Origin of the sequence: Angustibacter sp. McL0619, from assembly GCF_049994355.1 — a bacterium.
Classification (GTDB): Bacteria; Actinomycetota; Actinomycetes; order Actinomycetales; family Angustibacteraceae; genus Angustibacter.
Window position 1 is genome coordinate 2,780,166 of the sequence record NZ_CP188257.1, and the last position, 55,720, is coordinate 2,835,885.

General features: G+C 71.6%; 59 protein-coding genes (2 of these 59 only partly in view). 26 read left to right on the forward strand and 33 right to left on the reverse strand.

What is annotated here, in order from left to right:
- From ACPPVT_RS12835 to ACPPVT_RS12845, 3 genes are all read right to left on the reverse strand, one after another.
- On the reverse strand, window positions 1-926 hold the 5' portion of the coding sequence (locus ACPPVT_RS12835; protein ID WP_426560812.1) for a sugar ABC transporter ATP-binding protein. Its footprint begins 589 nt before the window's first position; 926 of the gene's 1,515 nt are visible here — the first part of the coding sequence; it begins with the start codon at window positions 924-926; its stop codon lies beyond the left edge, outside the window.
- Complete coding sequence (locus tag ACPPVT_RS12840) at window positions 926-2,119, reverse strand: ROK family protein (RefSeq protein ID WP_426560814.1); 1,194 nt, start codon at window positions 2,117-2,119, stop codon at window positions 926-928. The genes ACPPVT_RS12835 and ACPPVT_RS12840 overlap by 1 nt, the downstream gene beginning before the upstream one ends.
- Window positions 2,120-2,248: 129 nt before the next feature.
- Window positions 2,249-3,271: a 6-phosphofructokinase gene (locus ACPPVT_RS12845; RefSeq protein WP_426560816.1), complete on the reverse strand. Its 1,023-nt coding sequence runs from the start codon at window positions 3,269-3,271 to the stop codon at window positions 2,249-2,251.
- Between the two features lie 87 nt (window positions 3,272-3,358).
- On the opposite strand from ACPPVT_RS12845, the gene ACPPVT_RS12850 reads away from it, so the two are divergent.
- Window positions 3,359-4,177, forward strand: a complete 819-nt coding sequence (locus ACPPVT_RS12850; RefSeq protein ID WP_426560818.1) for a DUF1028 domain-containing protein — start codon at window positions 3,359-3,361, stop codon at window positions 4,175-4,177.
- Window positions 4,178-4,293: 116 nt separating this feature from the next.
- Here ACPPVT_RS12850 and ACPPVT_RS12855 read toward each other — a convergent pair whose 3' ends face one another.
- Window positions 4,294-5,151 carry a lysophospholipid acyltransferase family protein gene (locus ACPPVT_RS12855; protein ID WP_426560820.1) on the reverse strand — a complete coding sequence of 286 codons (858 nt, stop codon included), beginning with the start codon at window positions 5,149-5,151 and terminating at the stop codon, window positions 4,294-4,296.
- 124 nt (window positions 5,152-5,275) lie between these two features.
- Here ACPPVT_RS12855 and ACPPVT_RS12860 point away from each other — a divergent pair, with 124 nt between their 5' ends.
- The 4 genes from ACPPVT_RS12860 to ACPPVT_RS12875 all read left to right on the forward strand — a co-directional run bounded on the left by ACPPVT_RS12860 (window position 5,276) and on the right by ACPPVT_RS12875 (window position 8,646).
- Window positions 5,276-6,022: an alpha/beta hydrolase gene (locus tag ACPPVT_RS12860; protein ID WP_426560822.1), complete on the forward strand. Its 747-nt coding sequence runs from the start codon at window positions 5,276-5,278 to the stop codon at window positions 6,020-6,022.
- Window positions 6,023-6,027: 5 nt separating this feature from the next.
- Window positions 6,028-6,585 (forward strand): hypothetical protein, encoded by a 558-nt coding sequence (locus ACPPVT_RS12865; protein ID WP_426560824.1) that lies wholly within the window; start codon window positions 6,028-6,030, stop codon window positions 6,583-6,585.
- Window positions 6,586-6,669: 84 nt separating this feature from the next.
- Window positions 6,670-7,923, forward strand: a complete 1,254-nt coding sequence (locus ACPPVT_RS12870; RefSeq protein WP_426560826.1) for a TIGR00300 family protein — start codon at window positions 6,670-6,672, stop codon at window positions 7,921-7,923.
- A gap of 78 nt (window positions 7,924-8,001) precedes the next feature.
- Entirely contained in the window at window positions 8,002-8,646 is a 645-nt protein-coding gene (locus ACPPVT_RS12875; protein ID WP_426560828.1) for a hypothetical protein, read from the forward strand.
- 69 nt (window positions 8,647-8,715) lie between these two features.
- On the opposite strand, the gene ACPPVT_RS12880 is transcribed toward ACPPVT_RS12875, so the two are convergent.
- The 8 genes from ACPPVT_RS12880 to ACPPVT_RS12915 all read right to left on the reverse strand — a co-directional run bounded on the left by ACPPVT_RS12880 (window position 8,716) and on the right by ACPPVT_RS12915 (window position 14,455).
- Window positions 8,716-9,441, reverse strand: a complete 726-nt coding sequence (locus ACPPVT_RS12880; protein WP_426560830.1) for an endonuclease/exonuclease/phosphatase family protein — start codon at window positions 9,439-9,441, stop codon at window positions 8,716-8,718.
- A 17-nt stretch (window positions 9,442-9,458) separates the two neighbouring features.
- The gene (locus ACPPVT_RS12885) at window positions 9,459-10,517 is read right to left on the reverse strand and encodes an ROK family glucokinase (protein ID WP_426560832.1); all 1,059 of its coding nucleotides are present in this window, start codon (window positions 10,515-10,517) and stop codon (window positions 9,459-9,461) included.
- Window positions 10,514-11,461, reverse strand: a complete 948-nt coding sequence (locus ACPPVT_RS12890) for an ROK family glucokinase (protein ID WP_426560834.1) — start codon at window positions 11,459-11,461, stop codon at window positions 10,514-10,516. The genes ACPPVT_RS12885 and ACPPVT_RS12890 overlap by 4 nt, the downstream gene beginning before the upstream one ends.
- 1 nt (window position 11,462) lies before the next feature.
- Window positions 11,463-11,867: a hypothetical protein gene (locus ACPPVT_RS12895; protein ID WP_426560836.1), complete on the reverse strand. Its 405-nt coding sequence runs from the start codon at window positions 11,865-11,867 to the stop codon at window positions 11,463-11,465.
- Window positions 11,864-13,081, reverse strand: coding sequence for an ArsA family ATPase (locus tag ACPPVT_RS12900; protein WP_426560838.1), 1,218 nt, complete (start codon window positions 13,079-13,081; stop codon window positions 11,864-11,866). The genes ACPPVT_RS12895 and ACPPVT_RS12900 overlap by 4 nt, the downstream gene beginning before the upstream one ends.
- Window positions 13,082-13,086: 5 nt before the next feature.
- The gene (locus tag ACPPVT_RS12905) at window positions 13,087-13,536 is read right to left on the reverse strand and encodes an SRPBCC family protein (protein ID WP_426560840.1); all 450 of its coding nucleotides are present in this window, start codon (window positions 13,534-13,536) and stop codon (window positions 13,087-13,089) included.
- A 96-nt stretch (window positions 13,537-13,632) separates the two neighbouring features.
- On the reverse strand, window positions 13,633-14,037 hold the full coding sequence (locus ACPPVT_RS12910) for a hypothetical protein (RefSeq protein ID WP_426560842.1): 405 nt from the start codon (window positions 14,035-14,037) through the stop codon (window positions 13,633-13,635).
- Window positions 14,027-14,455 (reverse strand): polyketide cyclase / dehydrase and lipid transport, encoded by a 429-nt coding sequence (locus ACPPVT_RS12915; RefSeq protein WP_426560844.1) that lies wholly within the window; start codon window positions 14,453-14,455, stop codon window positions 14,027-14,029. Before ACPPVT_RS12915 ends, ACPPVT_RS12910 begins: the two co-directional genes overlap by 11 nt.
- A gap of 136 nt (window positions 14,456-14,591) precedes the next feature.
- On the opposite strand from ACPPVT_RS12915, the gene ACPPVT_RS12920 reads away from it, so the two are divergent.
- A complete protein-coding gene (locus ACPPVT_RS12920) occupies window positions 14,592-16,379 on the forward strand; it encodes an AMP-dependent synthetase/ligase (protein WP_426560846.1) in 1,788 nt (595 codons plus the stop codon).
- A 71-nt stretch (window positions 16,380-16,450) separates the two neighbouring features.
- The gene (locus ACPPVT_RS12925; protein ID WP_426560848.1) at window positions 16,451-17,707 is read left to right on the forward strand and encodes a glycosyltransferase 87 family protein; all 1,257 of its coding nucleotides are present in this window, start codon (window positions 16,451-16,453) and stop codon (window positions 17,705-17,707) included.
- On the opposite strand, the gene ACPPVT_RS12930 is transcribed toward ACPPVT_RS12925, so the two are convergent.
- The 5 genes from ACPPVT_RS12930 to ACPPVT_RS12950 form a co-directional block, all read right to left on the reverse strand.
- Window positions 17,683-18,774: a glycosyltransferase family 4 protein gene (locus ACPPVT_RS12930; RefSeq protein WP_426567151.1), complete on the reverse strand. Its 1,092-nt coding sequence runs from the start codon at window positions 18,772-18,774 to the stop codon at window positions 17,683-17,685. The genes ACPPVT_RS12925 and ACPPVT_RS12930 overlap by 25 nt on opposite strands.
- Window positions 18,775-18,849: 75 nt before the next feature.
- On the reverse strand, window positions 18,850-20,166 hold the full coding sequence (locus ACPPVT_RS12935) for a M48 family metallopeptidase (RefSeq protein ID WP_426560850.1): 1,317 nt from the start codon (window positions 20,164-20,166) through the stop codon (window positions 18,850-18,852).
- The gene (locus ACPPVT_RS12940; RefSeq protein WP_426560852.1) at window positions 20,163-21,536 is read right to left on the reverse strand and encodes a hypothetical protein; all 1,374 of its coding nucleotides are present in this window, start codon (window positions 21,534-21,536) and stop codon (window positions 20,163-20,165) included. Before ACPPVT_RS12940 ends, ACPPVT_RS12935 begins: the two co-directional genes overlap by 4 nt.
- Before the next feature lie 63 nt (window positions 21,537-21,599).
- A complete protein-coding gene (locus ACPPVT_RS12945; protein ID WP_426560854.1) occupies window positions 21,600-21,782 on the reverse strand; it encodes a hypothetical protein in 183 nt (60 codons plus the stop codon).
- Window positions 21,783-21,876: 94 nt separating this feature from the next.
- Window positions 21,877-23,217 (reverse strand): NYN domain-containing protein, encoded by a 1,341-nt coding sequence (locus ACPPVT_RS12950; RefSeq protein ID WP_426560856.1) that lies wholly within the window; start codon window positions 23,215-23,217, stop codon window positions 21,877-21,879.
- Between the two features lie 63 nt (window positions 23,218-23,280).
- Here ACPPVT_RS12950 and ACPPVT_RS12955 point away from each other — a divergent pair, with 63 nt between their 5' ends.
- The gene (locus ACPPVT_RS12955) at window positions 23,281-25,038 is read left to right on the forward strand and encodes a DEDD exonuclease domain-containing protein (protein ID WP_426560858.1); all 1,758 of its coding nucleotides are present in this window, start codon (window positions 23,281-23,283) and stop codon (window positions 25,036-25,038) included.
- Between the two features lie 50 nt (window positions 25,039-25,088).
- Window positions 25,089-25,373 (forward strand): Lrp/AsnC family transcriptional regulator, encoded by a 285-nt coding sequence (locus tag ACPPVT_RS12960; RefSeq protein ID WP_426560860.1) that lies wholly within the window; start codon window positions 25,089-25,091, stop codon window positions 25,371-25,373.
- A gap of 5 nt (window positions 25,374-25,378) precedes the next feature.
- On the opposite strand, the gene trpD is transcribed toward ACPPVT_RS12960, so the two are convergent.
- Together trpD and ACPPVT_RS12970 are read right to left on the reverse strand one after the other, a co-directional pair.
- Complete coding sequence (trpD, locus tag ACPPVT_RS12965) at window positions 25,379-26,473, reverse strand: anthranilate phosphoribosyltransferase (protein WP_426560862.1); 1,095 nt, start codon at window positions 26,471-26,473, stop codon at window positions 25,379-25,381.
- 3 nt (window positions 26,474-26,476) lie between these two features.
- A complete protein-coding gene (locus ACPPVT_RS12970; RefSeq protein WP_426560864.1) occupies window positions 26,477-26,902 on the reverse strand; it encodes a hypothetical protein in 426 nt (141 codons plus the stop codon).
- 173 nt (window positions 26,903-27,075) lie between these two features.
- Between ACPPVT_RS12970 and ACPPVT_RS12975 the strand changes: the two genes are divergently transcribed.
- The 6 genes from ACPPVT_RS12975 to ACPPVT_RS13000 all read left to right on the forward strand — a co-directional run bounded on the left by ACPPVT_RS12975 (window position 27,076) and on the right by ACPPVT_RS13000 (window position 33,826).
- Window positions 27,076-27,723, forward strand: a complete 648-nt coding sequence (locus ACPPVT_RS12975; protein ID WP_426560866.1) for a cytochrome c oxidase subunit 3 — start codon at window positions 27,076-27,078, stop codon at window positions 27,721-27,723.
- A 130-nt stretch (window positions 27,724-27,853) separates the two neighbouring features.
- A complete protein-coding gene (locus ACPPVT_RS12980; protein ID WP_426560868.1) occupies window positions 27,854-28,657 on the forward strand; it encodes a cytochrome c in 804 nt (267 codons plus the stop codon).
- 54 nt (window positions 28,658-28,711) lie between these two features.
- Complete coding sequence (locus tag ACPPVT_RS12985; protein ID WP_426560870.1) at window positions 28,712-29,797, forward strand: Rieske 2Fe-2S domain-containing protein; 1,086 nt, start codon at window positions 28,712-28,714, stop codon at window positions 29,795-29,797.
- Window positions 29,794-31,479, forward strand: coding sequence for a cytochrome b (locus tag ACPPVT_RS12990; RefSeq protein WP_426560872.1), 1,686 nt, complete (start codon window positions 29,794-29,796; stop codon window positions 31,477-31,479). The genes ACPPVT_RS12985 and ACPPVT_RS12990 overlap by 4 nt, the downstream gene beginning before the upstream one ends.
- A gap of 99 nt (window positions 31,480-31,578) precedes the next feature.
- Window positions 31,579-32,643, forward strand: a complete 1,065-nt coding sequence (locus tag ACPPVT_RS12995) for a type III polyketide synthase (RefSeq protein ID WP_426560874.1) — start codon at window positions 31,579-31,581, stop codon at window positions 32,641-32,643.
- Between the two features lie 82 nt (window positions 32,644-32,725).
- Window positions 32,726-33,826, forward strand: coding sequence for a sulfotransferase (locus ACPPVT_RS13000; protein WP_426567152.1), 1,101 nt, complete (start codon window positions 32,726-32,728; stop codon window positions 33,824-33,826).
- Between the two features lie 50 nt (window positions 33,827-33,876).
- On the opposite strand, the gene ACPPVT_RS13005 is transcribed toward ACPPVT_RS13000, so the two are convergent.
- From ACPPVT_RS13005 to coxB, 4 genes are all read right to left on the reverse strand, one after another.
- Window positions 33,877-35,109, reverse strand: a complete 1,233-nt coding sequence (locus ACPPVT_RS13005; RefSeq protein ID WP_426560876.1) for an Ig-like domain-containing protein — start codon at window positions 35,107-35,109, stop codon at window positions 33,877-33,879.
- 198 nt (window positions 35,110-35,307) lie between these two features.
- Window positions 35,308-35,709 (reverse strand): cytochrome c oxidase subunit 4, encoded by a 402-nt coding sequence (locus tag ACPPVT_RS13010; protein WP_426560878.1) that lies wholly within the window; start codon window positions 35,707-35,709, stop codon window positions 35,308-35,310.
- Between the two features lies 1 nt (window position 35,710).
- Window positions 35,711-37,501 (reverse strand): cytochrome c oxidase subunit I, encoded by a 1,791-nt coding sequence (gene ctaD, locus ACPPVT_RS13015; RefSeq protein ID WP_426560880.1) that lies wholly within the window; start codon window positions 37,499-37,501, stop codon window positions 35,711-35,713.
- Window positions 37,501-38,340: a cytochrome c oxidase subunit II gene (coxB, locus tag ACPPVT_RS13020; protein WP_426560882.1), complete on the reverse strand. Its 840-nt coding sequence runs from the start codon at window positions 38,338-38,340 to the stop codon at window positions 37,501-37,503. Before coxB ends, ctaD begins: the two co-directional genes overlap by 1 nt.
- 150 nt (window positions 38,341-38,490) lie before the next feature.
- Between coxB and ACPPVT_RS13025 the strand changes: the two genes are divergently transcribed.
- The 3 genes from ACPPVT_RS13025 to ACPPVT_RS13035 are packed head-to-tail and all read left to right on the forward strand — an operon-like array spanning window position 38,491 to window position 40,559.
- A complete protein-coding gene (locus ACPPVT_RS13025; protein WP_426560884.1) occupies window positions 38,491-39,651 on the forward strand; it encodes a cysteine desulfurase family protein in 1,161 nt (386 codons plus the stop codon).
- Entirely contained in the window at window positions 39,648-39,902 is a 255-nt protein-coding gene (locus ACPPVT_RS13030) for a sulfurtransferase TusA family protein (protein ID WP_426560886.1), read from the forward strand. Before ACPPVT_RS13025 ends, ACPPVT_RS13030 begins: the two co-directional genes overlap by 4 nt.
- A 9-nt stretch (window positions 39,903-39,911) precedes the next feature.
- A complete protein-coding gene (locus ACPPVT_RS13035; protein WP_426560888.1) occupies window positions 39,912-40,559 on the forward strand; it encodes a pyridoxamine 5'-phosphate oxidase family protein in 648 nt (215 codons plus the stop codon).
- Window positions 40,560-40,579: 20 nt separating this feature from the next.
- On the opposite strand, the gene aat is transcribed toward ACPPVT_RS13035, so the two are convergent.
- Together aat and ACPPVT_RS13045 are read right to left on the reverse strand one after the other, a co-directional pair.
- Window positions 40,580-41,257: a leucyl/phenylalanyl-tRNA--protein transferase gene (gene aat / locus ACPPVT_RS13040; protein WP_426560890.1), complete on the reverse strand. Its 678-nt coding sequence runs from the start codon at window positions 41,255-41,257 to the stop codon at window positions 40,580-40,582.
- Window positions 41,258-41,286: 29 nt separating this feature from the next.
- Window positions 41,287-42,273, reverse strand: a complete 987-nt coding sequence (locus ACPPVT_RS13045; RefSeq protein WP_426560892.1) for a carbohydrate kinase family protein — start codon at window positions 42,271-42,273, stop codon at window positions 41,287-41,289.
- 62 nt (window positions 42,274-42,335) lie between these two features.
- Here ACPPVT_RS13045 and ACPPVT_RS13050 point away from each other — a divergent pair, with 62 nt between their 5' ends.
- A complete protein-coding gene (locus ACPPVT_RS13050; RefSeq protein ID WP_426560894.1) occupies window positions 42,336-42,536 on the forward strand; it encodes a hypothetical protein in 201 nt (66 codons plus the stop codon).
- Between the two features lie 68 nt (window positions 42,537-42,604).
- Here ACPPVT_RS13050 and ACPPVT_RS13055 read toward each other — a convergent pair whose 3' ends face one another.
- Both ACPPVT_RS13055 and ACPPVT_RS13060 read right to left on the reverse strand, forming a co-directional pair.
- Entirely contained in the window at window positions 42,605-42,979 is a 375-nt protein-coding gene (locus ACPPVT_RS13055) for a HesB/IscA family protein (protein WP_426560896.1), read from the reverse strand.
- Between the two features lie 115 nt (window positions 42,980-43,094).
- Window positions 43,095-44,246 carry a glycerate kinase gene (locus tag ACPPVT_RS13060; protein ID WP_426560898.1) on the reverse strand — a complete coding sequence of 384 codons (1,152 nt, stop codon included), beginning with the start codon at window positions 44,244-44,246 and terminating at the stop codon, window positions 43,095-43,097.
- 50 nt (window positions 44,247-44,296) lie between these two features.
- Between ACPPVT_RS13060 and nadA the strand changes: the two genes are divergently transcribed.
- Complete coding sequence (gene nadA / locus ACPPVT_RS13065) at window positions 44,297-45,502, forward strand: quinolinate synthase NadA (protein ID WP_426567153.1); 1,206 nt, start codon at window positions 44,297-44,299, stop codon at window positions 45,500-45,502.
- An 83-nt stretch (window positions 45,503-45,585) separates the two neighbouring features.
- On the opposite strand, the gene ACPPVT_RS13070 is transcribed toward nadA, so the two are convergent.
- The 3 genes from ACPPVT_RS13070 to ACPPVT_RS13080 form a co-directional block, all read right to left on the reverse strand.
- On the reverse strand, window positions 45,586-46,560 hold the full coding sequence (locus ACPPVT_RS13070; protein WP_426560900.1) for a hypothetical protein: 975 nt from the start codon (window positions 46,558-46,560) through the stop codon (window positions 45,586-45,588).
- A 199-nt stretch (window positions 46,561-46,759) separates the two neighbouring features.
- Window positions 46,760-47,098: a cupin domain-containing protein gene (locus tag ACPPVT_RS13075; RefSeq protein WP_426560902.1), complete on the reverse strand. Its 339-nt coding sequence runs from the start codon at window positions 47,096-47,098 to the stop codon at window positions 46,760-46,762.
- Window positions 47,095-48,477: a dipeptidase gene (locus tag ACPPVT_RS13080; RefSeq protein ID WP_426560904.1), complete on the reverse strand. Its 1,383-nt coding sequence runs from the start codon at window positions 48,475-48,477 to the stop codon at window positions 47,095-47,097. Before ACPPVT_RS13080 ends, ACPPVT_RS13075 begins: the two co-directional genes overlap by 4 nt.
- 33 nt (window positions 48,478-48,510) lie before the next feature.
- On the opposite strand from ACPPVT_RS13080, the gene ACPPVT_RS13085 reads away from it, so the two are divergent.
- From ACPPVT_RS13085 to ACPPVT_RS13095, 3 genes are read left to right on the forward strand one after another with little or no spacing between them, the layout of a single operon-like run.
- A complete protein-coding gene (locus ACPPVT_RS13085; protein ID WP_426560906.1) occupies window positions 48,511-49,539 on the forward strand; it encodes a cation diffusion facilitator family transporter in 1,029 nt (342 codons plus the stop codon).
- A gap of 9 nt (window positions 49,540-49,548) precedes the next feature.
- A complete protein-coding gene (locus tag ACPPVT_RS13090) occupies window positions 49,549-50,154 on the forward strand; it encodes a DUF3043 domain-containing protein (protein WP_426560908.1) in 606 nt (201 codons plus the stop codon).
- A 3-nt stretch (window positions 50,155-50,157) separates the two neighbouring features.
- Window positions 50,158-50,970, forward strand: coding sequence for a methyltransferase (locus tag ACPPVT_RS13095; RefSeq protein ID WP_426560910.1), 813 nt, complete (start codon window positions 50,158-50,160; stop codon window positions 50,968-50,970).
- 19 nt (window positions 50,971-50,989) lie between these two features.
- Here the strand turns inward: ACPPVT_RS13095 and ACPPVT_RS13100 are convergent, their stop codons facing one another.
- Together ACPPVT_RS13100 and ACPPVT_RS13105 are read right to left on the reverse strand one after the other, a co-directional pair.
- Window positions 50,990-51,682, reverse strand: coding sequence for a DUF4386 domain-containing protein (locus tag ACPPVT_RS13100; protein WP_426560912.1), 693 nt, complete (start codon window positions 51,680-51,682; stop codon window positions 50,990-50,992).
- The gene (locus ACPPVT_RS13105; protein WP_426560914.1) at window positions 51,679-52,236 is read right to left on the reverse strand and encodes a hypothetical protein; all 558 of its coding nucleotides are present in this window, start codon (window positions 52,234-52,236) and stop codon (window positions 51,679-51,681) included. Before ACPPVT_RS13105 ends, ACPPVT_RS13100 begins: the two co-directional genes overlap by 4 nt.
- Window positions 52,237-52,310: 74 nt before the next feature.
- Between ACPPVT_RS13105 and ACPPVT_RS13110 the strand changes: the two genes are divergently transcribed.
- From ACPPVT_RS13110 to ACPPVT_RS13120, 3 genes are read left to right on the forward strand one after another with little or no spacing between them, the layout of a single operon-like run.
- The gene (locus tag ACPPVT_RS13110) at window positions 52,311-52,988 is read left to right on the forward strand and encodes a TetR/AcrR family transcriptional regulator (RefSeq protein ID WP_426560916.1); all 678 of its coding nucleotides are present in this window, start codon (window positions 52,311-52,313) and stop codon (window positions 52,986-52,988) included.
- A 13-nt stretch (window positions 52,989-53,001) separates the two neighbouring features.
- Entirely contained in the window at window positions 53,002-53,172 is a 171-nt protein-coding gene (locus tag ACPPVT_RS13115; protein ID WP_426560918.1) for a hypothetical protein, read from the forward strand.
- Window positions 53,169-53,735: an MBL fold metallo-hydrolase gene (locus tag ACPPVT_RS13120; RefSeq protein WP_426560919.1), complete on the forward strand. Its 567-nt coding sequence runs from the start codon at window positions 53,169-53,171 to the stop codon at window positions 53,733-53,735. The genes ACPPVT_RS13115 and ACPPVT_RS13120 overlap by 4 nt, the downstream gene beginning before the upstream one ends.
- A 2-nt stretch (window positions 53,736-53,737) precedes the next feature.
- On the opposite strand, the gene ACPPVT_RS13125 is transcribed toward ACPPVT_RS13120, so the two are convergent.
- Window positions 53,738-55,720, reverse strand: the 3' portion of a protein-coding gene (locus tag ACPPVT_RS13125) for an ATP-binding protein (RefSeq protein ID WP_426560921.1). It continues 747 nt past the right edge of the window; the window shows 1,983 of its 2,730 coding nt (coding positions 748-2,730); its start codon lies beyond the right edge, outside the window; its stop codon occupies window positions 53,738-53,740.

The window sequence follows — 55,720 nt, forward strand, 5'->3', positions numbered from 1 at the left end:
GCACCGAACACGGTCTCCAGCACCTCCGAGCGCCCGGAGCCGACCAGCCCGGCGATGCCGACCACCTCGCCGGCGCGCACCGAGAAGGTGACGTCGTCGAACTCGCGCGGGCGGGACAACCCCTCCACCTGCAGTACCACCTCGCCGACCTCGCCGTCGCGCGGCGGGAACACGTACTCGATGCTGCGGCCGGTCATCAGCCGGATCACCTCGGACGTCGGCGTGGTCCGGGCGGCCAGGTTCTGGGCCACGGTCCGGCCGTCCTTGAGCACCGTCACCCGGTCACCGATCTCGCGGATCTCCTCCAGCCGGTGCGAGATGTAGACCACCGCGACCCCGTCGGCCTTGAGCCCGCGGATGACGTCGAACAGCCCGCGTACCTCTTCCGGGTCCAGCACGGCGGATGGCTCGTCCATCACGATCAGCCGGGCGTCGCGGGACAGCGCGCGCGCCATGCTGACGATCTGCTGGCCGGCGGCGGACAGCCGGCCCAGCTCGCGGCGGGGCGAGATCTCCGGGTGGCCAAGGCGGTCCAGCAGCCCCCGGGCCAGCCGCTCGGCGTCCGCGGGGCGACTGAAACCGAAGCGCGAGCGCTCGTGGCCGAGCACGATGTTCTCCGCGACGGTCAGGCCGGGCACCAGGTCGAGCTCCTGGTAGATGGTGGCGATGCCGACCGCGTCCGCGGCGTGCGGCGAGGCCAGCGTGGTGGGCGCGCCGCGCCAGACGATCTCGCCGGCATCCGGGCGGTGCGCACCGGCGAGGACCTTGATCAGGGTCGACTTGCCGGCACCGTTCTGGCCGAGCAGGCAGTGCACCTCCCCCGCCTCGACGTCCAGGTCGACGCCGTCCAGAGCGCGCACGCCGGGGAACTCCTTGATGATGTCGCGCATCCGCAGCAGCGGCTCCGCCTGGGCGACGTCGTCCATCAGCGGCCGCCGGGCGTCGAGTAGATCTGGTCGCTGATCATCCGGGCCGCCCCGATCACGCCGGCCTCGTCACCCAGCTCGGACATCACGATCGGCAGGTTGCCAGTGGCCAGCGGGAGCGAGCGCTGGTAGACCACGCTGCGCACCTGGGCCAGCAGCTCGTGCCCGATCTGGCTGACTCCACCGCCGAGCACGACGAGCCCGGGGTTGAGGAAGCTCACCAGCCCGGCCAGAACCTCGCCGAGCACTCGCCCGCCGTCACGCACCATGGTCACGGCGTACGGGTCTCCGGCCTCCGCCGCCGCGCCGACGTCCGCGGCGATGAGCGTGCCGACCTGCGCTAGCCGTTCGGAGAGGAACGCCGAACGGCCCGAGCGCGCGGCGGCCAGCGCGTCTCGGCGCAGTGCCGCCCCACCGAAGTACGCCTCCAAGCAGCCGACGTTTCCACAGGTGCAGACCGGGCCGTCGTCGTCCACCTGGATGTGGCCGATGTCGCCGGCCGAGCCGTTCACGCCGCGGTAGACCTGGTCGCGGATCACCACCCCGCAGCCGATGCCGGTGCCGATCTTGACGAAGAGGAAGTCGTTGGCGCGCCTGGCGATCCCGGCGTGCTTCTCGCCCAGAGCCATGATGTTGACGTCGTTGTCGACGATCGCCGGGCAACCGAGCGCGGTGGCGAAGCGCTCGCGGACCGGGTACCCGTTCCAGCCCGGCATGATCGGCGGGGAGACGGGCTCGCCGCGGTCGAAGTTGACCGGGCCCGGGACGCCGACGCCGACTCCCGCCAAGACCGTGCCGGGCTCGTCGGCGAGCAGCTTGCGGGCCAGGTCCAGAGCGCGGTCGATGACCACCTCCGGCCCGAGGCGCACCTCGACGTCCTCGCTGACGTGGGCCAGGACGTTCAGCTCGGCGTCGGCCAGCGCGACGTCCACCGACGTGGCCCCGATGTCGACGCCGAGCAGCCGGGTTCGCGAGCTCAGCGCCAGTGCGGTGGAACGCCGTCCGCCGCGGGACGCGGCCAGGCCGGTCGCCTCGACCAGGCCGAGCTCGATGAGCCGGTCGACCTCTGCTGCCAGCTTCGAGCGCGACAGCTCGATGCCGTCGCCGAGCTCGGCCCGCGAGCGCGGCCCGTCGTCACGCAGCCGGCGCAGCAGCGCCACCTGGTGGCGGTTCTCCGGGCGCTGCAGGGTCATCGTCGTCCCTTCGGGCCATGACGGCCGATCGGGAGGACCATAGAGCGCTTTGACCGCGCGGGGCAATACCTTTCGCCGAAATCAGCAGAAGTACTGGCCCGGGTGGGTCAAAGACGCTGGAGCCGGGGCTCAGCCGAAGAAGACCTCGGCCTCGCGGTAGCGCTCCGGGGGGACCGTCTTCAGCTCTGCCGTCGCCTCGGACAACGGCACCCGCACGATGTCGGTGCCGCGAAGCGCCACCATCACCCCGAAGTCGCCGTCGTGGGCCGCCGCGATCGCCTCGAGCCCGAACCGGGTCGACAGCACCCGGTCGTACGACGTCGGCGTGCCACCGCGCTGGACGTGCCCCAGGACGACGGCCCGCGTCTCGCGTTCGGTCACCCGCTCGATCTCACCGGCCAGCCAGGTGCCGACGCCGCCCAGCCGGACGTGCCCGAACGCATCGACCTCACCGGTCGAAAGCACCTCCGCGCCGTCCTCGGGCATGGCTCCCTCGGCGACCACGATCAGCGCCGAGCGCCCTTCCGCGAACCTCGACTGAACCCACCCGCACACCGTGCCCGGGTCGAACGGCACCTCAGGGATCAGGATGCCGTCCGCTCCACCGGCCAGGCCGGAGTGCAGCGCGATCCACCCTGCGTGGCGGCCCATCACCTCGACGACCAGCGCGCGGTGGTGCGACTCGGCGGTGGTCCGCAGCCGGTCGATGGCCTCGGTCGCGATGGCGACCGCGGTGTCGAAGCCGAACGTGTAGTCCGTCGCGCCCAGGTCGTTGTCGATCGTCTTCGGCACGCCGACGACACCGATCCCGTCGTCGGTCAGCCGCTTCGCCACACCGAGGGTGTCCTCGCCGCCGATCGCGATCAGGGCGTCGATCGCGGCCGCGGCGAGGTTCTCGCGGATCCGGTCCACCGCGCCGTCGACCTTGTACGGGTTGGTCCGCGAGGATCCGAGGATCGTCCCGCCCCGGGCGAGCACGTCCTCGACGTCGTCGGTGGTCAGCGAGCGCGTGCTCCCCTCGATAGGACCGCGCCAGCCGTCCTTGAAGCCGACGAACTCGTGGCCGAGACCGGTGCCCTTGCGGACGACGGCGCGGATGACAGCGTTGAGACCGGGGCAGTCGCCGCCGCCGGTGAGGACTCCGATTCGCATGCGGCGACCCTAGCGGCGCGGCCCGTCGCACGGCGACGGCCGGCTCACCCATCGGACGGGCCGCCCTCGCGGAGCTAGGGTCTGCCCATGACGTTCTCGATCGTGGGCCGGGACGGCGACGCGTACGGCGTGGCCGTGGCCAGCAAGTTCTTGGCCGTCGGTTCGGCCGTGCCCGCCGTCCGCGCAGCGCTGGGCGCCATCGCCACGCAGGCCTACGCCAACCTCTCGTACCGGCCGGATGGCTTGGGGCATCTGGCAGAAGGGTCGTCCAGCGCGGCCGCGGCCATGCTGCTGACCACCGCCGACGAGGGCCAGATGCACCGCCAGCTCGGCATCGTCTCCGCCTCCGGCGGCTGCACGTTCACCGGCAGTGAGTGCCACGCCTGGGCCGGCGGGGTCGCCGGGGACGACTACGCGATCCAGGGCAACATCCTGGTCGGCGAGCAGGTGGTCACCGCGATGGAGCAGGCCTGGACGTCGTCCACCGGACAGCCGCTCGCGTATCGGCTGCTTGCGGCGCTGGGCGCTGGGGACCAGGCCGGCGGCGACCGGCGCGGCCGGCAGAGCGCGGCCCTCCTGGTGGCCCGGCCGGGGGCGGGGTACGGCGGGGACGACGTGGAGTACGACCTGCGAGTGGACGACCACGACCAGCCGGTGCCCGAGCTGCGCCGGCTGACCGAGCTGCACGACCTCTACTTCGGTGAGCCGTCCGCCGAAGGGCTGCTGCCCTTGCAGGGCGCCGTCGCCGACGAGGTGCGCGAGCTGCTCGCCCGGCTCGGCCACGAGGGTCCGGACCTGGACGCGCTGCTCGACACCTGGGCCAGCTCGGCCAACTTCGAGATGCGGCTGCGGCCCGGGTCGATCGACCCCGTCGTGCTCGAGCAGCTACGCCTCGGCCGGACCTGAGCTCGCTACGCCCTTGCCTGCTCACGAACAACGTGGCAACCGCGTTCACCAGGGCGCACGCAGTTGCCACGGTGAGCAGTCGACGCCGTTGCCACGTTGAGCATGGCCAGGCTGGGTCAGCCGGCGGCGCGTGCGGGCGGCTCGGGGTCGTCGCGCGCATCCGCCGGGCCGATGTCCGCCGTCGGGTCCTCGACAGCACTCAGGTCGACGTCCGCAGGGAGCTCGGGCTCGGCGCCGGGGCCCTCGCCCTCGTCCTCGGGGTCACCCGGCAGCGAGACGGTCCGGCCGCGCTTGGCCGCGGCGAGCCGCTCCTTCATGGACGCCGCATAGACGTCCACGTACTCCTGCCCGGACAGCTGCATCAGCTCGTACATGATCTCGTCGGTGATGGAGCGCAGGACGAACCGGTCGCCCTCCATCCCCTCGTACCGGGAGAAGTCGAGCGGTGCGCCGATGCGCACGCCGATGCGGGTGATCTTGGGCAGCTTGTGGCCGATCGGCTGGGCCTTGTCCGTGCCGACCATGACGACCGGCAGCACTGGGACCCCGCCCTCCAGGGCCATCCGTGCGACGCCGGTCTTGCCGCGGTAGAGCCGGCCGTCCGGCGAGCGGGTGCCTTCGGGGTAGATGCCGAGCAGGTCACCCTTCGTCAGCACGCGCATGCCGGTGTTGAGCGCGGCCTCGCTGGCCCGCCCGCCGCCCCGGTCGATCGGCAGCTGGTCGGCGAGGCGGAAGAACAGGGCGGTCGCGCGACCCTTGGCCCCGCGCCCGGTGAAGTAGTCGGCCTTCGCCAGGAAGGTGACCTTCCGGTCCAGCAGCAGCGGCAGGAAGATCGAGTCCGAGAAGGACAGGTGGTTGCTGGCCAGGATCGCCGGACCCTCGGTGGGGACGTTGTCCACCCCCGTTACCCACGGCCGGAAGATCAGGCGCAGGATAGGACCGAGGACGACGGTCTTCATCAGCCAGTAGAACACCGCACCTCCCTCGCTCCGACGTGTGATCCTGTCCTATGAACTCTAGTGGCACCTCTCGACCGAAACTCGGCCGCGTGGAACGATGCCCCAACCGAGACCACCCGACCAGCCGAAGGAGTCCTGGGTGCCAGTGATGCCCGGCGCCGAGCCGTTCGCCTACGACGGCGGCGACACCGGCGTGCTGCTCTGCCATGGCTTCACCGGCAGCCCGCAGAGCCTGCGCCCGTGGGCGGAGCGGCTGGCCGCCGAGGACCTGACCGTGCGGCTGCCTCGGCTGCCCGGTCACGGCACCACATGGCAGGAGTTGAACCGCACCCAGTGGGACGACTGGCTGGCCGAGGCCGAGCGGGCCTTCGGCGAGCTGGTGCAGCGCTGCGACCGGGTCTTTGTCGCCGGGCTGTCGATGGGTGGCGCGCTGGCCGCGCGGATCGCCGAGCGGCACTCCGCGAACGTCGCCGGGCTCGTGCTGGTGAACCCGTGCGTGACGCTCGGTGACCCGCGACTGGCGGCGCTGCCGGTGGTCAAGCACCTGGTGCCCTCGCTGGCCGGGATCTCCAGCGACATCGCGGCGCCGGACCGCACCGAGGTGGCCTACGACCGCACGCCGCTCAAGGCCCTGCACTCCTTCGTCAAGGCGTGGCCGGACATCGTCCGGGACCTCCCGCAGGTCACCCAGCCGCTCCTGCTGCTGCGCTCTGCCGAGGACCACGTCGTTCCAGCGAAGAGCTCGCAGGTCATCCTGTCCCGGGTCTCCAGCAAGGACGTCACCGAGATCGTGCTGGAGCGCAGCTACCACGTGGCGACTCTCGACCACGACGCCGAGGTCATCGAGAGCGAGTCCATCGCGTTCATCCGTCGAGTGACCGGGTGAGTCCGGTGCCTGCCGATCGTGACCTCCCCAGCGGCGACGCCGGACGCGACGCTGACCTGGACGCCGCGTTCGCCCAGATCGTGGCCGGGTGGGACGACGCACCCGAGGCCGGCGTCCCGCCGTGGCCTGCGTCGGAGGACGCCACCTCGACCGAGGCCGAGGATGAGGCCACCGACACCCCCAGCCCGCCGCCGGCGTCGTCCATGGAGCAGATCCGCTACGTGCGCGACCACGGGCTGCCCACCCCGGACGACGACCCGCAGCCGGTCGAGCCGTCACCGCTGAGCGGCCCCCGTGACTGGGAGCTGGCGGCCGAGCACGAGGGACACTTCGAGCCGCCGGACCCGCCGTTCTCGGCGCGGGTCGACACGATCGGTCAGCTCGCCTGGGCCGGGGTCGTGCTCGGTCCGGCGTTCCTGCTGTTCGCGGGTCTCTTCTGGCGCGACGTGGGACGGCTGTGGCTGGCCATCGCCGCTGCTGCGTTCGTCGGCGGCTTCGTGGCCCTGGTGCTGCGGCTTCCGCAGTCACGTGACGAGGACGGGGACGACGGAGCCGTCGTCTAGCCGTGCTCACCGCGCGGCCCCCTCCTGCGGGGCTGCGAGATCAAGCCTGTCGTCGTTCGACACCAGCTGAGAGGAAGGCTTCTCGTGCCGTACTCGGAGACCGTCCAGATCCGCGGACACCTGCTCGACACCGGGGTGCTGTCCCGCTGCGTCGACGACGTCCGGTCGCTGGGCGGCGACTACGTGATCGAGCGCTTCGACGTCGGCAAGGACCACGAGGACGAGTCGTACGCGCGGATCCGGGTGCAGACCGAGGACGAGTCGCTGCTGGCCTCGATCCTGATGCGGCTGAACGCGCACGGGGTGAACCTGACCGATCCCGGCGAGACCGTGCTGCGCGAGGTCACCGCGGACGGCGTCTTCCCGGCCGACTTCTACTCCACCACGAACCTGGACACCCAGGTCCGCCTGGACGGTCGCTGGGTCGACGTCTCCGGCCCAGAGATGGACTGCGGCCTGCTGGTCACCGGTGAGCCCGGGGCGCAGCAGGTGCGCACGGTGCCGGTCAGCGACGTCGTGGTGGGCGACCAGATCGTCTGCGGCGCCTCCGGCGTGCGGGTCGTGGCGCCGGTTCCCGAGTTCAGCGAGGACGGCGAGATCTTCGAGTTCATGAACTCCGAGGTGTCCTCGGAGAAGCCCCAGGCTCTGCTGGTGCGCCAGATCGCCGAGGAGATGCGCGCAGTCAAGGCGGCGGGCAAGAAGGTGCTCTGGGTCGGCGGGCCCGCTGTCGTGCACACCGGCGCCGCACCGGCCATGGTCGCCCTGGTCGAGGCCGGGTTCGTGGACATCCTGTTCGGTGGGAACGCGATCGCGACGCACGACATCGAGTCCTCGATCTACGGCACCTCGCTGGGGGTCGACCTGTCCAAGGGCCGCGGCGTCGAGCACGGGCACGAGCACCACATCCGGGCGATCAACCAGATCCGGGGCTGCGGCTCGATCGCGGCGGCCGTCGAGCAGGGCGTGCTGACCTCCGGTGTCATGCACGCGCTCGTCGTCGGTGGCAAGCAGTTCGTGCTGGTCGGGTCGGTGCGCGACGACGGCCCGCTGCCTGACGTGCACACCGACGTGATCGTCGGCCAGCGCAAGATGCGCGGGGCGCTGGACGGTGTCGGCTTCGCGATCATGGTCGCGACGATGCTGCACTCGGTGGCCACCGGAAACCTGCTGCCGGCGTCGATCCCGTTGGTGTGCGTGGACATCAACCCGGCGACGGTGACCAAGCTCGCCGACCGGGGCTCGTCACAGGCCCGCGGCGTAGTGACCGACATCGGGTTGTTCCTGGAGCAGCTCGCCGGTGAGCTCAACCCGGGCTGGCGCGCGCGCCTGGAGAGCTGACCCCACCGCACCCACCTCCGAACCATCACGACGCCGGCTGGCCCCAGGCCGCGCCGCAGGGCCCCTAGGGTGCTGGGCATGGACGGTGATCTGCAGGCCTTCACGCCCTGGACGTCGGACGGCGCCGAGCGGCTGCGCACGGCGGCCGCAGAGCTCGTCGCGGCGCTGACCGAGCACGCCGAGGCCGTCGCGACGGCTTCCGACGCCGACATCGTGCAGGTGTTCGAGGCCAACGACCGGCTGCTCCCGCTGGCCGTGGCGTACTCGGACGCCCAGTTCGACTTCACCGGCAACTTCGGGCCGTTCGGGCTGCTGCACGAGGACGACGACGAGCTCGCCGAGCTGGACTCGGTCGATGAGGTCCCCGACGCTGGCCCGGCAGGTCCGGCCACCGGTTTCACGGTGCTCGAACGCCGGGACTACGCCGTGCTCGACGAGGATGCCGTGCTCGAGGCCGGACGGCAGGCGTACCTGAGCGCGGGGCCGGACGCCGACGAGCTGGCGGCGCAGGCCGACGTCCAGCACCTCGGCCGGGCGCTGTACCAGCTCGCGCACGCGGGCGGGTGGCACTCGCTCGGCGACGCCGACGGGCTGCGCGCCCAGGCCGGGTTCGTCGCGGTGATCGAGCACCCGGACCTGCTCGGCCCCGATCCGGACGAGTGGCCCGAGGACCTGTCGGTCGCCGACGGCGAGCTGCTCTACCTGCAGCGCGACGCCTACTGAGCACACCTGCCCGGCGTGCGGCCATCGATGCGGCCGCGAGCGTGGTGATCACCACCCGCGTGCCCGCCTTCACCGCCCGCACTGAACGACGAGGTCTGCCAGCACCGGCAGGTGGTCGCTCGCCCGAGCCAGCACCGCCTCGCTCAGTCCGTCCAGCTCTCCCGCGACCCGGGCATCCTCGACCCGGACACCGCCGGACACCAGCAGCGCGTCGATCCGGCGCCTCGCCCCGCTCGAGGGAAACGTGCCGGCACCGCCCGGTGCGACGTCGTCCAGCTGCTCGCCGAGCACGGCCCAGGACGGCCCGTCCGGCGGCTCGTTGAGATCGCCGCCGAGGATGTACGGCGATCGACCGACGTCCGCCAGCGTGTGCAGCACCAGCCGCGCGTGCACCATGCGCTCTCCGGCCAGCAAGGGCAGGTGAACGCTCGCGACGCTCACCCGGGTGCCGTCCGGCAGTCGCAGGGCGGCGATCGCCACGCCCCTGGTACGAGTCGTGGCGCCCGCCACCGGCAGCCGCTCGACGCGCGCCGAGACCACATCCAGCCTGGGGTGGGCGAGCACAGCGGTGCCGCCGCTGCCCCGTCCGGCCGCGGCGACCTGCAGCCCGACCTCACGGGCGAGGCGAGCCAGCCGGCCGGCCGCAGCCAAGCGGCGAGGCACCTCCTGCAGGCACACCACGTCCGCCCGCAGCGTGCGAAGCACGTGCGCCGTCGCATCGCGGTCGTCCCGCAGGTCGTGCACGTTGTAGGTGACGGCGCGCAGGCCGCCGGGCTCGGGTGGGCGAACGTGCATGATCACCGCACGAGGCGTCAGGCCCGGCGGCGCCGGTTGCGGCTGCGGCTGCGGCTGCGCCGACGCCCGAACAGTCGAGCCCGTTGCCGAGCCAGGTCCGCGGCCCCGATCAGCCCGGCTTCGTTGCCCATCTGGGCGCGGACCAGCGGCGCCTCCGGACGGAAGCCGCGGCCGGTCAGGTGCCGGCGGAACGCCTCGCGCGCCGGACCGAGCAGCAGCTCGCCCGCCTCGCTCACGCCGCCGCCGATCACGAACAGCCCCGGGTCGAACGCGGCTGCCAGGTTCGCCACGCCAATGCCCAGCCAGCGTCCGATGTCCTCGAACAGCTCCTGAGCGGCCGGGTCACCGTCCTTGGCCGCCTGGGTGACCAGCGGCCCGCTGATCAGCGTGGCGTCCCCGTCGACCAGGTCCAGCAGCCCGTGCGCGACCGGCGAGCGTGCAGCGGCCAGTTCGCGCGCCTCGCGGACCAGCGCGTTGCCGCTGGCGTACTGCTCCCAGCAGCCTCGGTTGCCGCACTCGCAGCGGTGCCCGCCCGGGACCACCTGCATGTGGCCGAACTCGCCCGCCACCCCGAACCGGCCGCGGTACATCTGACCGTCGACCAGTACGGCTCCGCCGATACCGGTGCCCAGGTTGATGCACACGATCGTCGACTCGCCCTGGCCGGCGCCGAACCGCGCCTCCGCCCAGAGCGCGGCGTTGGCGTCGTTCTCGACCACGACGGGCAGCCCGGTGCGTCGGCGCATGGCGCTGCGCAGCGGTTCGTGCCGCCAGGACAGGTGCGGCGCGAACAGCACCGAGGAGCCGGTGTCGTCGACGAACCCGGCTGCGCCGATCCCGATGGCCATCGCCTCGCGGTGGTCCCAGTCGTCTCGGAGCTCGGCGATCACCTCGGCGATGATGTCCTCGACCACCTGCGGGCTCTGGCTGCGGTGCGGGGTCTCGCGTCGCGCACGGCGCAGCACCTGGCCGTCGACGTCGACCAGGCCGCCGGCCACCTTGGTGCCACCGATGTCGATGCCGATCGCAGGCCGGGACCAGATCTGTCGGGTCCCCTGCGACCGGCGCTCGGTCATCCCGCCGCCCTGGCCAGGTCGGCGGCACCGATCACGCCCGCTCCGGTGCCCAGTGCGGCCGGCACGATGCCGATCTCCGGCCGGTGCGCCCGCCCAGTCAGCTGGCGGGCGAGCGCGGCCCGGGCCGGCCCGATCACCAGGTCGCCGGCCTCCACCACCCCGCCGCCGACGACGAACAGTGCCGGGTCCAGGACCGCAGCGATCTGCGCCATGCCCTCCCCCAGCCAGTGGCCGAGGTCGGCCAGCAGGTCCAGGGCCGCGGCATCACCCTCACCGGCGGCCTGGGTGATCATGCCGCCGCGCAGCTTCTCCGGGTCGCCGCCGCACAGCTCGGAAAGGCGCGCGCCGAACGGGCTGCCCGTCGCGACGAGCTCGCGTCCCTCGCGCTGCAGCGCATTGCCGCTGGCGTACTGCTCCCAGCAGCCGCGGTTGCCACAGCCGCACCGGATGCCGTCCGGCACCATCCGGACGTGGCCTAGCTCGCCGCCCACCCCGACGTGACCGCGCAGCACCCGACCATCCATCACGATGCCTCCGCCGAGCCCGGTACCGACCGTGACCAAGACTGCGTCCTCCACCTCGCGGGCCGCGCCGAACCTGAACTCCCCCCAGGCGGCCGCGTTCGCGTCGTTCTCGATCACCACCGGCAGCCCGATCCGCTTGGTGAGATCTGCCTTGAGCGGCTCGTCGCGCCAGGCCAGGTTCGGTGCGAACAGCACCACGCCCGAAGCCGCGTCGACGAAGCCGGCCGCGGCCACACCGACGGCGATCACCTCGTGCTCCGAGCGCAGCTCCGCGACCGCGTCGGCCACCTCGGCCTGGATCGCGCCGACGTCCGACGCCGACGTATTGCGCCGGGTCTTGGCGATCATCGTGCCGTCCTCGTCAACCACCCCAGCGGCGATCTTCGTGCCGCCGATGTCGACGCCGATCGTCAGACCCATCTCAGTGCCCTCCTGGCTCGTCGGCCGGTTCGTCGTCCGGCTCGACCGGGATGGAGACAGTACGCACACCCGCACCCTGCTGCGCAGCGGGGTCGGGTGTCGCCGTCTCGGCCTCATCCGGCCTGGAGAGCTCACGCAGCAGGCCCACCACCGACTCCGCCGTCACCAGCAGATGGTGCATCAGCTCGGGGCGGCGCGACTGCGCGGTGGACATCAGGCGGCACAAGGGGCAGTACCGACAGCTGGACGACGGCTCGTGGGCCGCGGTTGTGGCCTCACGGTTCGGGTCGGGGTCACGCTCGGGCTCGCGCTCGCGCCACCAGCCCTGCAGCGCGTCGACCAGCCGCGCCGCCTCGTCGGCTGCACTGCCGACCTGTTCGCGGTCCCCCGCGCCGGGGGCAGTCACGGGCTCGGCCAGAGCGCGGGGTCCGGCTCGAACCGGACGTGCAGGGCGCCGTCGCGCAGCCTGGCCCCGGCCACTGTGCAGCGGCGCAGCGCGGACGGCAGCGAGATCACCCGGCGGTTCCCGTCCACGGCGACCAGCAGGTCGTCCTCGCGACGGGCCAGGTCGACGTCGCGGGCCTGCACGTTCGGCAGGTCGAGCACCAGCTCGAAGTCGCGCCCGTGACGTTCGACCCGCACCGGGTTCGGGCGGGTGGGCCCGCTGAGCAGCTCGACGAGGCCGTCCCCCACGCCGTCCGCGCCCTGGTCAGCCAGCAGGCGCTCGCCGAGCCTGGCCAGGGCGTGCGGTCCGACCGGTTCGGCTTCCAGGTATGGCGCCCGGCGAACCGTGACCGGGGCGAAGGCCTCGTCCGCCCGCTCCAGCACGGCGCTCTGCGCCTGCACCCAGCCGAGCTGCCAGTCCGACGCGGACTGCGCCGGGATCACCCGGTTGGCGACCACGCCGTCCACGACGAAACCCTGCAGCGACAGCGCGGTCAGGGTGCGTCGGGCCTCGGCGAGGACCACGGCCTCAGGCGTGAGGACCAGACGGACGGACGCCGAGCTGGACCGCAGCATCTCCAGGGCGCCGGACAGCTGGCTGCGCAGCTGGAGCAGTGCCGGCCCGACCTCGCGGCCCGGGATGGGTAACGAGGCGGCCCGCCCGACGACTGGCACCAGTGCCCGGGCGATCGCGCGCTGCGAGGGCAGCACCCGGTCGACGAGCCGGGTCAGCGCGTCGGGCACGGCCAGCCAGCGCAGCGTCTCGGCGGTCGGTGCGCAGTCCACGACGACGAGGTCCCACGGGCCGCTCTCGACCTGCTCGCGCACCGCCAGCAGGGTGAGCACGTCGTCAGCGCCGGGCAGTACGGTCAGCTCGGCCGCGTCCATCGGCTGCACATCCAGCGCGGCCAGCACATCCAGCAGATAACCCTGAACCGCGCCCCAGGTCTGCTGCAGGCGGCGGCCGGCGTCCACCTGCTGGGCGAACAGCCCCGGCTCGATCTCCTGCAGCTCGTCGGGCTCGAGGCTGCGGCCGAGCGCGTCACCTAACGAGTGCGCGGCGTCGGTGGACAGCACCAGCGTCTTGACGCCGTGGCGCGCCGCGTGCACGGCTGTGGCGGCGGCCACGGTCGTCTTGCCGACCCCGCCCTTGCCTGTGAAGAGGACGACCCGCAACGGCGTCAGCCCTCGGCCCGCTTCTTCAGCTCTTGCAGCGCCGTGGAGATGATGCTCTTCTCCGCCTTGCGCTTGAGCATCCCGAGCATCGGGATCCGCACATCGACCAGCAGCTCGTAGGTCACCGTGGTCGGGCCCTGCTTCGGGCCCTCGAGGACATAGCTGCCGTCCAGTGCCTTGAGCACGGACTCGGCCTCGACGAGCTCCCAGCTGACCGCGCCGGTCCCGGACTTGGTCACGTCCCAGGTGTAGGCGAGCGTGTAGGTGTCCTTGATCACGCCTGCGTCCAGGACGAACCGCACCTGGTCGGGGTGTCCGCCGGCACCGGTCGCGACGACGTCCGCCTGCTTCACGGCACCGGTCCACTCGGGGTAGGCCGCGAAATCGGCGATCACGGCGAGCACCTGCGCCGGGCTGGCCTGGACGACGACGTTGGACTCCGTGCGGTCAGCCATGCAGGTGCCTTCCGTTGGCTGGACGCGGGCATCCGGCGTGCACCGAAGCTGCCCGTCGGGACGAAGCGAAGGCTACCCGCCACGGCGGCTGCTGCGTCAGACCAGCATGCCCAGGAGAGTGAGAGCGAGCAGGACGACCACGCCGGCGACCAGCACGGCGCCGATCGCGACGAGCGCCTTCCCGGACGAGGACGTGGGCAACATGCCCTGCCAGCTGGGCACCTCGCGGTCCTGACGGGCCAGCTTGGCCACCAGCTCGTCCGCGAGCCTTTCCGCCTCCGCCGGGTCCAGCGCGGCCGCACCGGTCCCGGCGCTCGCCTGCGAGGCCGCCGAGGCGGCGTCGGAGGGCACGGGCTGCGACTGCGCCAGCGGTTCGGGCTCCGGCTGGGCACGCAGGTCCGCGTAGCACTGCAGGCACCACGGCACGTCGTTGCGCACCGTGGCCCCGCACGAGGGACAGGTCTCGGGTCTGGCGGTATCGGTCATGGTCTCAGCGCTCATCTGCTCGTTCGTCGGTACGGGTGGGCGGTGCCTTGAGGTCCGCTGGGTCGCCCGGACGACGTCCGGCCTCGAGGGCGTCCTTGAGCCGATGCACGGCACGTTTCCACTGCTGGGCGCGGTGGCGCCGCTCGCGATCGGCGGCCGACGTCGCCCGACCGGCCAGCGGCGCGGGCAGGTCGGCACGCAGGTAGTAGTGCACCAGGACGCCGTCCCGCCACGGCTCGAGCCAGATCTCGCTGGTGCCGTCCAGCGCTCCGCGCACCCGCCATTGACGGCCCTTGACCCCACGGTCCCGGGTGGTGGCCAGCTGCAGATCCGGCCACCAGCGGGTCCAGCTGGCCGGGTCGGCCACCTGCGCGGCGACCGCCTGCGGCGCGGTGCAGACGAAGGTGTCGTCGACGAGATCGATCGCGGGCACGGGACAAGCATGCTGCATGGGGGGCTGGTGGTGGTGGCCGCGGACCCCTGCTGGAACAATCAGCCGAAAGCCTGCGCGCACCCCGACCCTACTGGCCGGTAGGGTTCCGACTCACTCTGATGCAAGGAGGCGTCCCGTGGTCGAGTTCTCCGTGCCCGCTCTCGTCGCCGAGGCGACGACGGGCAACGCCAGCTCGATCGTCGGTCGACATGCGGCGCAGGACCCCCAGCTCGTGCTGTTCAGCCGCCGCGTCGACGCGCGGTGGCAGGACGTCACCGCCGCCGAGTTCTCCGCACAGGTCGACGAGCTGGCCCGTGGTCTGCTGGCCGCCGGGATCGCGGCCGGTGACCGGGTGGCGCTGATGAGCCGCACCCGGTACGAGTGGACGCTGGTGGACTACGCCATCTGGTCGGTGGGTGCGGTGACCGTCCCGGTCTACGAGACGTCGTCCGCCGAGCAGGTCGCCTGGATCCTGTCCGACTCCGGCGCCGTCGCGGCCGTGGTCGAGACCGCCGGTCATGCTCGCACCGTCGGCTCCGTCCGCGGTGACCTGCCCGCGCTGGCGGACGTCTGGCAGATCGACGCCGGCGGCCTGGACGACCTCATGGTTGCCGGAGCGGACGTCGACGCGGCCGACGTGGTGAGCCGGCGGGACGCCAGCACACCGTCCGACCTCGCGACCTTGATCTACACCTCGGGGACGACAGGTCGACCCAAGGGCTGCGAGCTGACCCACCTGAACTTCATGGCGCTGTGCGACAACACGGTCGCCCGGCTGTCCGAGGTGGTCAGCTCCGAAGGCGCCTCGACGCTGCTCTTCCTGCCGCTCGCGCACGTGTTCGCGCGCTTCATCCAGGTGCTGACCATCACGGCCGGCGCCCGGTTGGGGCACAGCGCAGACATCAAGACCCTGCTGCCGGACCTCGCGGAGTTCCAACCGACGTTCGTGCTGTCGGTCCCCCGGGTGTTCGAGAAGATCTACAACTCCGCCGAGGCAGGTGCCGAGGCGGACGGCAAGGGCAAGATCTTCGCCGCGGCTGCCACGACGTCCATCGCGTGGAGCAAGGCGCAGGACACCGGCGGCGGCGGGCTGGCGCTGCGCGCCAAGCACGCGGTCTTCGACAAGCTCGTCTACACCAAGCTGCGCAGCGCCATGGGCGGCAAAGTGCAGTACGCGGTGTCCGGCGGTGCGCCGCTCGGCGAGCGCCTGGGCCACTTCTTCCACGGAGCCGGCATCACCGTCCTGGAGGGCTACGGCCTGACCGAGACCACTGCACCGAGCACGGTGAACACTCCGGACCACCTCAGGATCGGCTCGGTCGGCCAGCCGTTGCCGGGAATCTCGATCCGGATCGCCGACGACGGCGAGGTGCTGATCAAGGGGCCGCACATCATGCGCGGCTACTGGAACAACCCGCAGGCGACCGCCGAGGCGATGCAGGACGGTTGGTTCCGGACCGGTGACCTGGGCGCGCTGAGCGGGGACGGCACCCTGGCGATCACCGGCCGCAAGAAGGAGATCCTGGTCACCGCAGGCGGCAAGAACGTCGCTCCTGCAGTGCTGGAGGACCGCATCCGGGCGCACCCGCTGGTCTCGCAGTGCATCGTCGTCGGGGACCAGAAGCCGTTCATCGCCGCGCTGATCACCCTGGACCCAGAGATGCTGCCGACCTGGCTGTCCAACAACGGGTTGAGCCCGGTGGACGTCGAGGCGGCCGCTGGGTTGCAGGAGGTCCAGGACGAGATCCAACGGGCGGTCGACACCGCCAACAACGCGGTCAGCAAGGCCGAGTCGATCCGCAAGTTCCGGATCCTGCCGGTGGACTTCACCGAGGAGGCCGGCTACATCACCCCGTCGCTGAAGCTCAAGCGCAGCGTGGTGATGAAGGACTTCGCCGACCAGGTGGAGGAGCTGTACCGCTGAACGCCGTCCCCGCCGCCGCGTGCCTGGCGGTCGTCTGGCTCGGGTACTTCACGGCGCTGCAGTGGAGCGTCGTGCGCTACCGGTTCGCCATCGTGCTGGTGCTGACCAGCGCTGCGGTGCTGTTGGTCACGGCGCTGCTGCGGCGCTGGCGGCTGACCTCGATGCCGCTTCCCGTACTGGCCGGCACCGTCCTGGTGAGCGGACTCGTCGCCGAGGCCGTGCCGTTCTTCAGCCACGCCGACGCGGGCGACCGCCGGCTGCTCGCGCACGTCGTCGCGGCGACGTGCCTGCTCGCGGCGGCCATGCTGCTGGTGCCCGGACCGCGCGGCCGGACGCTCAGCGCCGGGGTGGCAACGGTCGGCGTGGTGGCCTGGACAGCCACCGCGATCGCACTCGTTCCCGCACCACGGATCGATGTGTGGGTGACGTTGCAACAGGCCGCCGACGGGCTGGCGAACGGCCGGAACATGTACACGATGACCTGGCACGGCTCCCCCGGAATCCAGGACGCCTTCACCTACCTGCCGTGGACGGCCGTCCTGCTCGCCCCGGGCCGTTGGCTGTTCGGCGACGTCAGGTGGGCGCTGCTGGCCGCGATGCTGGTCGGCTTGGGCTGCCTGGTCGCGCTCGGTCGCCGTCGCGACCGGACGGGTCGGACGTCGTCCCTGGCCTTGGCCGCGGCGACGATGCTCGCGCTGGCGCCTGGGTCGGTGACCCAGGCCGAGCAGGCGTGGACGGAGCCGCTGCTGTTCGCACTGATCGCGGCCTGGGCGCTGCTGGTGCACCGTGGCCATGCCTGGTGGGCGGTGCTGCCGCTGGCCCTGGGGTGCGCGAGCAAGCAGCATCTGGTGCTGCTGCTGCCGGTCCTGGCCTGCTGGTCGCTGTTCGGCTGGCGGCGCAGCCTGGCCACCGCGGCGGCGGCCGGCGGGCTGGTGCTGCCGTGGTTCCTCGCCTCGCCGCAGGACTTCTGGCACGACACCGTGTCGCTGCTCGTCTCGTTCCACCCGATCAAGTTCGCGAACACCTGGTTCATCGCCGCGCAGACCGAGCTCGGCCGCACTCCGCCCTTCTGGCTGACCGGCCTGGTCGTGCTGGGCGTGCTGGCGCTGGCCTGCGTCGTCGTCCGCCGCCGGCAACCGGACCTCGGCGAGCTGCTCGGCTGGGTCGCCTTGGTGCTGCTCGTCGCCAACCTGGTCAACAAGCAGGCGTTCTACAACCAGTTCTGGTTGGTGGGTTCCCTGGTCGCGCTGGCGATCGCCGCGTCGCCGGCCGCTGAGTCGCCGGCCGCTGAGTCGCCACCTGCTCAGGCCAGCTCACGCGAGACCTGATCGCCGGCCAGCAGCTGCTGCAGCCGCTGCGCCAGGTCGTCCCAACGCCATTGGGCCGCGACCCATTCGCGGCCGCGCGCGCCGAAACGCTTGGCCAGGTCGGGCTGCTCCAGCAGGATGGCGATCCGGTCGGCGACGGCCTCGACCGACCGCCCGGGCACCACGAAGCCGTTCTCGCCGTCGAGCACCGCGTCCGGAGCACCGCCGGAGTCGCCGACGACGACGGGCAGCCCGGTGGCCGCGGCCTCCAGGTAGCAGATGCCGAGCGCCTCGGGCTCCAGGCCGAACAGCCGGGTCCTGGTCGGCATCGCGAACACGTCCCCGGCGTCGTAGTAGGCCGGCGTCCGATCCCACGGCACCCGGCCGGCCAGCACGACGTCCCGCTCGAGGCCGTGCTTCTTGACCAGGCCGGTGATCCGGGACAGGTTCGGGCCTCCACCGACGAGCAGCAGCGCCGCGTCCGGCACCCGGGAGCGGATCGCCGGCAGGGCACTGACCAACACGTCCTGTCCCTTGCGCGGCACCATCCGCGAGACGCAGACCACGATCGGACGGTCTCCCAGACCGAGCTCGGCGCGAACCTCGGCGCCACCCGCGCCGGGACGGAAGACCGCGTCGTCCACGCCTGGAGTGAGCTGCCGCATCCGGTCGCGCGCCTGGCTGGTCAGCGGCCGAGCGATGCGGGAACGGCAGAACTCCCCGAGGTAGGTGAGCACGTCGTTGCGCTCACCGATCTGCCGGAGCAGCCTGCGCGCACCCGGGACCGAGGACCACCAGATCTCGTGGCCGTGGGTGGTCGCCACCGTGCGCTGCACTCCTGCGGCGCGCAGCGTCGGCGCCATCAGGCCCAGCGGCGCCGCAGCGCCGAACCAGACCCGGTCGCAGCCTCGAGATCGGGCAATCTGCGCGCTGCGCCGGGCGATCCGCGGCGTCGGCACCATCAGCCGCGACGGGTCGCGCACCACCTCGAAGGGCAGGGTCCGGTCGTGCGCCGCGTCGCCGTCCTGGCGCGCGGTGTGCACGACGACCTGGTCGGGCGGCATCCGCTGCGCCATCGCGAACACCATCGACTCGATGCCACCGGTGCGCGGCGGGAAGTCGTTGGTGACGATCAGCGTGCGTCCGGTGGCCACGCCCAGACCCTACGGTGCGTGCACCGGCGGCGGCTCCGGCAGCCCGTTCTCGTCGGCCCACGCACGGCCCAGGGCCACCCGCCAGGCCGGCGACGGGTGGGTCTCGAACAGCAGCTCGCGGTACCACCTGGGCGCGATGTCGCTGATGTTGGCCACCGCGAGGCCACGTTGCATGTTGGCGAACGTCGTCGGATCGTGGGTGAGCTCGAGCGAGTGGACGTCGGCGCGCGCCTCGATCCGCCGGGACACCAGGTTCGCGGCCGGCGCCGCGAGCCAGCCGCCCACCGCCAGGACCGCAAGCAGGAACGCCACGGACCTCGGGTCACCGACACCGTTGACTCCGGCCCGGCGCCGCCACCAGGTGCCGCGGGTGAGCAGCCCCACCCCGACCACGGCCCACGCCGCCGAGAGGGCACCGATCGCGGTGCCGAGCCAGACGTCGTGGTTGGCGACGTGGCCGAGCTCGTGCGCCACGACCGCCTCGACCTCGGCCGGGGTAGCCCGCTGCAGCAGCGTGTCGTAGACGACCAGCCGGCGGGTCGAGCCCAGCCCGGAGACGTAGGCGTTCTCGGCCGTGGTGCGACGTGAGGCGTCGGCCACCAAGACGTCCCGAACGGGTTGCCCGTCCCTGGCAGCCAGGTCAAGCAGCTCCGTGCGCAGTTGGCCCGGCGGCAGCGAGGTGAAGCTGTTCGACAGCGGCTCGATCAGCACCGGGTAGAGCAGCGACCCGGCCACCACCAGGGCGGCCGCGAGCGCGGCCGCCGGTGCCCACCAACCCTGCGGCCAGCGTCGCGCCAGGCCCACCAGCACAACCATCGCGACCGCAGTGACGAGGGCGCTGACACCGTTCTCGCGCAACGTGTCTGTGGTCCAGCCCAGCCAGTCCTGGGTGGACAGGTCGTAGCGCCGCAGCACCAGCTCGGCGGCGATCGAGAACGGCAGGGACACCAGCAGGGACACCACCGCGAGCGCGATCGTGCCGGCGGCCGCGGTCAGCGGCCACGAGCCACCGACCAGGCGTCCGGCTCGCTGCACCAGCCGTGCCCCGGCCGGGGTCAGACCGAGCGCCACGGTGACGACCAGCGACACCAAGGCCCGCGGGTAGGTCCACACCCGTAGGGCGGCGTGGAAGGTCGTGTCCCGTTGGAGCTCGGCCGGCGTGAAGTCGAGGCCGGCGCTCGGGTGCACTCCGGCCGCCGGCCACGGGTGCCACGGCACCAGCAGCGCCGCCGTCACCACGAGTGCTACGCCCAGTACCGCGAACGTGACCCAGGCCGCGAGCGCGCTTCGCTCGCGGGGCGTCGATGCCACGTCGGTGCGGCTCACTCGGCGGCCAGCTCGGACAGGTAGTGCCGCCACTGCTTGGTGAAGGTCGCCTCACTGACCCCGAGCACGTCCGGGAAGGCGGCCGACAGCCTGGCCTGCGGATCCGCGCCGCCCGCGGCCTTCGCGGAGAGCCGGTAGAGGGCCACCAGGCGGTCCGTGCCGTAGGTGTCCGCGATCAGCGAGCAGGCCAGCCAGGCCCCGGAGTAGGACGGCGCGATGGTGGTCTTGGTCGGGTCGAAGTCGTCGGCACCCGGCAGCGCCTTCGGCCCGTGCCCGGTGCGCACCAGGACCAGCAGGTCGCCCGCGCCCACCCGTTGGCTGACCCCGGCGCCGCGGTAGCCGACGAAGTCCGCGAAGCCCTCGGACAGCCAGATCGGCACCGCCGCCGTGGTGCTCTGGCGCACCGCTACGTGCGTCAGCTCATGGGTCAGCACGACCCGCTGACCTGTGCCCCCCAGCCGGGCGAAGGCTCCGGGGTTGAGCACCACGCGGTCGTTGCCGGCGCGTCCGACACCAGCCTGCTGCGCGTCCGCGGTCGTCGTCGCGCCCAGGTCGCCGGTGGTGACCGCTGCGACCTGGTCGAGTCCGTTCGCGCCGCGCAGCAGGAGCTTGCCGAACTCGGCCTGGGTCCGCGGCACCACCAGGACAGCGCCCTTCGACCAGGCCGAGCCCCAGACCTGACCGACCCGGTCCACCGCGCGGTCGCCGGCTGCGGCATACCGACTCAGGGTGGCCTTGGAGGCGGTGCCCATCGCCAGCACGTGGTCGCCGTGCACGACGTGCACACGGCCGAGGTCCCACGGTTGGGGTGCGCTGCCGCCGTCGGTGTCGTCGGCCAGGTAGGTCCTGCCGTCCCGCCGTACCACGGTGAGGTACTGCTCCACGGTGGACCGCGTGGAGTCGAAGCCCTTGAGCTCGTAACCGGCCAGCACCCGGGCCACCCAGGGGTGACCGCCGAGGGTGGCGACGCGTTCTTGGGACAGCTGCGGCGCCCGGTTGAGGAACTCATAGCTCCAGGACGCGAACGGCACCGCGGCGAAGTTGTCGAACGCCGCAGCCTGTCGGGCCGCGAAGGCCGTGCTGTCCGGATCCACGGTGGCCAGCCAGGCTCGACGGTCGTGGTCGGTGGCGGCGCGGGCGCGCGCGTCCAACAGCGCCGTCAAGGCCGCGAGCTGGCGCGCGTCGTCGTCCGACGTGGCGGTCGCGGTGGACGTCGCCGTCGGCGGACCGGACTGGGGGGCGCTGGCCCTGAACCAGCTGGCCCCGAGCCCCAGGGCGAGGCCGACCACGAGGGCGGCTCCGACCAGGGCAGCGACGACCGACACGACAGGCGCGGCGCGCCGCGTGGGCCACGCTCGCGGCTCGCTCACCCGCTCATGGTAGGCAGCGCGGCAGTGCGGCGGGGACGCTGCGGCCCTCGCCGACCCCCTTGGCTAGCCCGTGGCTCGGCGCAGCCGTAGCGGTGGCACCAGCCCCGACTGGGACAGGACGCCGATCGCCGCCTGCTCGGCGGCATCCAGCTCGACCCCCTCGGGGGGTGCCCCCAGAAGGACGGTGACCACGCAGTCACCGCAGGCCAGCCCCCGGACCTCACAGCTGTCGCAGTCGATGTGCATACCGGTCACCTCCTCACGCGCCTGGCCGACGACCTGCCGACCACTGAGCAGGACGCTAGAGGCCAGGTCTGACAAGCGGGTCCCGAGCCGTTCGTCAGCCGCGAGCGAGCAGCCTGGCCAGCGCTGCGCTGGGGACGGGCCTGGCCCCCACTGCGCGCACGCCGTCGGCCACCTCGCGGTCGCTGGACACCACGACGACGACCCGCCCGGGCGGCTCGGCCCGGACCAGCCGACGGATCAGCTCGTCCGCGCTCTGCCCGGGTGCACTGAAACGCACCCGGACCCCGCGCGCACTCGGTGCGACGACCCGACCCTCGACGACGGCCCCGTCGAAGCAGCAGGTCACCTCGGCCCGGGTGCGGGCGGCCAGCGACGACAGCCCCGAGACCAGCCTGGCCCGCTGGTCGGCGAGTGGCAGCTCGCCGTAGGCGGCCTTGGTGACGTTGTAGCCGTCGACGACCAGGTGCGCCTGCGGCATCAGCAGGAGCTCGGTCAGCCGCGCGGGGTCGTCGTCCTCCCGGGCCCGCGCGGCCGGCGGGCCGGCGGCGGGCGACGCGGCCTCGGCCGGGGTGACCAGGTCGGCGGGCAGCACGTCGACCGGCGGCAGGCCCAGCTCGCGGCGAAGCCCGATCGCGGCGTCGACGACGGTGTCGAGCAGCAGCCGGGCCCGCGAGCCGGCCAACGAGCGCCCCTCCTTGTCGGCGCGGCGCAGCGCCTCCAACGCCTCGCGGGTGCTCGCCTGGTCGGCCTCGGCCCGCTCGGCCCGCAGTCGTGCCCGCTCGACCTCACTCTCGGCCGCGGTCGTACGGTCCTGGGCGGCGTCCTGTGCCGACTTGGCCTGCGCACGTGCCCGGTCGGCGTCCGAACGGTGGCGGCGCAGCTCGCGCCGGACGTCGTCCAGCTCCTGGGTCAGCGCGCGCACCTGCCGCTCGGCGTCGGCCCGGGCGGCGTCCACCTGGGCGAGCGCACGGGCCAGCTCCTCGCGCAGCCGGACGAGCTCGCGGGAGTCCTGCTGCGCCAAGGTCTCGGCCGCCCGCTGCCGCAGCTGAACGTTGGCCGCCTGCAACGTCTGCTGCCAACCTTCCTGCCGGATCAGGTACGAGGCCGCGGCCACCTGGACCGGGTCAGCCACCAGCGGCACACGCCGGGCGTCCAGCGCATCGCTCAGCTCCGGGTCGGTCCGGCGGACGGCGAGCGCGACCTCGGAGCGGAAGCCGTCGTCCCGCTCGAGCGCAGCGGCCAACGGCGCAGCCCCGGCGCTCGCCCGGCGGGCCGGGGCGAACTTGCGGACGCCGGCCAGAGACGTGGGCACACTGGCCGGCGGCAGCCCGCCCAACACCTCCGCGGCCAGCTCCAGCACCCGTCGGCGGACGGCGTCGGGCAACGCCTCGTCCGCCGGCGGCGCCGGCGGCTGCACCGCCCCGTCGCTCGACACGTTGGCAGCGTAGGTCAGCGAGCCTCACCGCCGCTGTCGGCGCACGGATCTACTCTCCGAAGCATGAGGTTGATCCAGGGCACACTCGACGAGCTGGGCACGCCGTTGTCCGACGTCGAGTTCGTCGTGGTCGACCTCGAGACCACCGGTGGCGCACCGGGAGCGTCCGGCATCACCGAGGTCGGCGCCGTGCGGGTGCGCGGCGGGCAGGTTCTCGGCGAGTTCCAGACGCTGGTCGACCCCGGCACGCCGATCCCGCCGTTCATCGCCTTGCTGACCGGGATCACCGACGCGATGGTGCGCGACGCGCCGCGCATCGAGTCAGTGCTGCCGGCGTTCCTGGAGTTCGCCCGCGGCAGCGTGCTGGTGGCGCACAACGCGCCGTTCGACGTGTCGTTCCTGAAGGCGGCGGCCCGTCAGAGCGGTCACCAGTGGCCGGGTTTCGCGGTGGTCGACACGGTTCACCTGGCCCGTCAGATCGTCACCCGCGACGAGGTGCCGAACCGCAAGCTCAGCACGCTGGCCCGGCTTTTCGGGTCCCCGACCACGCCGGACCACCGCGCGCTGACCGATGCCCGAGCCACCGTGCACGTGCTGCACGGCCTGCTCGAGCGAGTGGGTTCGCTCGGCGTCCGATCGCTGGAGGAGCTCGCGACCTTCAGCTCGCGGGTCTCGCCGGCCCAACGTCGCAAGCGTCACCTCGCCGAGCCGCTGCCCAGCTCACCCGGCGTCTACCTGTTCCGCGACGCCAACGGCAGCGTGCTGTACGTCGGCACGTCGCGGGACATCCGCACCCGGGTGCGGAGTTATTTCACGGCCTCCGAGACCCGCACCCGGATGGCCGAGATGGTGGCCATCGCCGACCGGGTCGACCCCATCGTCTGCGCGACCCCGCTCGAGGCGGAGGTCCGCGAGCTGCGGCTGATCGCCGAGCACAAACCGCGCTACAACCGCCGATCGCGGTTTCCGGAGCGGCAGCCTTGGGTCAAGCTCACGGTCGAGCCCTACCCACGGCTGTCCATCGTGGGCGAGGTGCGCGCCGACGGCGCCACGTACCTCGGCCCGTTCGGCGGACGCCGAGCGGCCGAGCAGGCGGTGGACGCGCTGCACGAGGTCTTCGCGCTGCGCCAGTGCACGCGGCGGATGGGGCGCCGAGGCGGCGGCGGCGCCTGCGCCCTGGCCGAGATGGGCCGTTGCGCCGCGCCCTGCACCCGGGCGGCCGACGCGGGTACCCAGCACCAGGCCTCCTTGGACTATGAGCAGATCGTCCGTGACGTGCGCGCCGCCATGACCGGGGACTGCCGGGCCCTGGTGTCCGACCTGCGAGCTCGGATCCGCGCGCTCAGCGACGGCGAACGCTTCGAGCAGGCGGCACTGGTCCGGGACCGCTTGGTCTCCGTGGTCCGCGCGGCGGCGCGGGTGCAACGCATCGGCAGCCTCGCCTCCTGCCCCGAGATCGTGGCCGCTCGCCGCCCACCGCAAGGCGGGTGGGAGATCGTCCTGGTCCGGCACGGACGACTGGCGGGCACGACGGTCAGCCCTCGCGGCAGCGACCCCTGGCCGTACGTCGATGCGTTGCGCGCCACCGGTGAGGTCGTCGAGCCGCCGGTGCTGCCTGCCCCCGCCAGCTCGCCGGAGGAGGCCGAGAAGCTGCTGCGCTGGCTGGAGGCCGACGGCACCCGCCTGGTGGACGTACAGGGCGCGTGGTCGTGCCCGCTGCACGGCGCCGGGTTCGAGCGGGCCAGACTCGACCCGCTCTCCGCAGCGCTCAGCGCCGGCGTGGTCGGCTTCGAGGACCGGCTGACCGGAGTCGCCGGCTGACCTGCCAGTACGCTCGGCACGTCCACCCGACGACGACCAGGAGCCCACCCGTGATCACAGCGATCGTGCTCATCCAGGCCGAGGTCGACCGCATCCCCGAGGTCGCCGGCGCCATCGCGGACCTGGACGGGGTCACCGAGGTCTACTCGGTCACCGGTGACGTCGACCTCATCGCCATGGTGCGGGTCCGTGAGCACGAGGCGCTGGCCGACGTCATCGCGGACCGACTGAACAAGGTGGAGGGCGTGCTGAACACCCAGACGCACATCTCGTTCCGCGCCTACTCCAAGCACGACCTCGAGGCGGCGTTCGCGCTCGGCTTCGACGAGGGCTGACGCACTCAGGCGCTGGCGGTCGCCGCCACCCAGCGGTCCAGGGCCTGTGCCGCGGACCCGGAGTCGACCGACTGCGCCGCCCTGGCCAGCGCGTGACCCAGCCGCTCGACCAGGCCGCCCGTGCCGCCACCGGGAGTCGGCGCGTCGTCCGCGGCGTCGGCGGCGACCAGCGCGCTCGCGGCGTTGAGCAGCACGGCGTCCCGGACCGGGCCGGGCTCGCCGCCCAGCAGCCGGCGCACCACGTCCGCGTTGAACGCCGCGTCCCCACCGCGCAACAGCTCGATCGGTGACCGGGGCACGCCGAGGTCGCCCGGGTCGAGCAGCTGCTCGACGACCGATCCGTCCCGGACCTCCCAGATCGTCGACGGACCGGAGGTGGTGAGCTCGTCCAGGCCGTCCTCACCGCGGAAGACCAGCGCGCTGGTCCCCCTGGCGGCCAGCACCCCCGCCACGATCGGGGCCATCCGCCGGTCGGCAACTCCGACCGCCGCGGCCCGCGGCTGCGCGGGGTTGGTCAGCGGACCCAGGAAGTTGAATGCGGTCGGCACGGCGAGCCCGGCCCTGGCGGGGGCCGCGTGCCGGAAGGAGGGGTGGAAGACCTGGGCGAAGCAGAACGTGATGCCGGCCCGCACGGCCACCTCGGCCACCTGGGCCGGCTTGAGATCGAGTCGGACGCCCAGCGCCTCCAGCACGTCGGCCGAGCCGCAGGCGCTGGACGCCGCGCGGTTGCCGTGCTTGACGACCCGCGCGCCCGCGCCAGCGACAACCAGGGCGGCCATGGTGGAGATGTTGACGGTGTGCGCGCGGTCCCCGCCCGTCCCGACGACGTCCACGCACGGCCCGGGTACCTCGATCCGAAGAGCGTGGTCGAGCATGGCGGCGACCAGGCCGGTCATCTCCTCGACGCTCTCGCCCTTGGCGCGCAGGGCCACCAGGAACCCGGCGACCTGCACCGCGGACGCCTCGCCGGACATGATCCGGTCCATCGCCCAGGAGGTCTGTGCGGCGCTCAGGTCGCTCCGCCCGATGAGTCGGTGCAGCAGCTCGGGCCAGGTCGGCTCGTCAGCGGGCGCGTCGACGCGCCCACGCTGCTCCGGCATGGCTCAGGCCTGCAGCCGGCGTGCCAGGTCGGCGACCGCCTCGGCGACCCCGGCCGGGTCGAGGGGGTGCGACACGGCGTTGTCGGCCAGCGACCAGGCGGCCAGCCAGGAGTCCTGCGGTCGCCCGGTGAGCACCAGGATGGGCGGGCAGTTGAACAGCTCGCTCTTCAGCTGCCGGCACAGGCCCATCCCGCCGAGCGGGCTCGCCTCGCCGTCCAGCACCGCGAGGTCGGCGCGGCCTGCGTCCATCGCCTCGATCACGGCCGCCGGGGTCGCGCACTCGAGCCACTCCACGCGTGGGACGTCGACCGCGGGACGACGTCCCACGGCCATCCGCACCTGGGTGCGGGTGTCGACGTTGTCGCTGTAGACCAGCACGGTCAGCGTGCGGGTGTCCTGCTCCGCGCTGGTCGCCTGCGTCGCGCTCATGCGTGTCGTCCTCAGAGGCTGTGGGATGGGGCGGCGGCCTGGCCGGCCGTGCTCGCGATCGTAGCGCTCCGCCTCGCGCGGCGACCTGCCGCACCCTCCCGCTCTGTCGATTTCGGACCAGCCTGACCAACGCCGGGGGGTCGGCTCCCCGTTCCCCTGCTGATGGGGCAATAATGACGCCCGTGGCGACCGCATCAGCCGTACAGGCTCCTCCCTCTCACGCAACGGTGAGCCGGCCGAACATGGCGTCGGTGGGCACCATCGTGTGGCTGTCCAGCGAGCTCATGTTCTTCGCCGGGCTGTTCGCGATGTACTTCACGATCCGGTCGGTGGTGCCCGACCTGTGGGCCGAGAACACGCCCAAGCTCAACGTGCCCTACGCGGCCGTGAACACCCTGGTACTGGTGGTCAGCTCGGTGTGGTGCCAGTTCGGCGTGTGGAAGGCGGAGCAGTTCCAGCCGGCTCGGACGGGTTCGCTCTTCCAGATCCGGCTGTGGGGCATGCGTGAGTGGTACACGTTGACGTACCTGTTCGGCGCGGTCTTCGTGTCGGGTCAGGTGCTGGAGTACGCGCACCTGGTCTCCGAGGGCGTCAAGATCAACTCGGACGCCTACGGTTCGGTGTTCTACCTGACCACCGGGTTCCACGCGCTGCACGTCACCGGCGGCCTGATCGCCTTCCTGCTGATCATCGGCCGGACCTTCGTGGCCAGGCGGTTCGGTCACGCGGAGGCCACCGGAGCCATCGTCACGTCGTACTACTGGCACTTCGTCGACGTGGTCTGGATCGCCCTGTTCGCCACGATCTACCTGCTGAAGTGACCGGTACGGTGGCAACCGGGACGGGCGCGTGGAACGCGTCGCCACCTTCGCCCGGACGTCGCGCCCGTCGTACGCTCGATGGACAGCTTGAGCCCTGCGCTCTGGCTCGGCACGAAACGAGGACTCGCACGTGACCGCACTCGCCGCCCGTCGGCGCCACCCGCTGGCCCTGGTGCTGCTGATCGCACTGGGGCTGCTGGCCACCGGGGCCGCGTACTCCGCGTTGGCCCCCCAGCCGGCGCAGGCGTCCACGGCCTCTGCGGACGACATCGCCCAGGGCAAGAAGCTGTTCCTGGCGAACTGCGCGACCTGCCACGGCCTGAACGCTCAGGGCGGCCCGGTCAACGACAAGGACGAGATCGTCGCACCGAGCCTGGTGGGCGTCGGTGCGGCCGCGGTGGACTTCCAGGTCGGCACGGGTCGCATGCCGATGGCCCTGCCCGGACCGCAGGTCCAGGAGAAGCCCAGCCAGTTCAGCGCCGAGCAGGTCAGCCAGCTGGCCGCCTTCGTGGCCTCGCTCGCGCCCGGCCCGGCCGTGCCGGACTCCGAGTACACGACCGGCGAGGGCGGCGACGCCGCGGTCGGTGGAGCGATCTTCCGGGTCAACTGCGCGATGTGCCACAACTTCGCCGGCGCCGGCGGTGCGCTGACCCGCGGCAAGTACGCGCCGAGCATCCGCGGCGTCGGCGGCAGGTACGTGTACGAGGCGATGGTCACCGGGCCGCAGTCGATGCCCGTGTTCAACGACGCGAACATCACTCCGGAGAACAAGCGCAACGTCATCGCCTTCCTGAAGACCATCCAGGAGGAGCCCAACGCCAGCGGGTCCGCACTGGGCAACCTCGGCCCGGTGCCTGAGGGCCTGTTCGTCTGGATCGTCGGCATCGGCGCCCTGATCGGTTGCGCCGTCTGGCTCGGCTCGAAGGCGGCCTGAGCCATGTCGCACGACGAGCCGACCACCGACCGCCCGGACACAGAACGGAACGAGATGAGCGACAACGCCCCCGCGCGCACCAGCGACGTGCCGGGCCCGGAGCGCGGGGTGATGATTCCGGGGACGACGGCCGCTCCGACGCTTTTCGAGAACCCGGGCATGCCGGTGCACGTGCACCGCATGGCGGACACCGACCCGCGGGCCGCCAAGCGTGCGGAGCGCCAGGTCGCCACCATGTTCGTGGTGTCGATGATCGGCACCCTGACCTTCCTGATCTCGTACTTCGCGGTGGACATCGACACCCCCGTGCACATCCCATTCATCGGCGAGACGCTGCTGCAGAACATGCTGCTCGGCTGTGGCCTCGGCTTCGGGCTGCTGTTCATCGGTCTCGGGGCGGTGCACTGGGCCAAGACCTTGATGCCCGACGAGGAGGTCATCGAGGAGCGGCACGACCTGCGCAGCAGCGACAAGATGCGGGACGACGCCGTGGCCACGCTGCTGGAGGGCGGCGAGACCTCGGGGATCGGTCGGCGTCCGCTGATCAAGATCACCATGGCCGGTGCGCTGGGGCTGTTCGGACTTCCGTTCATCGTCGCGCTGCGCGACCTCGGGCCGTTGCCGGGCGACTGGCTCTCCACCACCTTCTGGGAGACGGGCATGCGCCTGGTCTCCGACCCGGAGCTCGCGCCGATCAAGGCGTCCGACGTCACGATCGGCTCGGTCTTCCACGTGATGCCCGAGGGCATCGACAAGACCGACGACGTCCTCGAGCAGCAGGCGAAGGCCGCCGTGATCCTGATGCGGCTCGACCCCAGCGACATCAAGAACTCCAAGGAGCTCGACTGGGGCTACGAGGGCATCGTGGCGTACTCCAAGATCTGCACCCACGTGGGTTGCCCCGTGGGGCTGTACGAGCAGCAGACGCACCACCTGCTCTGCCCGTGCCACCAGTCCACCTTCGACGTCACCGACGACTGCAAGGTCATCTTCGGGCCGGCCCACCGCCGGCTGCCGCAGCTGGCCATCAGCGTGGACGGCGACGGCTACCTGATCGCCCGCCAGCCGTTCCAGGAGGCTGTCGGTCCGAGCTTCCCTGAGCGAGGTCAACCGCACCCGGTGAAGGGGCAGTCATCATGAGCCAGACGGCGACGTCCCGAGCAGCGGGCGGGATCGGCGACTACATCGACGAGCGCACCGGTGCGGCCGGAGCGCTCCAGTACGGCCTGAAGAAGGTCTTCCCCGACCACTGGTCGTTCATGCTGGGCGAGGTGGCGATGTACAGCCTCATCGTCCTGCTGCTGACCGGCACGTTCCTGACCTTCTGGTTCATCCCGTCGGCCGGGCACGTCGTGTACGACGGCTCCTACGTGCCGCTCAAGGGCATCGGGATGTCCGAGGCGTACAAGTCCACGGTGGACATCTCGTTCGACATCCGCGGCGGCCTGATCATCCGCCAGATCCACCACTGGTCCGCGCTGATCTTCGTGGCTGCGATCGCCTGCCACATGTTCCGGGTGTTCTTCACCGGAGCGTTCCGCAAGCCGCGCGAGATCAACTGGGTCATCGGGCTCACCCTGGCGCTGCTGGCACTGGTCGAGGGCTTCGCCGGCTACTCGCTGCCGGACGACCTGCTGTCCGGCACCGGCCTCTCGTTCGCCCGCGGGATGATCCTCTCGATCCCGATCGTCGGCTCCTACGTGTCATCGTTCGTCTTCGGCGGGCCCTACCCGGGGGAGGCACTGATCCCCCGCCTCTTCACGGTGCACGTGCTGCTGATCCCGGCCCTGCTGGTCGGCCTTTTCACCCTGCACATCGTGCTGGTGGCCCTGCAGAAGCACACCCAGTACCCCGGCCCCGGCCGCACCAACAAGAACGTGGTCGGCTTCCCGGTCATGCCGGTGTACGCCGCGAAGGCCGGCGGCTTCTTCTTCATCGTCTTCGGCGTGACCACCCTGCTCGCGGCGGTCGCGCAGATCAACCCGATCTGGGCCTACGGCCCCTACAACCCGTCCCCGGTCACGGCAGGCTCGCAACCGGACTGGTACATGGGCTGGCTGGAGGGCGCGATCAGACTGCTGCCCGGCTGGCTGGAGTTCCAGGTCTTCGGCTGGACGTTCAGCTTCAACATCGCGATCGGTGGTCTGATCCTGCCGGGCATCGTCACCACCGTGGCCATGGCCTACCCGTTCCTCGAGGCGTGGGTCACCGGCGACAAGCGGGAGCACCACCTGCTCGACCGCCCGCGCAACGCGCCCACCCGGACGGCGCTGGGCGCCATGTCGATCGCGTTCTACGTGCTGCTGTGGGCCGGCGGAGGCAACGACATCATCGCCACCCACTTCAAGCTGTCGATCAACGACATCACGACCTTCCTCAGGTTCGCGGTGTTCGCGATCCCGCCGCTGGTGTTCCTGGTGGCCAAGCGGATCTGCCTGGGGCTGCAGCGCCGCGACCGTGACCTCGTGCTGCACGGGGTCGAGACGGGTCGGGTCGTCCGGCTGCCGCACGGCGAGTTCTTCGAGGTGCACGAGCCGCTGGACGAGCACGCCCGCTGGGAGCTCGTGCAGCACGACACGCACCGCCCGCTGCCCCCGCCCGAGGCCACCGACGAGCAGGGAGTCAGGGCGCCGGGCCTTCGCGCCGCCGGTGTGCGGGCCAAGTTGTCCCGGTTCTGGTTCGAGGACCGCATCGAGGGCGTCACACCGGCCGAGCTGGCGGCGGCGCACTCGCACGGCGAGCACGACGCGGTCGAGTCCCACGGCGAGCACGCGGCGATCGAGTCCAACGTCGTCGAGACGGGATCCGACTCCCGCGCCTGAGCCCTTCCGACCAGAGCGTGAACCCCGTCGAAGGATCAGCCGTCTATACACCGCCTCAGCGGACTTGGCCGCGGGTTGAAACCCGGCGTGACGTTACGGATGGTTCGATTGCCGACAGGTTTGCTGTCCCCTGCCCACATTGCCGCCGTCAGCTCCGCCTTGCCGGATCTGGTGATAGACCAACGAGAGGTCTATGAAGACGTCTTTCGCGCGATGTATCGAGGTCTCCCCCGTGCCGAGTCGATCTTTCTCAACTCCGGCGTGCAGACCCGGCGCGTCATGTGTCATCCGAAGGAGTGGCTCGGTGATCCGGTACCGCTGACCGGCGAGCGGATGAAGCGATGGGCCGAGGCGGCGATGACGTTGAGCCGGCGGTCAGTCGCCAGCGCGTTGGCCAACATCGACCCGGCGTCCATCGGAAGCCTGGTGTTCGCAAGCTGTACCGGTTACGACGCCCCCTCGCCGGACATCCTGCTGGCAAAGGAGTTTGGGCTCCCAGCGACGCTGCGCCGCACCTTCGTCGGACATATGGGCTGCTACGCAGCCTTTCCAGCGATCAAGATCGGTTTGGACGCCTTGCGTGCGCGTCCCGAGGAACAGGTCTTGATCGTGTGTACGGAAATCTGCAGTCTGCATGCGCGGCCCGAAGCCGATCTCGAGCAGGCGGTGTGCCACGCCTTGTTCGGTGACGCCAGCGCTGCTCTGGTGCTGAGCGCTGGTGCGGGCACGGGGCCGCGGATACTGCGAACGCACACCGAAACGATGTACTCGACCGCGGATCAGATGGGCTGGGAAGTCCTTGATGACGGTTTCCGCATGCGGCTGTCCCGCCGCGTGCCGGCAAGCATTGCCAGCGAAGTCGAGGGGTTTACGACGCGCTTGCTGGACCCGCTCGGGCTCGCGATCAGCGACGTTCAGCATTGGAGCGTGCACGCCGGCGGCCCACGGATCATCGATGCGGTCGTTCGCGCGCTAGGACTTCGGCAGGAGCAGTACCAAGCAAGCCTCGACGTGCTCGCAGACTACGGCAACTGCTCCTCGCCCACCTCGCTGCTCGTCCTGCAACGCCTGCTCGATGCCTACCGGCCCGAGCCAGGCAGTACTGGTGTGCTGATGGCGTTCGGTCCTGGCTTGACGATGGAGGGCCTGGTACTGCGTTACTAGCTGACGGATCGCCTGGAACGGCTTGCCCGAGCGAGGAGAGGCTATGCGGTTGGAGCGGTCCGACGATGCTTCGGTGGCCGAGATGCCGAAGGCGCTGTACCTGGCGGGCGCTCTGCAGCGCAGGTTCGACTCGGCCTTGTTGAGAGTGGGGTCGGTCGAGTCGCGGCTGCTGCGGCCCCGGCTTCGCCCGGTCCGGATCGACCGCCCGGTGTACGTCACGGGGATGGCTCGGACCGGGACGACGATCACGCTGGAGATGCTGAGCCGGCACCGGGACGTAGCCAGCCACTGCTACCGCGATATGGCGATGCCCTTCCTCCCTTTCGTGTGGAATCGACTGCTCGACCGATTGCCGCTTCCGCGGGAGCAGCTGCGACCGCGCTTGCACCAAGACCGGATCCTCATCACGAAGGAGAGCCCGGAGGCAGTCGAGGAGATGATCTGGCTCAAGTTCTTCCCGGCGCTTCACGACGAGGAGCGCTCGGCCGTCCTCGATGCGAATGTCAGAAACCCGGAGTTTGAACGCTACTACCGGGACCACATCGGCAAGCTGCTGCTTGCCCGCCGACGGCACCGCTACCTCACCAAGGCGAACTACAACGCCACCCGACTCGCGTATCTGGCGAGCGTCTTTCCCGATGCTCTCTTTGTCGTCATGGTGCGCGATCCGCTGGCTCACTACGCCTCATGGCTCAAGCAAGACGAACTGTTCGAACGCACGCAGGCGACTGATCAACGGTGGACGATGGCCCTGCGAGCCCTCGGGCACGACGAGTTCGGGCCCGGCCGGCGCTTCATCAACACCGGCAGCGCAGAGTTGGTCCGCCAGATCAGAACTGCCTGGGACGCCGACGACCGGGCACGCGCCTTCGGCCTGTACTGGAACTCGATCTACGGGCATGTGCTCGACACCATGCAGCGCGATCCAGTGGTGGCCCGGGCCGTGCTGCTCGTCCCTTACGAGGACCTCTGCGCGCAACCAGGGGAATGGATTGATCGCCTTCTGCAGCACACCGGGCTCGCCGCCGACGGATTCGCGTCCGTGCGCACCGAGTACGTCGAGAGGTTGAGCCTGCCGAGCTACTACCGGGCGACGCTCGAGGATCGGGAACGGCGGCAGTTGCTGGCGACAACGGCTGCCGTCCGTGTTCGCCTCGACGCGGCCTGCGATCGGGTCGACTGAATGGCCTCGCGCTCAGCGGGTTCCGCGCCCGACCGCCCAGCGGAACGACGTCAGATTGCGGACTTCTTCGCCCACTGGGCCGACGTCTCGTTCCACATCGTGTAGCCGTTGTACTCCTCGAGCCCCCGTGAGGACCCGACGAACTTCACGACGTCACCCATCTTGGACCGGTCGAACAGCCACTTGGCGTCGGTCGGGCTCAGGTTGGTGCAGCCGTGGCTGACGTTCGCGTTGCCCTGGGAGCCGACCGACCACGGGGCCGAGTGCAGAAACTCACCGCTCCAGGTCAGGCGCATGGCCCACTCGGTCTTGAGCCGGTAGTAGCCCGGCTGGCCCTTCGGGATGCCCACGGTCGTGGAGTCCATGATGTGCTCGGACTCGCGGGAGAGGATCACCTTGATCCCGCTGCGCGTCTCGGTCTCGCTGCCGGGGCGTCCGGTGCTGACCTTGAGGGTGCGCAGGACCTTGCCGTTCTGGGTCACCGTCATCCGGTGGGTCTGGGTGTTGACCGTGCTGACCATCGCGGACCCGATGGTGAAGGTGTTGTGCGCCCCCGCCGACGTCCAGAGGTTCTGCTTGGTCTCGATGCCGGCGATGTCGGCGTCCACCGTGACCTTGGTGCCCGGCTTCCAGTACTTGGCGGGGCGGAAGATGAGCTGGCGTGCGTCCAGCCAGCCCCACTGCCCGGTGACCGCGGGGGTCGCGGTGACCTTGACGCGGCGCTCCACCTCGGCGCGCTTGTCGGTGTCGACCGGGCTGACGAACTGGATGACCACCGGCATGCCGACGCCCACGACGCCGGACGACGGGATCACCGTGTAGTTCGCGGTGTCCTTCGGGGTCAAGGTGCGCAGCGTGGACGAGATGGACGTCGACTTGCCCTCGTCGTTCGTGGCGGTCGCGCTCACGTGGTACGTCGTCTTCGGCGTGAGGCTGGCGGACGACGTCCAGACGGTCTTGGACGCGTTCAGCTCGCCGGTCACCTCGTTGGCGCCGTTTGCAGTGAGCTGGACGTCGCTGATGGTGCCGTTCTCGGCCGTGACGGTGACCGAGGCGTCCGGGCGCACCGAGGTGGCGCCGTCAGCCGGGGTGACCGAGAGGGAGGCCGCCGGCGAGGTCGTGACCGACGGGGTGGCCGATGCGCTCGGGGTGCCTTCGGCCGCCGCGTCAGGCGTCACCGACTGACAGGCGGACGTCGCCAGACCGACAGTCAACAGCACCGCGGACCACGCCAGCACGCCCTTGTGGCGGCCCCGGAACGCGGTGGAGGTCGAACTCGTCATGCACATCCCCTGAAGGCTGTTCCAGGCGTCGCGACACCCACGTGCCACGCGCTCGACCGGGACGGGATGATGTGCGTCGCCCTGACGCGTCCCGGTAGGGGCATCAAGAACCGGGACCTCCGGCTCTGGCGACCCCTCGATTGTAAGGCACAGGGATCGATCTGCCCTAAACACCCGGCGCGGCGCGCGTCCCGAAGATCAGTGCGCGTGTGCTCCGCGCCAGTACTCGAAGACCCAGCCGATCAGCGCCAGCGAGGCCAGGCCGAGGCCGATGTAGAGCAGCCACCAGCCGGCCGCCAGACCCATGAACATCACGGCGCAGGACGCAGCCAGCGGCAGCGGCCACCACGAGTGCGGCGAGAAGAACCCGTACTCACCCGCGGCCGCCTCGATCGGCGCCGCCGGGTCGTCTTCGGGACGCGGGTCGATGTGCCGTGCCGTGTACCAGAGGTACCAGCCGACCATCAATGCGAGCCCAGCCGTGAGGAACAGGCCCACCGGACCGACGGGCTCGTCCCAGTGCGTCAGGATGCCGTAGATCACCCCGACCGGCGCGAAGAAGAACGCGCCGGCCCCGAACAGCCAGCTCTCGACCTTCACGTCAGCTCTCCTCGCCCTTCGGCTCCTGGTTGGCGGCCGCTCCGTCGCCCGATCCGGTGCCACCCGCCGTGGCGCCCACGGCCTCGGCATCGAGGTCGGGCTCGCCGTACAGGTGGTCCAGCACGGACTTGTCCGCGGTGGGCTGGTCGAGCTCTGCGATCTCGGGGTGATGCAGGTCGAAGGCCGGCCGCTCGGACCGGATGCGCGGGATGCTGGTGAAGTTGTGCCGGGGCGGCGGGCAGGAGGTGGCCCACTCGAGCGACGCGCCGTAGCCCCACGGGTCGTCGACCTCGACCAGCGGAGCCGTCCGCCAGGTCTTCCAGACGTTGTAGATGAAGGGCAGCGTGGAGGCGCCGAGCAGGAAGGCCCCGATGGTCGAGAACTGGTTCTCCCAGGTGAAGCCCTCGCCGGCGTAGTAGTCGGCGTAGCGGCGCGGCATGCCCTCGACCCCGAGCCAGTGCTGGATCAGGAAGGTCATGTGGAAGCCGATGAACAGCATCCAGAAGTGCACCTTGCCGAGTCGCTCGTCGAGCATCCGCCCGGTGAACTTCGGCCACCAGAAGTAGAAGCCGGCGAACATGGCGAACACGACCGTGCCGAAGACGACGTAATGGAAGTGGGCCACCACGAAGTAGCTGTCGGTCACGTGGAAGTCCAGCGCGGGGCTGGACAGGATGATGCCGGTCAAGCCGCCGAACAAGAACGTGACGAGGAAGCCGATCGACCACAGCATCGGTGTCTCGAACGTCAGCTGGCCACGCCACATCGTGCCGATCCAGTTGAAGAACTTCACCCCGGTCGGCACCGCGATCAGCATCGTCATGAACGCGAAGAAGGGCAGCAGCACCTGGCCGGTGGCGTACATGTGGTGGGCCCACACCGTCACGGACAGCGCGGCGATCGCGATCGTCGCGAAGACCATTCCCTTGTAGCCGAACAGCGGCTTGCGGCTGAACACCGGGATGATCTCGCTGATGATGCCGAAGAACGGCAGAGCGATGATGTAGACCTCGGGATGGCCGAAGAACCAGAACAGGTGCTGCCACAGCATCGCGCCACCGTTGGAGGCGTCGAACACGTGCGCACCCAGGCGCCGGTCGGCACCGACCGCCAGCAGCGCCGCGGCCAGCACCGGGAAGGCCATCAGCACCAGCACCGACGTGATCAGCGTCGTCCAGCTGAACAGCGACATCCGGAACATCGTCATTCCGGGGGCCCGCATGCAGATGATCGTGGTGATGAAGTTGACCGCGCCCAGGATGGTGCCGAAACCAGCCAACGCCAGTCCGAACACCCACAGGTCGGAGCCCAGGCCGGGCGAGTACACCACGCTTGACAGCGGCGAGTAGGCCGTCCAGCCGAAGCTGGCCGCGCCCTGCGGGGTGAGGAAGCCGACCGAGGCGATGATGCCGCCGAACAGGTACATCCAGTAGGCGAACATGTTCAGCCGCGGGAACGCGACGTCCGGCGCGCCGATCTGCAGCGGCATCAGCGCGTTGGCGAAGCCTGCGAACAAAGGCGTCGCGAACAGCAGCAGCATGATCGTGCCGTGCATGGTGAAGAGCTGGTTGTACTCGTCCGGCGTCCGCACGATCTGCAGGCCCGGCGAGAAGAGCTCGGCGCGGATCAGCAGCGCGAGCACGCCACCGATCATGAAGAACACGAACGAGGTGATGAAGTACAGGTTCGCGATGACCTTGTGGTCGGTGCTGGTGACCCACTTGACCACCGTCCGCCCCAGGGTGGGTCGGGCGGGCTCCACCCAGTCGACCTCGCGGTACAGGGTGGTCATCACTGTCCTCCCACGTTCGGGATCTTCTCCGCCTGGCCGGGAACGAGCTGCTCCGGACTGAGGGAGTTGGGCAGCAGGCCGGTCTGGCCCTTGGCCTTCAGGTCCGCCATGTGCTGGTCGTAGTCCGCCTGCGAGACGACCTTCACCTGGAACAGCATCTGCGAGTGGTACGCGCCGCACAGCTCGGCGCACTTGCCACGGTACGTCCCGATGTCGGTGGGCGTGACCTGGAAGGTGTTCACCATGCCCGGCAGCATGTCGAGCTTCATCAGGAACGCCGGCACCCAGAACGAGTGGATGACGTCGCGCGAGGTCAGCACGAACTGGGTGGACTTGTCGACCGGCAGGTAGAGGATCGGTGCCTTCTCCTGGTCGGTGTCGGTACCGGTCAGGGGGGTCTGCGTCGTCGCCTCGTACACGTCGTTCGACAGGTAGTTGAAGTCCCACGCCCAGCGCTTGCCGACGACGTTCACCACGTTGTCGGGGTGGGCCGAGACCTTGAGCAGCGTCGTCTCGTCGCGCGCGGTGTAGTAGAACAGCGCACCGATCATGAACAGCGGGATGACCGAGTACAGGATCTCGATCGGCAGGTTGTAGCGCAGCTGCGTCGGGACGTGGTCGTCGTCCTTGCGCCGGCGGTACGCGACCACGCTGAAGATGATCAGACCCCATACGAGCGCCCCGACGGCGAGCGCCGCGATCCAGGAATTGACCCACAGGTTGGTGACGATCGGGGCGTCGGTCGTGACGCCCTTGGGCAGGAAGCCGCGCTCCACGACCGGCGAGCAACCACTGAGGGCCAGCGCGGCGGCTGCCGCGAGGACCGCGAGTCGCGCCACGGGCCTGCGGCTCCGACGCGATCGAGGGAGGTGACGCACGACGCACCTTTCGGACGGTTTCCTCGGCGGCTGGGCGCTGCCTTCGAACAGGCCACAACCTACCGCAGCATGTCCGCTCGACCTGGGCAGGGTGGGGCTAGCGTTGCGCGCGTGCCGAACCCGCCGCACGCGTCCCACCGCCGGTTCCTGGACGCCTCGTCTCCACCGTTGTCCGACGTGGCCCGCCGGACCCTGCTCAACGCATTGGACCAGGGCTGGGCCGACCCTCGCCGGCTGCACGCCGAGGGCCGGCGCGCCCGGGCGCTGCTGGACGGCGCTCGCGAGGCGGTCGCCGCGGTGCTCGAGGTCGGCACCGACTCGGTCTCGTTCACCGGGTCCGGCACGACCGCCCGCCAGCTCGGGCTGCGCGGGCTCCTGCACGGTCGACGCCGGGCCGGTCGCGCGCTGGTGCTCAGTGCCGTGGAGCACTCCGCCCTGCTGCACACGGGTCAGTGGCACGAGAGCACGGGTGGGACGACGGCGCTCACGCCGGTCGACAGCCTGGGCCGAGTGCGCCTGGGCGAGCTCGCCGCCCAGGTCCGGTCAGAGGGTGTCGCGGCCGCCTGCCTGCAGGCTGCGAACGGCGAGGTCGGCACCCGGCAGCCGGTGGCCGAGGCTGCGGCGATCTGCGCCGACGCGGCGGTGCCGCTGCTGGTGGACGCCGGCTCGGTGCTGGGGCGCGACGCGCTGCCGATCGGTGGCGACGTGCTGGTGGCCGACGCCCGCTCGTGGGCCGGCCCAGCGGGAGTCGGCGTGCTCGCGGTGCGCAGCGGCGTGCGCTGGCGCGCTGACTGGCCGGTGGACGAGAACGAGCTCGGCCGGGTCCCGGGTGAGCCGGACGTGCCGGCCGCGCTGGCCGCCGCGGCCGCCCTGCAGGATGCCGAGCAGCATCGGCTGCAGCGGGCCGAGGTTGCGCGCGACCTGGTCGACCGGATCCGAGCGGCAGCCGCGGCGGTCCCGGACACCGAGGTGGTCGGCGACCCGGTGGACCGACTGCCGCACGTGGTGACCTTCTCCTTCCTGTTCGTGGACGGCGAGGCGCTCGTCCACGAGCTGGACCGGCGCGGGTTCGCCGTCGCCAGCGGGTCGGCGTGCACCGCCAGCACGTTGGAGCCCAGTCACGTGCTCGCCGCGATGGGGGTGCTGACCCACGGCAACCTGCGACTGACCCTGCCGCTGGACCCGTCGGCGCAGGACGCCGACGCGTTCTGCGCGGAGCTACCCGGCGCGGTAGCCGACGTCCGCCGGATGCTCGGTTCGGACCGGCTGTGAGCGCACCCGTCGAGCCGGTGCCGGTCGTCGTCGACGCCCGCGGCCTGCGCTGTCCCCTGCCGGTGATCCGGCTGGCCCAGGCGGCCGCCGACCTCCCCGCCGACTCTGTCGTCGTCCTGCTCGCCACCGACGTCGCCACTCGGCACGACGTCCCGGCGTGGGCGCGGATGCGTGGGCACCAGTGGGTCGGGGTCGAGGAGGAGCCGGGCGGCGACCTGCGGCTCACGGTGCGGCTGGTGGCCAGGCCGTAGGCTGTTCGCGTGAGCGCTCCCACGGACGACGTCACCCAGACCACCGAGATCACCACGCTCGAGCAGCTGCGCCAGCTGGTCGGCGAGCCCCAGCCGCGAGTTGCCAGCAAGGACCGCTCGGAGCTTTCGGACGTGCACCGCCGCTGGCTGGCCGCGTCCCCCATGTGCTTCATCGGCACCTCGGCGTCCGACGGCACCTGCGACGTCTCACCCAAGGGCGACCCGGCCGGACTGGCCCTGGTGCTGGACGCGACGACGATCGCGATCCCGGAGCGCCCCGGCAACCGGCGAGTGGACGGCTACCGCAACGTGCTGAGCAACCCGCACGTCGGCCTGCTGTTCGTCATCCCCGGGCGCGGCGACACGCTACGGGTCAACGGCCGAGCCCGGCTGGTCAGCGACGCGCCCTGGTTCGACGACCTGGTGGTCAAGGACCATCGGCCGCTGCTGGCGCTGGTGGTCGACGTCGAGAAGGTCTTCTTCCACTGCGCCAAGGCGTTCCTACGCTCGCAGCTGTGGGACCCCTCGACCTGGCAGCCGGACGCGGTCGAGTCACGCGCCAGGATCGCCGCGAAGATCGAACGTCCGGACACCCCGCTGCCTGAGCTGGAGCAGTACTACGGCCCGAGCTACGCGGACGGCCTCTACCGAGCCTGAGCGACGTCCCCGGACGCGGCTCAGCTGAACGGCACCGGCGGCGCGAGCTCGAGTGCGTCCCGCAGCCGGCGCAGGTAGTCCTCGCGCGGCAGCTCGACGACGCCCAGGCTGGCCAGGTGCTCGGTACGCCACTGGACGTCGAGCAACCGGCGGGCCGAGTCGTCGGCCGCCCGCATCACCTCGACCAGTGCCGCGAGCGCCACCTTTGAGGCGTCCCGCTCCCGGTGGAACATGGACTCCCCCGCGAACAGGCCGCCGATGGCCAGTCCGTACAGGCCGCCGACCAGGTCGCCGTTCCGCCAGCACTCCACCGAGTGGGCCCACCCGAGCTCGTGCAGCTGCTGGTAGGCCGCGGCGATGGCGGGGGTGATCCAGGCGCCGTCGCGGCCGGGGTCGGCGCAGCCGCGCACCACGTCGGCGAAGGCGGTGTCGATGCGGATCTCGAACCGCGGCAGCATCCGGCGCAGCGACCGGCTCACCCGCAGCGAGTCCAGCGGCAGCACGCCCCGGGGGTCCGGGGACCACCAGCCCAGCGGTGCCCGACCGCCGCTGCCGATGCCCATCGGGAACAGCCCACGCCGGTAGGCCGCCAGGATCGTGCCGGGCGCCAGGTCGGCGCCGACCCCGACGAGGTCCTCCCCCGCCTCGGGATCGACGTCCAGGTCCCACGGGGACGGCGGTGGCTCGGACTGGGGCACCGTGGGCTCGCGGGCTCGTCGCGGTCCGGTCAGACCCGGCTGATCGTCAGGTGCGGCTCGATCTCGGCGGCCGCGTCCAAACCGTAGGCGTCCGAGAAGCGTTGCAGGAAGCCGCCGCGGCCCAGCTCGTACTCCTGGGTGCCGACGGTCTCGATCACGTAGGTCGCGAGCATCGAGCCGACCTGGGCGCAGCGGGTCAGGCCGAGGTCCCAGGACAGCCCGGCCAGGAAGCCCGCCCGGAAGGCGTCGCCGACTCCGGTCGGGTCGGCCTTGCGCAGCTCCTGCGCCACCGGCACCAGGATCGCGTCCTGACCCAGCTGGTCGATCCGTACGCCGCTGGCGCCGAGGGTGGTGATCCGGGTGCCGACGCGCCCGAGGATCTCGCTCGCCGTCCAGCCGGTCTTCTGCTCGGTCAGGTGCGCTTCGTACTCGTTGCTGAACAGGTAGGTCGCACCGTCGATGAGCCGCCGGATGAACGGGCCGTCCGCGAAGGCCAGCTGCTGGGAGGGGTCCGCGGCGAAGGCGTAGCCGCGGGCCCGGCACTCCTCGGTGTGCCGCAGCATCGCCTCGGGGTCGTTCGCCCCGATCAGCACCAGGTCGAGGCCGCCGCGGGCCTGGGCCAGCGGGGTGAGCTCGATGTCGCGGGCCTCACTCATGGCGCCCGCGTAGAACGAGGCGATCTGGGCCTGGTCGGAGTCGGTGGTGCAGATGAACCGGGCGGTGTGCCGCAGCTCGCTGGTGCGCACCCCGCCGCAGTCGACGCCGTGCCGCTCGAGCCAGGCGCGGTAGTCCACGAAGTCGGCACCGACGGCACCGACCAGCAGCGGACGGAGGCCGAGGTTGGCCAGTCCGAACGCAATGTTGGCCGCGACGCCGCCTCGGCGGATCTCGAGGTCGTCGACCAGGAAGGACAAGGAGATCTTGTCCAGCTGCTCGACGACCAGGGAGTCCGCGAAGCGGCTCGGGAAGGTCATCAGGTGGTCGGTGGCGATGGAGCCGGTGATCGCAATCTGCACGGCGGCGACACTACCGTCCGAACATGCTGGAGTACCGATCGGTAACGCCTTACGGTCGGATCATGAGCAGATCAGCAACGGTTCCCGGGCCCCGCTCGGCGCTCGACGAGGGATCCGTGCACGACCTGTGGCTGGACGCCGCGCAGGTCGTCATGCCCGTCACCACCCCGCACCAGGGGCACCTCGCGCCGGCCGAGGACGCGCTCGTCGTCCCGCAGGACGCGGCTGACCTGCTCGGCGGTCTGCCCACGTACGGGAGCTGACCAACCAACGCAGAGAAGTGGGGCACCCGACAGACTCGGGTGCCCCACTTCTCTGCGTTCGGCCGTGATCAGCTGAAGCTGTCACCGCACGCGCAGCTGCTGCCGGCGTTGGGGTTGTCGATCGTGAAGCCCTGCTTCTCGATGGTGTCCGCGAAGTCGATCGTGGCGCCGCCGAGGTAGGGCGAGCTCATCCGGTCGACGACGACCTCGACGCCGCCGAAGTCCTCAACCAGGTCACCGTCGAGGTCACGCTCGTCGAAGTACAGCTGGTAGATCAGGCCGGAGCAGCCACCGGGCTGCACGCCGATCCGCAGCCGCAGGTCGTCGCGGCCCTCCTGCTCGAGCAGGCTCTTGACCTTCTGCGCAGCCACGTCGGTCAGCACCACGCCGTGGGCGGGTGCCTCGGCGGCGGTCTGGTCGGTGGACTGGGTGGTCTCGGTCATTCGCGCATCCCTACTCGTCGACTCGTCGATCTGGCGGCCGTCAGCGACAACCACGTCCGTGCCCGGCATGTTCCCGTGCTCAGGTGCACGCTGCCACTGAGTCAAGAGTACGTCGTCAGCGGGACCACGTCCGCGCCACCCGCCGGGCGCGTCGGGTCAGGGCTCCGGCGGGGTCGGCCCGGACCTCGGCCAGCCAACCCGGCCGGTCGCTGAGCGCGTACGCCGCGGAGACCCCGAGGTTCAACGTCTCGCGGCGTCCGACCTCCACCTCCACGGCGAGGACGACGACCGGCAGCCCGATGCCGAGGGCGTGCGCGGCCACGCACGCCACGACCCCCGAGCGCATCGACTGCCAGCCGAACAGTGACTCCCCGGTGACCAGCAGGTCGGCGGCCCCCAGCCGCTCGGTGAGTCCGGTGGCCGCGACCGCCTCGCCGACGCCGTCCACCCGCACGCCGCCGAGCAGCATCAGGGCGAACCCGATCCCGCCGCCGGCGCCGGCACCCGCGCCGGCCGCGAGACCGCTGCCGGCGAGGGTGCGTCCGGCGACCAGCGAGGTCTGGGCCACGTGCGCGAAGCGGCCGAGGGCCGCCTCCAGCGCCTGGGCCTGCTCGGGGCTCGCCCCTCGTCGGGCGGCGTCGGTGGCGCTGGCTCCATGGAACCCCAGCAGCGGCAGGTCGGACGACGTCGCCGCCACCAGCTGGACGCCGCGCAGCCGCTCGCGTGCCGCGGCCAGGCCGTCTACCGCGTCGTCCGGCATCTCGGCGAGCGCGCCGCCACCCAGCGCCAGGTGCTCAGGGCTGCCGGCGCCGAGCGCAGCCAGCAGGCCGGCGCCGCCATCGTGCGAGGCGACGTCGCCGACGCCTACCACCACCCGGGAGGCGCCCTCCTGGACCGCGGCGTCGACCAGCTCGCCGACTCCGACGCTGGTGGCCCGCCACGGGTCGCGTGCGTCGCCGTGGAGCAGCTGCGGACCACAGGCCTGGCCGGCCTCCAGGTAGGCGGTGCGTGCGCCGTCCGCCTCGGTCACCATCAGCACGGTCGCGGGGACGGGCTCGCCGAGCGGTCCGCTCACCGTCACCGGCAGCAGGTCACCGCCCCGGGCGGCCATCACCACGTCGACGAAGCCCGCACCACCGCTGGACAGCGGGCAGGTGGTCAGGGAGTCGTTCGGCGCCCACTCGGCCCAGCCTGCGGCGATCGCATCGGCGGCCTGTTGGGCGTCCAGGTGCCCGACGAACGCGTCGGGAGCGATCAGCACGCGCACGCTGGCATCCTCCCAGGTCACGCGCGGCCGGTCAGCAGCGCTGTGCGACGATCGGGGGCGTGAGCACCTTCACCGAACCGGCCCCGACGTCCGCGGCTCTGCTGCTGCTCGGTCGCGGCCGAGACCTGGCCAGTGAGCGCGGCGTGGAGTGCCCCGGCGATCTGCCGGCGCCGTCCGACCCGGGACTGGTCGAGCGGGCCCGGGTGGCGAAGGCCGCTCTCGGCGACCAGGTGTTCGTGCTGGGGCACCACTACCAGCGCGACGAGGTCATCGAGTTCGCCGACGTCACCGGCGACTCCTTCAAGCTCGCCCAGCAGGCGGCCGCGCGGCCGGACTCGCCGTACATCGTGTTCTGCGGCGTGCACTTCATGGCGGAGAGCGCAGACATCCTGACCGCCGAGCACCAGCAGGTCGTGCTGCCAGACCTGGCCGCGGGCTGCTCGATGGCCGACATGGCCGCGATCAGCCAGGTCGAAGACGCCTGGGACGACCTGGTCGATGCCGGCGTCGCGGACGACGTCGTGCCCGTTTCGTACATGAACTCCACGGCCGCCATCAAGGCCTTCACCGGCCGGCACGGCGGCACGATCTGCACGTCGTCCAACGCGCGGACGGCGCTGGAGTGGGCGTTCGGGCAGCGTCCCGAGGGCCGCGGCAAGGTGCTCTTCCTGCCGGACCAGCACCTGGGCCGCAACACCGCGGTGCTCGAGCTGGGGCTGGCGCTGGAGGACTGCGTGCTCTACGACCCGCACAAGCCGCTGGGCGGGCTGACCCGCGAGAAGCTGCAGGACGCCCGGATGATCCTGTGGCGGGGGCACTGCTCGGTGCACGGCCGCTTCACCCTGGACTCGGTGCAGGACGTGCGCGAGCAGGTGCCCGGCGTCCAGGTGCTGGTGCACCCGGAGTGCCGCAACGAGGTGGTGTCGGCCGCCGACCACGTCGGGTCGACAGAGAAGATCATCCAGGTGCTGGCCGCCGCGCCGGCGGGCTCCTCGTGGGCGATCGGTACCGAGCTCAACCTGGTCCGCCGCCTGGCGCGGCAGAACCCGCGGCTCAACGTCTCGTTCCTGGACAAGACAGTCTGCTTCTGCTCGACGATGAACCGGATCGACCTACCGCACCTGGTGTGGTCGCTGGAGTCGCTGGCCGCCGGGCGCGTGGTCAACCGGATCGTCGTCGACCCGGACGTCGCGCACTGGGCCCGGGTGGCTCTGGACCAGATGCTCGCGCTGCCCGGGATCACCGCTCAGGACTGACGCGAGCCGGCCACCGACGCTCGACCGGTGGTGCGAGCGATGCGGTCGTGATCGCGACCGCTTGCATCGCACCACGGCTGGCGTCACGCGGGCAGCCCAAACCCGCGAGGACTCATGCGGACGCCCGGCCGAACACGGTTGGACGCCACGAGGCTCGTATAGACCCGCTCAATGCGCTGGAGCACCTCCGCCGGTCTGCGCCCGATGGACGAAGGGGTGAACCCCAGGACGACAACCCCGTGCTCCGCCAGCTCGCCATCCCGCTCCACAGTGCCCTCCCAGTCCGCATCACGCTGGTGATAGGCGCGCGAGTGCACCATCAGTGCCAGCCCGACGTCGTCGAACCAGACGTCGGGCGAGATCAGGAAGCGCCCGGCAACCTCGAGCGAGGGGTTCGGCCAAGCCCGCGAAAGCACCGGGCTCGTCGAGCACAGGGTCAGCAGGCCAGCCTCCGGTGCGGACCATGCACCTGCCCGTGCGAGGCGAACGGCCGAACGCACCGCCTGGCTCCCCCGACGAGCTCCAGCCTCAACCTCGTGGTCGAGCTCCTCCAACGTGACCAGCCGGCGCTGCACAGCCTCGATCACCAGTGACGTCGCCTCGTCGGCAGAAGTGGCCGAGCGCGCCGCATCGACGACCGCACGCGCCGGCGGGGCCAACCGAAGGATGCCTCGCACCATCGGTGCGGGCACGGGCCTGGCCGTCGCCATGACCTCGAGGAAGCCCGTCGAGCGCGAGGCCTGTCGCCGCGGCACGAGCACTGTGACGGGACGGTTTCCGCGTGCGCTTCGCAGTCCGTGCCAGATGCAGGCGCGGTGCCCGGTGAGGACCGACTCATCGCCAGCCTCCAGCAAGGCCGCCACGAGCTGTCGACTCGCTGTGAGCTCGGCACGCCCGATGTTCACCACTTCTGGCAGGACCAGGTGCCACGAGCGTGAGAGCCGCCAACGGAGCTGGGCGCGCGTCACACCGGCCCCGCGCAGCTGCGCCCGGGTCAGGAGGTCGCTCTGCCTGCTACGCAGGCGGTCGAGCTCGTGCTCCAACGACTCTTCGCTCATGCAAGTCAGAGTCGCGAGAAGCGCCTCGAGCCGGACCGGTTCCTTGGGAGGCTGTGGACGCTGGGAATGCTGCCGCGGGCTGTGGATACTGCCCTCATCGGTATCGGGCGAGCTGTGGTGCGAGGGGGCTGGTCGTGATCGCAGCCATGCCGATCGCACCAGCGCTCGTTCGTGACACGACGAGAGCCACGGTGGTCGCTCAGCCGAGGGCGACGTAGAGCTTGCGCAGGGACTCGTGCACCTGCCACGTCGTCCGGTCACCCGCGAACAGCCGTACGGCGGAGCCGGGCCCGACGTGCAACGTCTCGCCGTCCTCGACGATGACCGTCGCCCGACCGGACAGGACGACGAACACCTCGTCCACCTCGGTGTCGCGCGCCACGCCGGCGCCGATCGACCAGACGCCGACCTCCGCCTCGCCGAGGTCGCACAGCGCGGCGGCAGCGGTCGGCGGCTCGCCCGGCACGGCCTCGGCAAGCTCCAGAACCAGCGCCCCGACGTCCGGAGCGAGCAGCCGGGCCCGGTTCGCCGCGGTCACGATCCCAGCTGCCCGAGCCGCTCGAGCAGCACGGCCTCGGCCACGCACACCCGTTCGAACTCGCCCAGGTGCAGGCTCTCGTCGGCACCGTGCGCCCGCGTGTCCGGGTCCTCCACCCCGGTCACCAGGATCGCGGCGTCCGGGTAGAGCGCGGCGAAGTCCGCGATGAACGGGATCGACCCGCCGATGCCCATGTCGACCGGCTGGACACCCCACGCGTCGGCGAACGCGGCCCGTGCCGCGTCGTAGGCCGGGCCGTCGACGTCCGCCGCGAACGGCTGGCCGGTCTCGCGAACGACCACGTCGACCTTGACGCCCCAAGGAGCGTGTGAGCGAAGGTGCTCGGCCAGGATCTCGTAGGCTTCGTTCGCGTCCTGGCCGGGCGCGACGCGCATCGAGATCTTCGCCTTCGCCTTGGCGGCCAACGTGTTCGACGCCTTGGCGGTGGACGTCGCATCGAACCCGACGACGGTCAGCGCGGGCTTGGTCCACAGTCTCGAGGTCAGCGAGCCCTCACCGATCAGCTGGACGCCGTCCAGCACCCCGGCATCGGCCCGAAGCTGCTCCTCGGTCAGGTCCAGCTCGGCCGCCTCGCCACTCACCAGCCCTTGCACCGCAACGTTTCCCGCGTCGTCGTGCAGGGTCGCCAGCAGCCGGATCATCGCCGTCACAGCATCGATCGCGGCGCCACCGTACATGCCGCTGTGCACCGAGTGGTCGAGCGTACGCACCTCGACGTACGCCTCCACCAGACCTCGCAGGCTGGTGGTCAGTGCGGGAACGCCGATCTTCCAGTTCGTGGAGTCGGCGAGCACCAGGACGTCGGCGGCGAGCTTGTCGCGGTGGGCGGCCAGGATGCGTCCCAGGGACGGCGAGCCGGACTCCTCCTCCCCCTCCACGAAGATGGTCAGCCCGACCGGGGGCTGCCCGTCGTGTGCGCGGATCGCAGCCAGGTGCGCCATCACGCCGGCCTTGTCGTCGGCGGCGCCACGTCCGTAGAGCCGGCCCTCGCGCTCGACCGGCTCGAAGGGGGCGGACGTCCAGTCCGACTCCTCGCCGGGCGGCTGGACGTCGTGGTGGGCGTACAGCAGCACCTGGGGCGCGCCGTCCGGGCCGGGCAGCCGACCGACCACTGCCGGTGCGCCGCCCTCGTCGAGCACCTCGACGTCCTGCATCCCGGCCCCGCGCAGGAGCTCGGCCACCGCGTGGGCGCTGGCCGCGACGTGCGCCTGGTCGAAAGCCTCCTCCGAGACACTGGGGATGCGCACCAGCGCCTCGAGATCACGACGGACGCCGGGCATCTCGCGCGCCACCGCGGCGCGCAGCTCGGCCAGCCGCGCGGCGGGCAGGTCGGAGGTACCAGTGGTGCTGGAGGTCATGCGGGTCACCCTAGCCAGGCGTAGCGTGCCGTCGTGGCGCAGCAAGGCAAGGGCGATCAGCCAACGAGCTCCGAGAGCACGGTGACCGTGCTCGTCGCCTTGGCGACCAACGCGGCGATCGCGCTGGCCAAGGGCGTGGCCGCCGCGCTGTCCGGCTCGGCGGCGATGGCGGCCGAGACCGCGCACTCGGTGGTGGACACGGCCAACGAGGTGATCCTGCTGGTCGCCTTGCGGCGCAGCGAGCGCCCGGCGGATCGGCACCGCCCGTTCGGCTACGGCCCGGAACGCTTCTTCTGGTCGTTCGTCGCGGCCGTCTCGATCTTCGTCTCCGGCGCGATCTTCGCCGCGTTGGAGGGGCTGCGCTCGATCTTCGGACCCGGCCACGAGTCGGCGGAGGTGGCGCTGTCCACCATCGTGCTGGGCATCGCGTTCGTGCTCGAGGGCACCAGCTGGGTGCGGGCAACTCGCCAGGTCCGCTCGGATGCCCGCGAGCACCACCAGAGCGTGCGTGAGCTGCTGCGGTCCACCGACGACCCGACGGTGAAGACCGTGTTCTACGAGGACTCGGCGGCCCTGGTCGGCGTGGTGCTGGCGATGGCCGGCGTCTGGCTGCACGCGGCCACCGGCTCGGCCCTGTGGGACGGCCTGGCATCCTTGCTGATCGCCGCCGTGCTGGCTCTCGTCGCGTTCCTGCTGGCCCGGACCAACAAGGACCTGCTCGTCGGCAGCGCGGCCGACCCGAGGCTGGTGCGGGCGCTGGGTCGGTGGCTGGCCTCACGCCCGGAGGTCGATGCTTTGGTCGACCTGCTCACTGAGCGGATCGGCACCGACCGGGTGCTGGTCTGCGCCCGGCTGGACTTCGTCGACGGGCTGTCCGGCAGCGACATCGAGCGGCTGGCACTCGCCATGGACCGAGAGCTGCGTCGGGAGTTCCCGGACGTCGCCGAGGTGTTCCTCGAGCCCGTCCCCCGGCACGACGAGCAGCTGCGCGCCGAGGTCCGTGCCCGGTACGGCGACCGGGTCGCCTCGGCGCTGGAAGAAACCGCCGCAGAGCCCAGGTAGGATCCGCAGGTGCTCGGACGACGTAAGACCAGCCAGACAGACACCCCTGCCACGCCTGAGGCGGACCAGGGGCCAGGCAAGAACCGACCCACCCCGAAGCGACGTGAGGTCGAGGCTGCGCGCCGCCAACCGCTGGTCCCGGCGGCTCGCAAGAGCGTCGGCAAGCCCGGCAGCAAGGCGGACAAGCAGGCCGCCCGCGAGCAGCGCGTCGAGGCCCGCCAGCGGATGGTCGCCGGCGACGAGCGCTACCTCACCGCGCGCGACCGCGGACCGGTTCGCCGCTTCGCTCGCGACTTCGTGGACGCCCGGTGGAACCTCGGCGAGGTGCTGCTGCCGGTGATGTTCCTGTTCCTGATCCTGTCCTTCGTGGGCAGCGGACTGATCAAGAACCAGCAGATCTTCGGCGGCCTCCTGGTCTCGACGTACTTGCTGGTGGCGCTGTCCGCGGTCGACGCGTTCTGGATGCAGCGCCGGATCAAGAAGGCCGTGCAGGCCAAGTTCGGCGACGGGGCCATCGTCAGTGGCCTCGGCTGGTACGCGGTGATGCGCTCGTTCCAGATCCGGCGCACCCGAGTCCCCCGGCCGATGGTCAAGCGCGGCGACTTCCCGGTCTGAGCAGTGGCGGACAGCTTCGGAGGCGGCCGCGAGCCCTGGCTGGCCCGGCAGGGCAACCTGCGCAACGTGGTCCGTCAGGAGCTCGTCACCCGACAGCTGGCCCGTCATCTACCCGGGTTGCCTGCGCGGGTGCTGGACGTCGGCGCGGGGCAGGGCACCCAGTCGATCCGGTTGGCCCGGCTCGGGCACACCGTGGTGGCGGCCGAACCGGACGGCGGGATGCGGGCGGCGTTCGACGAGGCGCTCGCCGCCGAGGCCGAGGACGTCAGGGCGCGGATCACGCTCGTCGACACCGCGGTGGAGGCGCTGTCGGACCAGCACCAGCCCAAGACCTTCGACGTGGTGCTGTGCCACGGCGTCCTGATGTACCTGCCCGAGCCCGGCCAGGCGCTGTGGACGCTGAGCGACCTCGTGGCGCCCGGCGGGATGCTGTCGGTGCTGGCCCGCAACGCCGACGGCATGGCGTTGCGGCCGGGCCTGCGGCGGCAGTGGGCCGACGTCCTGGACCTGCTGGACGAGGCCGCTGAGCCACAGCCGCACTACGTCAACGAGCTCGGCGTCCGGGCGAGGGCCGACCGGCTCGAGGAGCTGGCCTCGTACGTGTCCGGACGCCGCATGCACATCGAGGCCTGGTACGGCGTGCGGCTGCTGACCGACGGGGTCGGGGTGGACGAACGAGTGCCGGACGACCCGGACGAGCTGGCGGCGCTGCTGGCCGCCGAGGAGCGGGTCTGCTCGACCGACCCCTACCGCAAGGTTGCCACGTTGCTGCATGTCATCGGACGGCGTCCGGCCGTGACCGACAGCGGGCGCTGACGTAGCGCTCCTGCGCGGCTCACCACAGCAGCGCGACACCGAGGGCGACCAGCCACAGCGACCAGGCGACGTAGGCGATCGGGGTGGTCATCGCTGCGACCCGCCAGCCGGAGCGCTCGAACGGCCCGACGAACTCCAGCGAGCACAGAGCGAGCAGCGCACCGAAGACGATGCCGAGCACGCCCAGCCAGGCCGGTGCGACCGAGCTCTGCACCACCGCGGTGCCGACCAGCACGGTCCAGGCGCCGGTGAACAGGTAACCCAGGTGCTCGCCGACCGCGACGCCCAGGTAGCGGTTGAACGACTGGAACACCACGTCTACCGCCTCGCTGCGGGCCGGCGTGAGGTCGGGCTCCGCCGCGACCCGGGCCAGGTAGGGCACCAGGAACGGCCAGCGGGACAGTCCGAGGAACTGAACGAGCGCGGCTAGCACGCCGAGGGCCGCACCCAGGCGCAGGACCGTGGCGTCGGCGCCCGTGAGCACCAGGCCGAGCAGCACGGCCAGCGGCGCGAGGGCCACTGCGGTGAGCATGAACCCCCACCACCACAGCAGCAGCGCCGTGCCGCCCTCGCGGAACCCGGCCAGTACCTCGGCCGTCGGCCGGCGCAGCACGTCGGGGTAGTCGAAGACCTTGGCCAGCGCCGCGAACGCCACGTTGAAGGCGATGGGCAGCGCGACGAGCAGGACGCCGGCGACAGCGGTGGCGCTCATCGCTGGGTCGCGAGTTGGTTCGCCGCGCCGGACCCGGCTGCGGCGCCCGTGGCTGCGAGCCGGTGCAGCACTGCCCCGGTCAGCACGGTGACCAGCAACGCGCCGCTGGACCCGAACAGGACGTAGCCGCGTTCGGCGTCCACGATGACGTTGGCGGTGACCAGCCAGCCCAGTGCCCAGCTCAGCGAGACGGTGGCCGCCCAGATCGCGGCTGCGCGTCGTCCGGGACGCCAGGCCACAGCCTGTGCCGCGCCGACGAAGGCCCCGGTGACCAGCCCACCCAGCACCAGCGCGCCGACCGAGTGCGCGCCGCCGGTCAGCGCTGCGGCGAGGGCGGCGCCGACCGACGTCCCCACGGCCGTGGCGAGCACCCAGACGAGGCCGATGCCGAGTCCGCGCAGGGCCAGCCACTGGACGACGCCCAGCACGGCACCGGCGACGAGGCCGGCCAACGCGCCGGACACCGGCCCGCCGACCGAACCGGCGGTGTGGATGGCGAGCAGGCCACCGAGCGGGAACCCCAGCAGGGTGGGCAGCCAGCGGAACCAGGACATCGCGCGCTCCTCAGGTTGTGTACGTTGTACGCTACAGAGATAACGTACGCTGTACACATGAAGGAGTCAAGACCGTGAGCCGCTCCCCTGCCGCTGCGTCCCGTGGCCGTCTGGCCCGAGGATCGCTGAGCCCCGAGACGATCCTGGACGCCGCAGAGCGGGTCGCCGCGGACGGCATCGACGCGCTCACCATCCGTGCGGTGGCCGCCGAGCTCGGCGCGTCGACGATGGCGCTGTACCGCCACTTCCCCACCAAGGACGTGCTGGTCGACGCGCTGCTCGACCGAGTCCTCGCGCGGTTCGCCCCGCCGGCCGGCACGGACGACTGGCTGCACGACCTGACCGGGTGCGCTGTCGCGCACCGTGACCTGCTGGTGCGGCATCCCTGGGCTGTGGTCCCGCTGATCTCGCACCCGACGCCCGGGCTGGGCGCGGTACGAGTCGGCGAGGTCGTCCTCGCCGCGCTCGACCGCGGCGGGGTCCGCGGCGACGCGGCCGTCGCGGCGTTCAGTGGGATCATCGCGCTCAACTACGGCTGGTCGGCCTTCGCCACCAGCAAGGACGCCGCTCGGTTCGGCGACGGCACGAGCGCCGGGCTGGGCGACCTGCTCGCCGCGCTGCCGGCCGAGCAGTTCCCGCACACCGTGCGGGTGGCGAGCGCCATGGCCGGCTACGGCTCGGACGCCCACTACACGTGGGTGCTCGGGCAGCTGCTGACCGGCCTCGCCTCGCGGGCCGCGCTGCAGCCGTGACAGGCTGGACCGGGTGAGCGACCTGCCGAACCCGCTGCCGAGCCAGGTCGATCCGACCCTGTACAGCGGCGGCGCCGGCATCGTCCTGACGCTGCTCGAGGCGCACCGCCGACTCGTCGTACGCGGTGACCTGGCCGGACCAACCGGCCGTCACGACCGCCGGACTGACATGATCGCGCCATGACCGCACAGCTGGACGTGCTGACCGTCGGCTACGTGGGCGACCGCGTCGCCGGCACCGTCGCGCTGATCCGCGACGGTGACCTCGTCGCCGTCGTCGACCCGGGCATGGTCGCCGACCGGGCCCGGATCCTGGACCCCCTCGCCGAGCTCGGCGTCCGGCCGGACTCGGTGACCGATGTGGTGTTCAGCCACCACCATCCGGACCACACCATCAACGCCGCACTGTTCCTGAACGCCAGGATCCACGACTTCTGGGCGACCTATGTCGACGACGAGTGGCTCAGCCGCGACTTCGAGGGCGGCCAGGAGCAGCTCTCGCCGTCCGTCCGGCTGCTGCTCACGCCCGGTCACAGCCCGCAGGACCTCAGCACCGTCGTCGAGACCGACCAGGGCCTCGTCGTCTGCACGCACCTGTGGTGGCACGCCGACGGGCCGGCGCAGGACCCGTACGCCGATGCCGACACCCTGCGTGCCTCGCGCCGGCTGGTGCTCGACCTGGCACCGGCCCTGATCGTGCCCGGCCACGGCGAACCGTTCACCCCCGGCCCGACCACCCCCCGCTGAGCTCAGCCCGACGGGGCGATCCTGGCCGCGAGCTCGCTGCGCGAGCGCACGTCGAGCTTGATGTAGACGTGCCGCAGGTGGTACTCGATCGTCTTCGGGCTCAGGAAGAGCGCGGCCGCGGCCTCGCGCGTCGTCCGGCCGGCGGCCAGCATGCGTGCCACCTGCAGCTCCTGCGGGGTGAGGTCCTCGAGCGCGCTGGAGCTGCGCCGGTTCGCGGTCTCACCGGTCGCCTTCAGCTCGACCGCGGCCTGATCCGCCCACGGCCGCGCACCGAGCTGCTCGAAGACCGCGAGCGCAGCGCGCAGCGGTTCGCGGGCGTCGACCCGACGGCGGGCCCGACGCAGCCTCGCACCATAGGCGAGCTGGGTGCGGGCGACCTCGAAGGAGTCCACGGTGCGCCCATGGTGCTCCATGGCGCGCTCGGCCCAGTCGTCCAGTTCAGGCTCGACACACGTCATCACCGCCGCCCGGGCGGCCCGGGCCAGCGACCACGGCTGGCCCTTGACCTGCGCTCTGGCCAGGTGACGCCCCGCGATCTCGCGCGCCTCGTCGTCCCGGCCGAGCCGGACCAGCGCGTCGACGAGCTCCGGGCCGGGTGCGACGTCCACGTCGTCCAGGCCGAGGTCGACGAGCAGCCCGTCCAGACGTTCCAGGTGGTCGAGCGCCACCTCCGGCCGGCCGAGGCCCAGCTCCAGCTCGCCCAGCGCGAAGTGTGACCAGGCCACGAAGAACGCCTCGTGGCGCGACTGCGCGACCTGCACAGCCTCCTGCGCATGGGCCCGGCAGTCCACGTCGCGCCCCCGCCGCGCCTCCAGCCACGCCAACCCCGCGAGGCACCCGGCGAGGTCGCTCCAGTGCCCGGTCTCCCTGGCGAGGTTGATGCCCTCGGTGTACGTGGCCTCCGCCACGTCCCAGCGGTCGGTGGTCGCCTGGTCCCGCGCCAGGTTGAAGAGCAGGAACGGCAGTCCGCCGATCGCCGTCCGGCGCCGCAGGTCCGTCATCACCGTCCGGATCAGGTCGCGACCAGTCTCGCTCTCGCGTAGGAACAGCGGACCGGCTACGAGCCACGGCGCAAGCGTCGGGTCGTGCACCAAGGCGTCGTCCGGACCGAGCCGCTGGACCGCCCCGCGAATCCTTTCCGGGCCGCCACGACCGGTCAGCACCTCGGCCACCCCGGCGGACATCTCCCCCAACCACAGCGCTCGCTGGCTACCGGCCCGCGTCGCGAAGTCGTCGATCCGGGCCGCTGCCTCGGCCATCGTCGCCGTGTCCCCCACGAAGAAGCAGGCCAGGATCGCCTGGGCCAGCAGTCCGATCGCGGTGTCCGGGTCGTCGTCGCCGATTTCCCCTGCCGCGCTCATCAGCACGTCGCGGGCCTCCTGCCCCGATCCGGTCCGGGCCGCGACCGTGCCGTGCAGACCGGCTGCGCGAGCACGCAGCCCAGCTGGTTGCGGGAGCTCGGCCGCCCGGGCCAGCAGGGCCAGCGCCTGGTCCGCCAACCCGGCTTGCCACGAGCACTCAGCGGCTCCGACCAGTCTGTTCACCCGCTCGTCCGGACCTGGGCTGAGCCTGGCCGCCCGCTCGAACGCGCCCGCCGCGACGGCGTGGGCGGAACGATCACGGGCCCGGACCGCCGCCGTCTCCAGCAGTTGGGCGGTTTCGGCGTCCGGGCCGGTCGCGGCCTCGCCGAGGTGCCAGGCCCGTCGATCCACGTCGTCTGCCGGCAGGGCCTGCGCGAGCGCCCGGTGCACCGCCCGCCGAACGCTCGCCGACGCCTCGGAGTAGACGCCCGAACGGACCAGGTCGTGCCGGAACGCGACCTCACCCGCGCCGACCCGCACCAGGTCGGCCGCCTCGGCCTCGTCCAGCGCACCGACCTGGACGTCGAGCAGCTCGCATGCTCGGGCGACCTCTCCCAGGTCGCCGCCGGACGCGGCCGCGACCACGAGCGCCGTCCGGGCGTCGGGCGACAACTGGTCGGCACG

Bases quoted from the DNA above. Each gene is read 5' to 3' on its own strand.
- ACPPVT_RS12840 (WP_426560814.1), bottom strand. From the start codon at position 2,119: ATGACCCTGCAGCGCCCGGAGAACCGCCACCAGGTGGCGCTGCTGCGC.
- ACPPVT_RS12845 (WP_426560816.1), bottom strand. From the start codon at position 3,271: ATGCGAATCGGAGTCCTCACCGGCGGCGGCGACTGCCCCGGTCTCAAC.
- ACPPVT_RS12850 (WP_426560818.1), top strand. From the start codon at position 3,359: ATGACGTTCTCGATCGTGGGCCGGGACGGCGACGCGTACGGCGTGGCC.
- ACPPVT_RS12875 (WP_426560828.1), top strand. From the start codon at position 8,002: ATGGACGGTGATCTGCAGGCCTTCACGCCCTGGACGTCGGACGGCGCC.
- ACPPVT_RS12880 (WP_426560830.1), bottom strand. From the start codon at position 9,441: ATGCACGTTCGCCCACCCGAGCCCGGCGGCCTGCGCGCCGTCACCTAC.
- ACPPVT_RS12885 (WP_426560832.1), bottom strand. From the start codon at position 10,517: ATGACCGAGCGCCGGTCGCAGGGGACCCGACAGATCTGGTCCCGGCCT.
- ACPPVT_RS12890 (WP_426560834.1), bottom strand. From the start codon at position 11,461: ATGGGTCTGACGATCGGCGTCGACATCGGCGGCACGAAGATCGCCGCT.
- ACPPVT_RS12905 (WP_426560840.1), bottom strand. From the start codon at position 13,536: ATGGCTGACCGCACGGAGTCCAACGTCGTCGTCCAGGCCAGCCCGGCG.
- ACPPVT_RS12910 (WP_426560842.1), bottom strand. From the start codon at position 14,037: ATGAGCGCTGAGACCATGACCGATACCGCCAGACCCGAGACCTGTCCC.
- ACPPVT_RS12930 (WP_426567151.1), bottom strand. From the start codon at position 18,774: ATGGTGTTCGCGATGGCGCAGCGGATGCCGCCCGACCAGGTCGTCGTG.
- ACPPVT_RS12945 (WP_426560854.1), bottom strand. From the start codon at position 21,782: ATGCACATCGACTGCGACAGCTGTGAGGTCCGGGGGCTGGCCTGCGGT.
- ACPPVT_RS12955 (WP_426560858.1), top strand. From the start codon at position 23,281: ATGAGGTTGATCCAGGGCACACTCGACGAGCTGGGCACGCCGTTGTCC.
- trpD (WP_426560862.1), bottom strand. From the start codon at position 26,473: ATGCCGGAGCAGCGTGGGCGCGTCGACGCGCCCGCTGACGAGCCGACC.
- ACPPVT_RS12970 (WP_426560864.1), bottom strand. From the start codon at position 26,902: ATGAGCGCGACGCAGGCGACCAGCGCGGAGCAGGACACCCGCACGCTG.
- ACPPVT_RS12975 (WP_426560866.1), top strand. From the start codon at position 27,076: ATGACGCCCGTGGCGACCGCATCAGCCGTACAGGCTCCTCCCTCTCAC.
- ACPPVT_RS12985 (WP_426560870.1), top strand. From the start codon at position 28,712: ATGAGCGACAACGCCCCCGCGCGCACCAGCGACGTGCCGGGCCCGGAG.
- ACPPVT_RS12990 (WP_426560872.1), top strand. From the start codon at position 29,794: ATGAGCCAGACGGCGACGTCCCGAGCAGCGGGCGGGATCGGCGACTAC.
- ACPPVT_RS12995 (WP_426560874.1), top strand. From the start codon at position 31,579: ATGGTTCGATTGCCGACAGGTTTGCTGTCCCCTGCCCACATTGCCGCC.
- ACPPVT_RS13000 (WP_426567152.1), top strand. From the start codon at position 32,726: ATGCCGAAGGCGCTGTACCTGGCGGGCGCTCTGCAGCGCAGGTTCGAC.
- ACPPVT_RS13005 (WP_426560876.1), bottom strand. From the start codon at position 35,109: ATGACGAGTTCGACCTCCACCGCGTTCCGGGGCCGCCACAAGGGCGTG.
- ctaD (WP_426560880.1), bottom strand. From the start codon at position 37,501: ATGACCACCCTGTACCGCGAGGTCGACTGGGTGGAGCCCGCCCGACCC.
- ACPPVT_RS13050 (WP_426560894.1), top strand. From the start codon at position 42,336: ATGAGCAGATCAGCAACGGTTCCCGGGCCCCGCTCGGCGCTCGACGAG.
- ACPPVT_RS13055 (WP_426560896.1), bottom strand. From the start codon at position 42,979: ATGACCGAGACCACCCAGTCCACCGACCAGACCGCCGCCGAGGCACCC.
- ACPPVT_RS13070 (WP_426560900.1), bottom strand. From the start codon at position 46,560: ATGAGCGAAGAGTCGTTGGAGCACGAGCTCGACCGCCTGCGTAGCAGG.
- ACPPVT_RS13080 (WP_426560904.1), bottom strand. From the start codon at position 48,477: ATGACCTCCAGCACCACTGGTACCTCCGACCTGCCCGCCGCGCGGCTG.
- ACPPVT_RS13100 (WP_426560912.1), bottom strand. From the start codon at position 51,682: ATGAGCGCCACCGCTGTCGCCGGCGTCCTGCTCGTCGCGCTGCCCATC.
- ACPPVT_RS13105 (WP_426560914.1), bottom strand. From the start codon at position 52,236: ATGTCCTGGTTCCGCTGGCTGCCCACCCTGCTGGGGTTCCCGCTCGGT.
- ACPPVT_RS13120 (WP_426560919.1), top strand. From the start codon at position 53,169: ATGACCGCACAGCTGGACGTGCTGACCGTCGGCTACGTGGGCGACCGC.